At 68.4% G+C, this 42,230-nt stretch carries 35 protein-coding genes; 16 read left to right on the top strand and 19 right to left on the bottom strand.

The annotated features are described in order from the left end of the window. Positions 1-341 precede the first annotated feature (341 nt). Genes GKO32_RS31675 through GKO32_RS31665 form a run of 3 tightly spaced genes read left to right on the top strand, consistent with a single transcriptional unit; the run spans position 342 to position 5,937 of the window. Positions 342-1,310, top strand: a complete 969-nt coding sequence (locus GKO32_RS31675; RefSeq protein ID WP_154760585.1) for an ABC transporter ATP-binding protein — start codon at positions 342-344, stop codon at positions 1,308-1,310. Beyond that, the gene (locus GKO32_RS31670; protein ID WP_154760584.1) at positions 1,310-2,194 is read left to right on the top strand and encodes an ABC-2 transporter permease; all 885 of its coding nucleotides are present in this window, start codon (positions 1,310-1,312) and stop codon (positions 2,192-2,194) included. The genes GKO32_RS31675 and GKO32_RS31670 overlap by 1 nt, the downstream gene beginning before the upstream one ends. 47 nt (positions 2,195-2,241) lie before the next feature. After that, positions 2,242-5,937, top strand: coding sequence for an ABC transporter ATP-binding protein (locus tag GKO32_RS31665; protein WP_312868895.1), 3,696 nt, complete (start codon positions 2,242-2,244; stop codon positions 5,935-5,937). On the opposite strand, the gene GKO32_RS31660 is transcribed toward GKO32_RS31665, so the two are convergent. After that, positions 5,938-8,178: a hypothetical protein gene (locus GKO32_RS31660; protein ID WP_154760582.1), complete on the bottom strand. Its 2,241-nt coding sequence runs from the start codon at positions 8,176-8,178 to the stop codon at positions 5,938-5,940. It abuts the gene before it with no gap. A gap of 43 nt (positions 8,179-8,221) precedes the next feature. After that, the gene (locus GKO32_RS31655) at positions 8,222-9,583 is read right to left on the bottom strand and encodes an FAD-binding oxidoreductase (protein WP_154760581.1); all 1,362 of its coding nucleotides are present in this window, start codon (positions 9,581-9,583) and stop codon (positions 8,222-8,224) included. A gap of 223 nt (positions 9,584-9,806) precedes the next feature. On the opposite strand from GKO32_RS31655, the gene GKO32_RS31650 reads away from it, so the two are divergent. After that, positions 9,807-13,484, top strand: a complete 3,678-nt coding sequence (locus tag GKO32_RS31650) for a multifunctional oxoglutarate decarboxylase/oxoglutarate dehydrogenase thiamine pyrophosphate-binding subunit/dihydrolipoyllysine-residue succinyltransferase subunit (protein ID WP_312868894.1) — start codon at positions 9,807-9,809, stop codon at positions 13,482-13,484. A gap of 102 nt (positions 13,485-13,586) precedes the next feature. Here the strand turns inward: GKO32_RS31650 and GKO32_RS31645 are convergent, their stop codons facing one another. Then, positions 13,587-14,666 carry an ABC transporter ATP-binding protein gene (locus tag GKO32_RS31645; RefSeq protein WP_312868893.1) on the bottom strand — a complete coding sequence of 360 codons (1,080 nt, stop codon included), beginning with the start codon at positions 14,664-14,666 and terminating at the stop codon, positions 13,587-13,589. 72 nt (positions 14,667-14,738) lie between these two features. Further along, on the bottom strand, positions 14,739-15,938 hold the full coding sequence (locus GKO32_RS31640; RefSeq protein WP_154760579.1) for an NAD(P)-dependent malic enzyme: 1,200 nt from the start codon (positions 15,936-15,938) through the stop codon (positions 14,739-14,741). Between the two features lie 288 nt (positions 15,939-16,226). Between GKO32_RS31640 and GKO32_RS31635 the strand changes: the two genes are divergently transcribed. From GKO32_RS31635 to GKO32_RS31625, 3 genes are all read left to right on the top strand, one after another. Further along, entirely contained in the window at positions 16,227-16,823 is a 597-nt protein-coding gene (locus tag GKO32_RS31635; protein WP_154760578.1) for a dTDP-4-dehydrorhamnose 3,5-epimerase family protein, read from the top strand. Positions 16,824-16,914: 91 nt separating this feature from the next. Continuing rightward, complete coding sequence (locus GKO32_RS31630) at positions 16,915-17,496, top strand: acid phosphatase (protein WP_312868892.1); 582 nt, start codon at positions 16,915-16,917, stop codon at positions 17,494-17,496. Positions 17,497-17,508: 12 nt separating this feature from the next. Beyond that, on the top strand, positions 17,509-17,985 hold the full coding sequence (locus GKO32_RS31625; protein WP_154760577.1) for a GNAT family N-acetyltransferase: 477 nt from the start codon (positions 17,509-17,511) through the stop codon (positions 17,983-17,985). A 2-nt stretch (positions 17,986-17,987) separates the two neighbouring features. Here GKO32_RS31625 and GKO32_RS31620 read toward each other — a convergent pair whose 3' ends face one another. Then, positions 17,988-18,461, bottom strand: a complete 474-nt coding sequence (locus GKO32_RS31620; protein ID WP_312868891.1) for a hypothetical protein — start codon at positions 18,459-18,461, stop codon at positions 17,988-17,990. Positions 18,462-18,722: 261 nt separating this feature from the next. Between GKO32_RS31620 and GKO32_RS31615 the strand changes: the two genes are divergently transcribed. Further along, on the top strand, positions 18,723-19,637 hold the full coding sequence (locus tag GKO32_RS31615; RefSeq protein ID WP_312868890.1) for a diacylglycerol/lipid kinase family protein: 915 nt from the start codon (positions 18,723-18,725) through the stop codon (positions 19,635-19,637). A 273-nt stretch (positions 19,638-19,910) separates the two neighbouring features. After that, positions 19,911-20,165, top strand: coding sequence for a WhiB family transcriptional regulator (locus GKO32_RS31610; protein WP_154760576.1), 255 nt, complete (start codon positions 19,911-19,913; stop codon positions 20,163-20,165). Between the two features lie 219 nt (positions 20,166-20,384). Here GKO32_RS31610 and GKO32_RS31605 read toward each other — a convergent pair whose 3' ends face one another. Continuing rightward, positions 20,385-21,890, bottom strand: coding sequence for a sensor histidine kinase (locus GKO32_RS31605; protein ID WP_154760575.1), 1,506 nt, complete (start codon positions 21,888-21,890; stop codon positions 20,385-20,387). A gap of 115 nt (positions 21,891-22,005) precedes the next feature. Between GKO32_RS31605 and GKO32_RS40685 the strand changes: the two genes are divergently transcribed. After that, on the top strand, positions 22,006-22,080 hold the full coding sequence (locus GKO32_RS40685; protein WP_098515123.1) for a 50S ribosomal protein bL37: 75 nt from the start codon (positions 22,006-22,008) through the stop codon (positions 22,078-22,080). Between the two features lie 46 nt (positions 22,081-22,126). On the opposite strand, the gene rsrA is transcribed toward GKO32_RS40685, so the two are convergent. Further along, positions 22,127-22,435, bottom strand: coding sequence for a mycothiol system anti-sigma-R factor (gene rsrA / locus GKO32_RS31600; protein ID WP_312868888.1), 309 nt, complete (start codon positions 22,433-22,435; stop codon positions 22,127-22,129). Beyond that, a complete protein-coding gene (locus GKO32_RS31595) occupies positions 22,432-23,061 on the bottom strand; it encodes a sigma-70 family RNA polymerase sigma factor (RefSeq protein WP_154760574.1) in 630 nt (209 codons plus the stop codon). Before GKO32_RS31595 ends, rsrA begins: the two co-directional genes overlap by 4 nt. A 206-nt stretch (positions 23,062-23,267) precedes the next feature. Here GKO32_RS31595 and ybaK point away from each other — a divergent pair, with 206 nt between their 5' ends. Continuing rightward, positions 23,268-23,744 carry a Cys-tRNA(Pro) deacylase gene (gene ybaK, locus GKO32_RS31590; RefSeq protein ID WP_154760573.1) on the top strand — a complete coding sequence of 159 codons (477 nt, stop codon included), beginning with the start codon at positions 23,268-23,270 and terminating at the stop codon, positions 23,742-23,744. On the opposite strand, the gene GKO32_RS31585 is transcribed toward ybaK, so the two are convergent. Next, positions 23,741-24,349 (bottom strand): alpha/beta hydrolase family protein, encoded by a 609-nt coding sequence (locus tag GKO32_RS31585; protein ID WP_154760572.1) that lies wholly within the window; start codon positions 24,347-24,349, stop codon positions 23,741-23,743. The two genes, ybaK and GKO32_RS31585, sit on opposite strands and share 4 nt — an antisense overlap. After that, positions 24,346-25,098: an SOS response-associated peptidase gene (locus GKO32_RS31580; RefSeq protein ID WP_154760571.1), complete on the bottom strand. Its 753-nt coding sequence runs from the start codon at positions 25,096-25,098 to the stop codon at positions 24,346-24,348. The genes GKO32_RS31585 and GKO32_RS31580 overlap by 4 nt, the downstream gene beginning before the upstream one ends. A gap of 96 nt (positions 25,099-25,194) precedes the next feature. On the opposite strand from GKO32_RS31580, the gene rsgA reads away from it, so the two are divergent. After that, complete coding sequence (rsgA, locus tag GKO32_RS31575) at positions 25,195-26,184, top strand: ribosome small subunit-dependent GTPase A (RefSeq protein WP_154760570.1); 990 nt, start codon at positions 25,195-25,197, stop codon at positions 26,182-26,184. Between the two features lie 26 nt (positions 26,185-26,210). Further along, positions 26,211-27,044, top strand: a complete 834-nt coding sequence (locus GKO32_RS31570) for an SCO4651 family lipoprotein (RefSeq protein WP_208024606.1) — start codon at positions 26,211-26,213, stop codon at positions 27,042-27,044. Positions 27,045-27,056: 12 nt separating this feature from the next. Here the strand turns inward: GKO32_RS31570 and pruA are convergent, their stop codons facing one another. The 3 genes from pruA to GKO32_RS31555 all read right to left on the bottom strand — a co-directional run bounded on the left by pruA (position 27,057) and on the right by GKO32_RS31555 (position 30,713). Next, positions 27,057-28,685 (bottom strand): L-glutamate gamma-semialdehyde dehydrogenase, encoded by a 1,629-nt coding sequence (gene pruA, locus GKO32_RS31565; protein WP_154760568.1) that lies wholly within the window; start codon positions 28,683-28,685, stop codon positions 27,057-27,059. Between the two features lie 133 nt (positions 28,686-28,818). Beyond that, the gene (locus GKO32_RS31560) at positions 28,819-29,310 is read right to left on the bottom strand and encodes a DUF6912 family protein (RefSeq protein WP_312868887.1); all 492 of its coding nucleotides are present in this window, start codon (positions 29,308-29,310) and stop codon (positions 28,819-28,821) included. Further along, entirely contained in the window at positions 29,307-30,713 is a 1,407-nt protein-coding gene (locus GKO32_RS31555) for a WS/DGAT/MGAT family O-acyltransferase (protein ID WP_154760567.1), read from the bottom strand. Before GKO32_RS31555 ends, GKO32_RS31560 begins: the two co-directional genes overlap by 4 nt. Positions 30,714-30,746: 33 nt before the next feature. Here GKO32_RS31555 and GKO32_RS31550 point away from each other — a divergent pair, with 33 nt between their 5' ends. Together GKO32_RS31550 and GKO32_RS31545 are read left to right on the top strand one after the other, a co-directional pair. Beyond that, positions 30,747-31,496 carry a TrmH family RNA methyltransferase gene (locus tag GKO32_RS31550; RefSeq protein WP_312868886.1) on the top strand — a complete coding sequence of 250 codons (750 nt, stop codon included), beginning with the start codon at positions 30,747-30,749 and terminating at the stop codon, positions 31,494-31,496. Positions 31,497-31,589: 93 nt separating this feature from the next. After that, a complete protein-coding gene (locus tag GKO32_RS31545) occupies positions 31,590-32,030 on the top strand; it encodes an Rv3235 family protein (protein WP_154760565.1) in 441 nt (146 codons plus the stop codon). Between the two features lie 44 nt (positions 32,031-32,074). On the opposite strand, the gene secA is transcribed toward GKO32_RS31545, so the two are convergent. Further along, the gene (secA, locus tag GKO32_RS31540; RefSeq protein ID WP_154760564.1) at positions 32,075-34,900 is read right to left on the bottom strand and encodes a preprotein translocase subunit SecA; all 2,826 of its coding nucleotides are present in this window, start codon (positions 34,898-34,900) and stop codon (positions 32,075-32,077) included. Positions 34,901-35,083: 183 nt separating this feature from the next. Continuing rightward, on the bottom strand, positions 35,084-35,782 hold the full coding sequence (gene hpf / locus GKO32_RS31535) for a ribosome hibernation-promoting factor, HPF/YfiA family (protein WP_154760563.1): 699 nt from the start codon (positions 35,780-35,782) through the stop codon (positions 35,084-35,086). Positions 35,783-36,313: 531 nt separating this feature from the next. On the opposite strand from hpf, the gene GKO32_RS31530 reads away from it, so the two are divergent. Further along, complete coding sequence (locus GKO32_RS31530) at positions 36,314-37,183, top strand: ComF family protein (RefSeq protein WP_376766017.1); 870 nt, start codon at positions 36,314-36,316, stop codon at positions 37,181-37,183. 119 nt (positions 37,184-37,302) lie between these two features. Here GKO32_RS31530 and GKO32_RS31525 read toward each other — a convergent pair whose 3' ends face one another. The 4 genes from GKO32_RS31525 to GKO32_RS31510 all read right to left on the bottom strand — a co-directional run bounded on the left by GKO32_RS31525 (position 37,303) and on the right by GKO32_RS31510 (position 42,140). After that, on the bottom strand, positions 37,303-39,045 hold the full coding sequence (locus tag GKO32_RS31525) for an LpqB family beta-propeller domain-containing protein (protein WP_154760562.1): 1,743 nt from the start codon (positions 39,043-39,045) through the stop codon (positions 37,303-37,305). Then, positions 39,042-40,736, bottom strand: a complete 1,695-nt coding sequence (gene mtrB, locus GKO32_RS31520; RefSeq protein WP_154760561.1) for an MtrAB system histidine kinase MtrB — start codon at positions 40,734-40,736, stop codon at positions 39,042-39,044. Before mtrB ends, GKO32_RS31525 begins: the two co-directional genes overlap by 4 nt. A 7-nt stretch (positions 40,737-40,743) precedes the next feature. Then, positions 40,744-41,421 carry an MtrAB system response regulator MtrA gene (mtrA, locus tag GKO32_RS31515; protein WP_154760560.1) on the bottom strand — a complete coding sequence of 226 codons (678 nt, stop codon included), beginning with the start codon at positions 41,419-41,421 and terminating at the stop codon, positions 40,744-40,746. Between the two features lie 71 nt (positions 41,422-41,492). Next, positions 41,493-42,140, bottom strand: coding sequence for a dTMP kinase (locus tag GKO32_RS31510; protein ID WP_312868884.1), 648 nt, complete (start codon positions 42,138-42,140; stop codon positions 41,493-41,495). Positions 42,141-42,230: the final 90 nt, after the last annotated feature.

Here is a 42,230-nt window from a genome sequence, read left to right as displayed (position 1 = left end):
AAGCCCTCCCGGGCGGGGTTTGGGGGTTGCACCCCCAAAAAACACGCTGGTTGAGCAAAGGAGGGAAGGCGCGGCAAAGCCGCGACAAACAAGGGGCGGCCCGCTCAACCAGCCTGGGGGTCACTGGGAGCGGGCCGCCGACTACTAGCTTAGGTGGTCCGGCCCGACTTCGCTGCATGGGGTTGGGGTTTTATCAAAATACTTCTTCACGGCCCGCTCCTGAACGCCGTTATTCTTCGACTGACGCATGGTTTCCCCGGTTGTCGCCCGCGCCGATTGTCGATCAGGCAGTATGTCGGCTTGCGCCGGTTCACCCATTAGCTTGAAGTCAGGGGGAAGTGATGCGGAGCGACGGCAGCGGCCGGATTGTCGTGCAAGGTTTGAGCAAGGTGTTCGGACGAGTCGCGGCGGTGCAGGACCTGAGTTTTGTGGTTGAACCGGGTTCAGTGACGGGGTTTCTGGGTCCGAATGGGGCAGGCAAGACGACCACGTTGCGGATGATCCTCGGTCTGGTGACGCCGACGTCGGGGGTTTCGACGATCAGCGGCCTGCCGTATGACCGGCTGGGTTCGCCTGCCCGGGTGGTGGGCGCGGTGCTGGAGAACGAGGGCTTCCATCCGAAACGCACCGCGCGCAATCACTTGCGGGTGTATGCGGCGGCGATCGGGGTGCCGGATCAGCGGGCGGATCACGTGCTGGGATTGGTAGGCCTGAGCGAGGCGGCGAACCGCAAGCCGGGCGAGTTCTCGCTGGGAATGCGGCAGCGGCTGGCGCTGGCGACGGCATTGCTGGGTGATCCGCGGGTGCTGGTGCTGGACGAGCCGGCGAACGGGCTGGATCCCGAGGGAATCCTTTGGCTGCGCAACTTTTTGCGCGCCTACGCCCGTGAGGGCCGCACGGTGCTGGTGTCGAGTCACCTGCTGTCCGAAGTGGAGCAGACGATCGACCAGGTGGTGATCATCAGTCAGGGCGTGACGCGTTATTTCGGTGCGCTGGAGCAGTTGCGGGCGAACCAGCGCTCCCGCGTACTGGTCGAGGCGGGAGATCCACCGGCGGTGGTGAAAGCGTTGCAGGTAGCCGGTTTCGGGCCGCTGGAGATGATCCCGGACGGGCGGATCGCGGTGGCGGGCGCGACCCGCAGGCAGATCGGTGATGTGGTCGCGAAGGCGGGGCTCGCGGTGTACGGCATGGACGACGATCGCGCCGATCTGGAGGAACTGTTCTTCCAGCTGACCAACGGCCAGTTCGCGGCCGCGCCACCGGGTGGATTTCCGGTGGCGCAGGACCAGGCGTGGGGAGGGCAGCGTTGATGGGCGGCTTGCTGGTCGCGGAGTTCCGCAAGACACTGACCACGAAGCTGTGGTGGGCACTGATGATTCCGGCGGTGCTGCTGGCGTTCGCGTTCTCGCTTGGCTGGGGCGCGTTCGCCAACGGGCTCGACGAGGTGCTGGGCAGTTCCGAGATGCGGCTCATCGCGCAGGCGCTGGGCATCTCGACCGGCACACTGCCGACGGGCTTGCTCGCGATCGGGCACGGGATCAACGTGGGGCTGACGTTCGCCGTGATCTTCGGGGTGTTCGCGCTGGCGGGCGAGTACCGCGGCAGGACGATCACCACGACGTTCCTGACGGCACCGAACCGGGTGTCCGTGCTGGCCGCGAAAATGATCACCTACGTCGTCTGGGGCGCGGTGTACGGCCTTGCCGTCGCGGCCGTGTCGAGCCTGGGCATCGTGTTCAGCGTGAACAACTCGGGACTGCCGACGGCCGCCCAGTGGCTCTGGGTGTTCGCGGCGAGCATGCTGGCCGGGGTGCTGTCCACGCTGTTCGGCATCGGGGTGGGGGCGGTGTGGAACAGCGTGGTCGGCAGCGTCGTGACCCTCGTGATCTACCTGCTGCTCATCGAGAACACGCTGGTCCTGTTCGGTTACGGGCAGTGGGACATCGCCTGGCTGGGCGCGGTGCTGCCGAACGGCACGATGAACGGGATCGTCGGCGCGATCGGGGCGCAGGCCTTCGGTGCCGCGGGAGTCAAACTGCCCGGTCTGGAGGAGAAGACGCAGTGGTGGCTGCAGTACATCGCGGGCGCGCCGGGCGCGGTCTCGTGGTGGGCTTCGGCCCTGGTGTTCGCCCTGTGGACGGCGGTGTTCTTCGCCGGCGGGTGGCTCGTCAACCAGCGCCGCGACATCACCTGAGCGAACGCCGCGACATCACCTAAGCGAACGCGCATAACCTGAAGTGTGTGACCGCTGCTCCCACCACTGAACCGAAGACCGGCTGGATCCGCAGACTTGGCGCCGCCTGCTGGCGGCATCCCTGGCTTGTCGTGTTGTCGCTCGGCGCCGCCATCTTCAGCGTCGGGTTCCAGGCGGTCAGCCCGCTGCTGGTGAAGGTCGCGGTCGACGACGCCGTCGGCGGGCGCACCGCCGGGCTTGGCCTGCTCGCCGCCGGGCTGGTCGGGGTGCAGGTGCTGATGTTCGCGACCGCGTTCGTGCGCCGGTATGTCGGCGGGCGGCTCGCGCTGGACGTGCAACACGATCTGCGCCAGGCGGTGTTCGGCGCGGTGTCGCGTTTGGACGGTGGGAAGCAGGATTCGCTGCGCACCGGCCAGGTCGTGTCACGCGCGATCACCGACCTGCAACTGGTCGTGTCGTTGCTGATGATGACGCCCGTTTCGGCCGGTTCAATCGTCTTCGCCGTGTTTTCCCTCGGCGCGATGTTGTGGATGTCACCCGCCTTGACGTTGATCGCGCTCGTCGTAGTGCCCGCGGTCGCGATCGTCGCCGGTACCGCGCGCAAACGGTTGTTCCCGGCGACCTGGTCGGCGCAGCAGCGGGCCGCCGATCTGGCGCAGCACGTCGAGGAAACTGTGACCGGCGTCCGGGTGGTGAAGGGTTTCGGGCAGGAGGCGCGGGAGGTTTCCCGGCTGGAGAAGACGGCGCGGAAGCTGTTCGCCGAACGCCTGCGTGCCGCCCGGCTTTCGGCTGTGCCGGCGGCGACGACCTCCGCGCTGCCCGCGGCGGGACAGGTTGCCGTGCTGGCGTTCGGCGGGGTGCTCGCACTGCACGGTGACGTGAGCCTCGGCACGTTCCTGGCGTTCGCCAGCTACGTCTCGGGCCTGATCGGCCCGGCGCGAATGCTGTCCGGGATGGTGGTGCAGGCGCAGCTGACGCGCGCGGGCGCGGACCGGGTGTACGAGCTGATCGACGCGCAGCCCGAGGTCCGTGACAAGCCGGACGCGCGGCCGCTGCCGGACGGCCCGCTCGGGATCCGGCTCGACGACGTGAAATTCGGCTACACGAGGTCCGAGCCGGTGCTGAATGGCCTGTCGCTGGAGGCGAAACCGGGTGAGACGCTCGCGCTGGTCGGCACGGCAGGTTCGGGCAAGTCGACGATTTCCTTGCTGTTACCCCGGTTCTACGACACGCACTCCGGCTCAGTGCGCCTCGGCGGTTGCGACGTGCGGGATGTCCGCCTCGCCGAGCTGCGCAAGGCGATCGGCGTGGTGTTCGAAGAAGCGTTCCTGTTCTCCACGTCCGTCCGCGACAACATCGCTTACGGCAGACCGGATGCGAGCGACGAAGAGGTCTATGCCGCCGCAAAAGCGGCGGAGGCCCACGATTTCATCACGCAACTGCCCGAGGGCTACGACACGCTCGTCGGCGAACGCGGGCTGACCCTGTCCGGCGGCCAGCGGCAGCGGCTGGGCCTGGCCCGTGCGCTGCTGACCGATCCGCGCGTGCTGATTCTCGACGACGCGACCTCTGCCGTGGACACGGTGACCGAAGCCGCGATCCACGACACTTTGCGTGCGGTCACCGCGGCCCGCACGACGCTGCTCATCGCCCATCGCAAGTCGACGCTCGCGCTGGCCGACCGGATCGCGGTTCTCGACGCCGGCCGGGTCGTGGATGTCGGCACGGCGCAGGAGCTCGACGAGCGCTGTGAACTGTTCCGGGAGCTGGTGTCCGGGCCCGGCGAAGGTGTCGAGGAGAAGCACCGGGGCGAGTGCGACCGGCAGCCGGAAACCGGGATCACGCCGCAGCTGTGGCCCGAAGAGTCCACTGAGGACACTGACGTGGTGGCGGACCGCGCCACCGTGGGTGCGGGCGTGTTCAACGCGCCACCGACCGAGGAAATCATCGAGGGCGTGCGCAAACTGCCGCCCGCCACGGATGTCCCCGCGCTGACCGCCGACTCGGTGACCGCACCCGATCCGCGGTTCAGCCTCGGGCGGCTGCTGGGGCCGGTGCGGGCGTTGCTGACGACGGTGATCGTGCTCGTCGGACTGGACGCGGCGGCGTCGATCGCCTTGCCCGCGCTGTACCAGTACGGCGTCGATCACGGGGTGCGGCCGGGCGCCGAATCCGTCGTGTGGTTCACCGCCGCGGCCGGTTTGCTCATCGTCGGGGTGGACTGGCTGGTCATCCGCGCGCAAACCCGGCTCACCGCGCGAGCCGGTGAGACGGTGCTCTACTCGCTGCGGGTGCGTAGTTACGCGCATCTGCAACGACTCGGGCTCGACTACTACGAGCGCGAACTGTCCGGCAAGATCATGACGCGGATGACCACGGACGTCGACGCGCTTTCGACGTTCCTGCAGACCGGTGTCGCGCAGGCGGTGATCAGTGCGCTCACCCTGTTCGGGATCTCCGCCGCCTTGCTGATCACCGACGTCTCCCTTGCCCTGTATGCGCTTTCCGTGCTGCCGGTACTGATCGTCGCGACGGTGATCTTCCGCAGGCTCGCCACCGCGGCGTACAACGAAGCGCGGGAACGGGTGAGCGTGGTCAACGCCGACATGCAGGAGAACGTCAGCGGGTTGCGGGTCGCTCAGGCGTACAGCCGCGAGGAGCGTTCGGCGGAGATGTTCGCCTCCCGCAGTGACGCCTACCGCCGGTCGCGGCTGCGGGCACAACGCTACGTCGCGACGTACTTTCCTTTCGTCACCATGCTTTCCGGCGTCGCGGAGGCGATCGTGCTGGTGGCGGGCGCGAACCGGGTCGCGGCCGGCTCACTGGCGGTCGGTGTGCTGCTCGGTTTCCTGTTGTACCTCAACCTGTTCTTCTCCCCGATCCAGCAGCTGTCGTCGGTGTTCGACGGGTACCAGCAGGCGAAGGTGGGGCTGCGGCGGATCAGCGACCTGCTGCGCACGCCGACGTCCGTGCCGCCGGCCGAGCACCCGCTGCCGGTCGTGGGCCGGTTGTCCGGCGACGTCACGTTCGATGCGGTGGACTTCTCCTATCCCGGCACGGATTCCCTTGCGCTGGCGGATATCTCGCTCAAGGTGGTGCCGGGTGAGACGGTCGCGCTGGTGGGTGCGACCGGGGCAGGCAAGTCGACGGCGGTGAAGCTGGTCGCGCGGTTCTACGACGCGACCAGCGGGAAGGTCGGCATCGACGGGGTGGACGTGCGTGACTACGACCTGCCGGGGCTGCGGCACCGGATGGGTGTCGTGCCGCAGGAGGCGCACCTGTTCTCCGGTACGGTCGCGGACAATGTGCGCTACGGGCGCCCGGACGCGAGTGACGCCGAGGTGGAGTCGGCGGTGCGTGCGGTCGGCGCGCTGGACGGGGTGGCGGCGCTGCCGTCCGGATTCCGGCAGCAGGTGGGCGAGCGCGGCAAATCCCTGTCGGCAGGGCAGCGCCAGCTGATCGGGCTCGCCAGGGCCGAGCTGGTGGACCCGGATGTGCTGCTGCTCGACGAAGCGACGGCGGCACTCGACCCGTCCACGGAGGCGGCGGTACTGCGCGCGACCGAGCACCTTTCCCGCCGTCGCACGACTTTCGTGGTGGCACACCGCCTCGCGACGGCCGCGCGCGCGGACCGGATCGTGGTGCTCGACCACGGCCGCGTCGTCGAACAGGGCGCACATCAGGATCTCGTCGCCGCCGACGGGCATTACGCGAAGCTCTGGCGCAGCGGCAACCACGAGTGATTACCGCTTCACCACGGGCAGGTTCCATGCCGCGCGGAACTGGTCCACCAGCAGCCACGCCTGCATCATGTTGTCCCCGAACGCTTGCCGGGCGCGGCCGAGTGTCTGGAAGGAACCCGGCCAGGTTTCCGCGGACGCCCTGATGATCTGGTCCTTCGTCAAGCCGTCGTGGAAAACCTCACGCACCGTCAGCGCGAAGTACAGGAACGTCACCAGCTCCAGCCGGACGCCGGCGACCTCGTCGGGTTCGTCGGTCGCCGCGGCCAGTTTTTCCACCGTAGCCAGCAGTTCACCCGGCGACTGACGGGCGAGGGCCGGGCCGTCGGCAAGCCGGACCAGATCGACCACGGACCCGGCGTGCCCGGCCGGCCGCAGCTCCCGTTGGGCCAGCCGGGCCGCCTGCTGGATCGCGGTGCCGGTCAACGCCAGGCACACCGGGTTCAGGCTCGGCGCCGGGGTCGCGTGCGCGATGTCCATCATCGCCCTCGCCACCCGGATCAGGTCGCGCGGCAGCCCGCCGGAGAAGCAGTGCGCGAAGCAGACGAACGGCTCGGACAGCCCGATCAGCCTGCTGCTGAGCATTTTCCGGCTCTCCGGCAAGGTCAGCTGCTCGACCCGGATGATCTCGTCGAAAGCGCTGTCGAACGCGTCCCGCACCGCGAAACCCCTGCGCTCGAACGAAATCAGCGCGTCCTCGGACACCGACAGCACGAAATGGCACCAGGGCACCCCGAACAACGCTTTCAGTTCGTTGACGAACCGGTGCGCGTGCTCGGCCGTGGCGATCTTGTCCAGCTCGTCGACCGCGACCACCAGCGGGGTGGCCGCGGCACTCGGGTTCGTGGCGGCGAGCACGCGCGCGGTCTCCTCGAGGAACTCACGCAGTTCGGCGATGATCTCCGGATAGGTCAGCGGCTGGCGCGCCTTGGCCGTGGACCGGGTCGCCGTCACGTCCCCGGCCGACATCGTCAGCTTCCCCGACCAGCCCGTGGTCTTGGTCTGCAGGTAGCGGATCTTCTCCAGCTTGCGTACCGCCTCCTCGACGTGCGCCAGCCACTCCTTCTCCGCACGCGGTCGCCGGCGAAAAACCCGCTTCCGCAACGGGCGCCGGGTGTTCTTGTAGCCGATGACGGACTGACAGGCGACCGCGTAGACGTGCAGCGCGAAATCCCGGCCTTCGTAACCGATCGGCGCGTCCACCCGGACCAGCAGATGCTCACGTCCCGGCGGGAGCAGCCGCCCCTCACGGTGTGCCTCCAGCAACGTCGTCTTGCCGACTCCGCGCGGCCCGGCAATGCCGACGGCACCGGCCTGCATCCCCGCCAAAACCCGCTGAAAGTGTTGCGTGGCAACCGTTTCCACCGCCAAGTCGGTGCTGGCCATGACGCCGAGCCTGCTGGCGTCGCGCACCGTGAGCCGCACGTCGTAGGACGGCGCCGCGAGCGTACTGATCAACCGGCTCACCGCGGGCTCGACCGCCTGCCGCGCGGCCTCCCGCCAGTGATCGAGCGCCACCGTCGCCTTGGCCCGGACCTGAGCCCACTGCGCATGCTTGCCCGGGGTCCGATTGCCACTGATCGACAGCATCTGGAGACCGATCGCCAGCACGGCGATCACCACGGCCACGACCGCGCCTTGCGCCGTGACCAGGCGGACAAAGGACGACCAGAAAGCGAACGTGCCCACAGCGGTGATCGCCCAAGCGCCGACGCGCGCCGTCCGGCGGGCCGCGCGACTGTCCAGGGAGCTGGTCCGCCCGGATCGCGGGGAGTCCAGCACATTGAGCAGCGCACCGATACTGAGCCCGAAATACAACGGCACCGAACTGGCCGCCACGAGCACGGTGAGGCCGATCTTGCCCGCCAACGGCAGGCCACCGCCGTAGATCGCGCCGAGCAGCGCCGCGCCGCCGAGCACGATCGCCGGCGCGGTCAGCAGCAGAATGAACTCGTAGGGCGCCCGGCGGTCACCGACCGTCGCCTCGGCCGGCGTGATGGTGCCGAGCTCGCGCACCGCGTCCCGGTAGGCCGAGATCTCGGCGTTCGTCGGGCTGAGCAGCGCGTCGGACTCGGCGAGCAGGCGCGCCCGCAGCTCGGCGGGATCCAGCTGGAGTTCCGCGCAGGACTGCTGGATACGCGGTTGCGCCAGCACGTCGTCGACCACCCCGGGCAGTTCGACCGAGATCAGCCGCATGACCCCGTCGTCCGCGGGCGCGCGCTCATCCACCAGCTCGTCCGTCATGCCCTTTATGACGGCTTCACCGCGGGCCTGGTTGCTGGTCTGGTCAGGTGAAGATCTTGCCCGGATTGAGGATGTTCCACGGATCGAGCGCCGCCTTGACCGCCCGGTGCAGCTCCAGCACCGCCGGGCTCAGCTCACGCCGGAGACCGCCTCGTTTGAGCAGGCCGACGCCGTGCTCGCCGGTGACCGTGCCGCCGAGCTCGATCGCGTCCGCGATGATGTCCTCGAATGCCGCCTGTGCCCGGCGCTTCGCGTCCTCGTCACCGATCGGGGTGATCAGCAGCGGGTGCAGGTTACCGTCACCGGCGTGCGCGATGTTGGCGATCAGGGTGTCGTGCTCGGCCGCGGTCTTCTCGATGCGGGCCAGCATTTCCGGCACGAGCGCCTTGGGCACGCAGACGTCCTCGGTCAGCACCGGTCCGAGCCGCTCCAGCGCCGGGTACGCCAGGCGCCGCGCATCGAACAACGCCTCGGCCTCCTGCTCGTCCGAAGACACCGCGGCCCAGGTGGCGCCTGCGTTTTCGAAGCACGCCAGTACGGTCCGGGCTTCGTCCTCGCCCGGGGTGTCGACCCGGCCGAGCAGCACGACGTTCGCCTCGGTGGACAAGCCCATGTTCTTCCACGCGTCCACCGCTTCGAGGCAGTGCCGGTCCACGAGTTCGAGCGCGGAGGGCACCACACCCGATGCCGAAACCGCTCTCACCGCCTCACCCGCGGCGACCACGGAATCGAAGTACCCGGCGATCGTGCGCTCGGCCGGCCGCCCCGGCAGCAGGCGCACGGTGATCTCGGTGATGACCCCGAGGGTGCCCTCCGAGCCGACCATCAGTCCACAAAGGTCATAACCGGCGACGCCCTTCGCGGTGCGATGCCCCAGCCTGACCACGTCTGCGCGACCGGTGACGACCTCCAGCGCCAGCACGTAGTCCCGCGTGACGCCGTATTTGACGCAGCACAGCCCGCCCGCGTTGGTCGCGACGTTTCCGCCGATGGTCGACCACGGCGCGCTCGCCGGATCCGGCGGATACCACAGACCCAGTGCGGCACAAGCGGTTCGCAGATCGTCGTTGACCACGCCGGGTTGCACGACCGCGAGCCGCTCGACGGGATCGATCTCCAGCACCCGGTTCATCGCCTCGAACGAGATGACGACGCACCCCTCGATGGCGTTCGCGCCGCCGGACAGTCCGGTGCCGGCGCCGCGGGGCACGACCGGCACACGCAGCTGCGCGGCCAGTTCGACGACCGCCCGCACCTGCGCGGTGTCACGGGGCCGGACCACTACGGCAGCGCGCGAAAACTCGGCCCACTCCGCGTGATCCTGCAGGTACGACTCGACGACGGCCGGGTCGTCCAGCACCTGCTCAGCGGGTATCGCCGCCCGCAACCGGGCCGCCAGATCCATTGCCACCTCCGCCGGTTCAGATTACGCGGGAACACCTGTCACCAGAGCTGGTTCCCCATCAGCTGGGACCCCGCCACGCCTGCATCGATCCAGTGAGGAATCCCAAAGCCAGGAGTACCCGAGATGCACCACTTCGATCACAACCGTGATGGGCGGGGGGTTAGCCTGGTAGGCGCACTAACCGGACAACCAAGAACGAGATGGATAGAGGCGAGTCCCTGCCGTGTCCAGCAGCAGCCCTGCGTCACAGTTCGGCCCCAACGAGTGGCTCGTCGAGGAAATGTACGACCAGTTCCTCGCCGACCCTTCCTCAGTAGATGCCGCCTGGCATGACTTCTTCTCCGACTTCAAGCCGACGCAGACGGCGGAGACCAAGCCGGACACCGCGGACGCCGCCCCTGCCAAGCCCGCGCCGAAGCCCGAAAGCAACGGCCAGGCTCCGGCCCCGAAGCCGGCCGCCAAGCCCGCGCCCGCGCCTGCCGCCGCGAAGCCCGCCGCGCCGCAGCCCGCCGCCGCGAAGCCGCAGGCGGTCGCCGCCAAGCCGGCCGCGCAGGAGGAGAGCAAGCAACTGCGTGGCGCCGCCGCCGCGATCGCGAAGAACATGGACGCGTCGCTGACCGTCCCGACCGCGACCAGCGTGCGCGCCGTGCCCGCGAAACTGATGGCGGACAACCGCATCGTCATCAACAACCACCTCAAGCGCACCCGCGGCGGCAAGATCTCGTTCACGCACCTCATCGGGTACGCGATGGTCCGGGCGCTGCACGACTACCCGAACATGAACCGGCATTACAAGATGGTGGACGGCAAGCCGTTCGCGATCACGCCGGAGCATGTCAACCTCGGCCTCGCCATCGACATGAAGGGCAAGGACGGCAGCCGCACGCTTGTCGTCGCCTCCATCAAGAACACGGAGAACATGTCGTTCCTCCAGTTCTGGCAGGCCTACGAGGACATCGTCAAGAAGGCGCGCAACAACAAGCTGACCGCCGACGACTTCGCGGGCACCACGATCTCGCTGACCAACCCGGGCGGCATAGGTACGAACCACTCGGTGCCGCGGCTGCAGTCGGGTCAGGGCACGATCATCGGTGTCGGCGCCATGCAGTACCCCGCGCATTTCGAGGGCACCAGCGAGAAGACGCTCGTCGAGCTGGGCATCAGCAAGATCCTGACCCTGACCTCGACCTACGACCACCGCATCATCCAGGGCGCGGAGTCTGGCGAGTACCTCAAGCGCATCCACGAGCTGCTGCTCGGTGAGGACGGGTTCTACGACGACATCTTCACCTCGCTGCGGCTGCCGTACGAGCCGGTGCGCTGGGTCGAGGACATCCCGGAAGGCGCGGTGGACAAGACCGCGCGGATCATCGAGCTGATCGACGCCTACCGGATGCGCGGGCATCTGATGGCCGACACCGACCCGCTGAACTACCGCCAGCGGCGCCACGATGATCTCGACGTCCTCTCGCACGGCCTCACGCTGTGGGACCTCGACCGCGAGTTCGCCGTCGGCGGGTTCGCCGGTCAGGAGCGGATGAAGCTGCGCGACATCCTCGGCGTGCTGCGGGATTCCTACTGCCGCACGGTGGGTATCGAGTACACGCACATCCTCGACCCGGAGGAACGCCGCTGGATCCAGCAGCGGGTCGAGGTGCCGCACGCGAAGCCGGACCCGGCCGTGCAGAAGTACGTGCTGTCGAAGCTGAACGCGGCGGAGGCCTTCGAGACCTTCCTGCAGACCAAGTACGTCGGCCAGAAGCGGTTCTCGCTCGAAGGCGGCGAGACGGTGATCCCGTTGCTGGACACCGTGCTGGACAAGGCCGCCGAGCACGAGCTCGACGAGGTCGTCATCGGGATGCCGCACCGTGGCCGGCTCAACGTGCTGGCGAACATCGTGGGCAAGCCGATCTCGCAGATCTTCCGTGAGTTCGAGGGCAACCTCGACCCGGGCCAGGCGCACGGTTCCGGTGACGTGAAGTACCACCTGGGCGCGGAAGGCAAGTACTTCCGCATGTTCGGTGACGGTGAAACGAAGGTTTCACTGGCCTCGAACCCGTCGCACCTGGAGACGGTCGACCCGATCCTCGAAGGCATCGTCCGCGCCAAGCAGGACATCCTCGACAAGGGTGACCGGGACGGCACGGGTTTCACCGTGTTGCCCGTGCTGCTGCACGGTGACGCGGCGTTCGCCGGCCAGGGTGTGGTGGCGGAGACACTGAACTTGGCGCTGCTGCGCGGATATCGCACCGGCGGCACCGTGCACATCATCATCAACAACCAGGTCGGTTTCACGACGGCGCCGGAGCACTCGCGTTCCTCGCAGTACGCCACGGACGTCGCGAAGATGATCGGCGCGCCGATCTTCCACGTGAACGGGGATGACCCGGAAGCCGCGCACTGGGTGGCTAAGCTCGCGGTGGAGTACCGGCAGGCGTTCAACAAGGACGTCGTGATCGACATGATCTGCTACCGCCGCCGCGGCCACAACGAGGGCGACGACCCGTCGATGACGCAGCCGGCGATGTACGACATCATCGACACCAAGCGTTCGGTGCGTAAGACCTACACCGAGGCGCTGATCGGGCGCGGCGACATCTCCGTGGAAGAGGCCGAGGCCGCGCTGCGTGACTTCTCGAGCCAGCTGGAACATGTGTTCAACGAGGTGCGGGAGCTGGAGAAGCACCCGGCCACGGCGAGTCCTTCGGTGGAGGGCGAGCAGCAGGTGCCGGCGAAGGTCCCGACAGCGGTTTCGCGCGAGGTCATCGAGCGCATCGGTGATGCTTTCCTGAATGTGCCTGAGGGTTTCAGCCCGCACCCGCGGGTCAAGCCGGTGCTGGAACGCCGCGCGAAGATGGCGCGCGAGGGCGGGATCGACTGGGCGTTCGGTGAGCTGCTCGCGTTCGGTTCGCTCGCGCTCGAAGGCCGGCTGGTGCGCCTGTCCGGTCAGGACTCGCGGCGCGGTACCTTCACGCAGCGGCACTCGGTGCTGATCGACCGCAAGAGCGGCACGGAATACGCGCCGCTGCAGAACCTTGGTGAGAACCAGGGTCGCGTGATGATCTACGACTCGGCGCTGTCCGAGTACGCCGCGGTCGGCTTCGAGTACGGCTACTCGGTGGCCAACTCGGATGCGCTGGTGATGTGGGAAGCGCAGTTCGGTGACTTCGTCAACGGCGCGCAGACCGTGATCGACGAGTACATTTCGTCCGGTGAGGCCAAGTGGGGCCAGCTCTCGGATGTGGTGCTGCTGCTGCCGCACGGACACGAGGGCCAGGGTCCGGACCACACGTCGGGCCGCATCGAGCGGTTCCTGCAACTGTGTGCCGAGGGTTCGATGACCGTCGCGGTGCCCTCCACCCCGGCGAACTACTTCCACCTACTGCGCCGCCACGCACTCGACGGCATCCGCCGGCCGATGATCGTGTTCACCCCGAAGTCCATGCTGCGCAACAAGGCCGCGACTTCACGGGTCGAGGACTTCACCGATTCCACCAAGTTCATGTCGGTGATCGACGATGTCGAGGTGGAAGCGCCCCAGGTGCGGAAGGTGCTGCTGACTTCAGGGAAGCTGTACTGGGAACTGGTCGCCGAACGAGCCAAGCGCGAGGCGAACGACGTTGCCATCGTGCGGATCGAGCAGTACTACCCGCTGCCGATCAAGAAGCTGGGCGCCGCACTCGAGCGCTACACGGGCTCGCCGCAGGTAACCTGGGTTCAGGAGGAGCCGGAAAACCAGGGCGCCTGGCCGTTCTTCGGCCTGCACCTGCCGAGGAAACTGCCGAACCTCCTGTCCAACCTGGACGTCGTGTCCCGCCGCCCGATGGCCGCCCCCAGCGCCGGCTCGTCCAAGGTGCACGATGTTGAGCAGAAGGCGTTGATCGCCAAGGCTTTCGAGTAAGCCGAACCCGCGCGAGTTGAGCATTCTACGCGCGCGAGTTGTGCGTTCCGTGCGCACGGAACGCACAACTCGCGCGACTGGAACGCACAACTCGCGCCTCGGTCACTCCCGGTTTTCCAGTACGTCCAGGATTTGGCGTGCTGTTACTACGCCGGTTACCTGTCCTTTTTCGTCCACGACAACACCCAGGCCGGCTGGGGAGGACAGGGCCGCGTCCAGCGCTCCTCGGACTGCTGTTCCTTGTTGGTAAAGCGAGCCGCCCGCGATGAGGTCTGTCTCCGCCAATTCTCCGTCCACAGTGGACCCTGGGGCGAGCCAGCCGCGCGGGTGCCCGTCCGCGTTCACGGCCAGCAGCCAGTCTTCGACCGGGCCGGACAGTGACTCGCCTATTTCTATCGTGGCCACGTCTTTTACCTCTACCCCAACAGAGTCTACAAAGGATAGTCCACGGTAACCACGGTCCCGGCCGACGAAGGAGGCCACGAAATCGTCCACCGGCTGGCGTAGGACCTCCGCCGGGGTGCCGTACTGTGCGAGCTTCCCGCCCACCCGCATGACGGCGACCTTGTCCCCGAGCCGGACGGCTTCATCGATATCGTGCGTCACGAACACGATCGTCTTACCCAGCCGCGACTGCAACCGCAACAGCTCGTCCTGTAGGCCTTCCCGGACGATCGGGTCGACAGCCGAGAACGGCTCGTCCAACAGCAGCACCGGGGAATCCCCCGCGAGCGCGCGGGCCACACCGACCCTCTGCTGCTGGCCACCGGAAAGCTGGGCGGGATACCGCTTGCCGAGCTCGGCGGGCAGGCCCACCGTGTCCAGCAGCTCGGCCGCGCGCTCGCGGGATTTTCGCTTACCCCAGCCGGAAAGCATCGGTACGGTCGCCACATTGTCCAGCACCGTGCGGTGCGGGAACAGGCCGGCATGCTGGATGACGTAGCCGATCCCGCGCCGCAGCACCGGCGGGTCCGACTCGCGTACGTCCTTGCCGTCCAACAGCACCTGGCCCGACGTCGGCTCGACCATTCGGTTGATCATGCGCAGGGACGTGGTTTTGCCGCAGCCGGACGGGCCGACGAACACGGTGATCGTGCCGTCCTCAATGGTCAGGTTGAGCTCGTCGACCGCCACCGTGCCACCCGGGTACCGCTTGGTGACATCCCGGAACTCGATCCCCACGTCCGCCTCCTCCACGAACGGCCGGCCTCCCACCAGGGAGACCGGCCGCTACGCGACAGCCTTACGGCAACCCTAGCCGGTGACGCCGTCCGCCACCGCCGCCTTCGCGACCGCGGCGGCCACTTCCGGGGCCACCCGCGGGTCCAGCGGGCTCGGCACGATCCGGTCAGGGCCGAGATCGTCCTGTGCCACCGCGACGATCGCATCCGCCGCGGCGAGCTTCATGTTCTCGGTGATCGCCCGCGCGCCGGCGTCCAGCGCACCGCGGAACACGCCGGGGAAAGCCAGCACGTTGTTGATCTGGTTCGGGAAGTCACTGCGCCCAGTGGCCACGATCGCCGCGTGCTCGGCCGCCGCCTCCGGGTGCACCTCGGGGTCCGGATTGGACAGTGCGAACACGATCGGGTCGTCGGCCATCGTGCCGAGCAGCGACTCGTCGATCGTCGCGCCGGACAGGCCGAGGAACACGTCGGCACCACGCAGCGCGTCGGCGAGCCCGCCGGTCAGGCCCGCCGAGTTCGTCGTCGCGGCGAGCTGCTCCTTGATCGGGTTCAGGCCGGCGCGGCCCCGCGAGATGATGCCCTTCGAGTCCAGCAGCGTGACGTCACCGATACCGGCCTCCTGCAGGATCTTCGCGCAGGCCACCCCGGCCGCGCCCGCACCGGAGACCACCACCCGCTGATTGCCAATTTCCTTACCCAGCACCAGATTCGCCCCGCGCAGCGCCGCGAGCGTCACGATCGCCGTGCCGTGCTGGTCGTCGTGCATGACCGGGCAGTCCAGCGCCGCCTTGAGTTTGTCCTCCAGCTCGAAGCAGCGCGGCGCGGCGACGTCCTCGAGGTTCACCGCACCGTACGACGGGCGCAGCCGCACCAGCGTCTCGACGATCTCGTCCACGTCGGTCGTGTCCAGCACCAGCGGGATCGAGTCGAGCCCGCCGAATGTCTTGAACAGCACCGACTTGCCTTCCATCACCGGCAGCGACGCGCTCGGGCCGATGTCACCGAGGCCCAGCACGGCGGTGCCGTCGCTGACCACGACGACGAGCCGGTCTGCCCAGGTGTATCGCTTCGCGAGCGACTTCTCCTCCGCGATCGCGCGGCTCACCTTCGCCACGCCAGGGGTGTAAGCGATCGAAAGGTCCCGCGGCCGCGAGATCGGCCGGGTCGCGGCGACGGACAGCTTGCCGCCCTCGTGCCCGGCGAAGATCTCGGCGTCGGTGACCGGCGACGAATGATCTTCGTCCAGCGCGTTCGTCTCAACTTGAGTCATGGTCGAATCCCTCCCGGGACTGCGAGCGGGGACATCCCCGAATTCCCCAGTACGAACTGGCTTTTGCTGCTCGGCAGCCCGGCGCGGTGGCGCCGCCTACCGGCCAGGCGTCCCGTCCGGCAGCCCTTGGTGAGGCGGCGGCCGCGGACGCGGCGGTCACCCCAGTTTGACAGCACCAGTACGGGCAGTCGCGACCAGGTGCGGTCGACATCACAAAAAATGCTGGTCAACCAGCGGAAAGCAAGACGTCCGTCCGGCTTGGGAAGGGTCTGGCGCTACCTTTTCCTCATGAAAATCCGCGAGCTGGCCGTCCGGGACGCCTTCGAGTTCACGCCGCAGCAGTTCCCCGACCACCGCGGCCTGTTCGTCGCACTGTTCCAGGAACCGGCGCTCGTCGAGGCCATCGGGCATCCGCTGCGACTGGCCCAGACCAACCACAGCGTCTCCAAGCGCGGCACCATCCGCGGCGTGCACTTCGCGGACACCCCGCCGGGGCAGGCGAAGTACGTGTACTGCACGAGCGGTGCGCTGCTCGACGTGATCGTCGACCTGCGCGTCGGCTCGCCGACCTTCGGCCGGTGGGACGCCACCCGCCTCGACTCGGTCGAGTTCCGCGCGGTGTATATCGCCGAAGGTCTCGGCCACGCGTTCGTCGCGCTCGAGGACAACACCGCCATGTCGTACCTGTGCTCCACGGCCTACAACCCGGCCGGCGAGCACGGCATCACCCCGTTGGACCCAGAACTGGACCTGCCATGGCCGGCCGGCATCCCGCCGATTCTGTCCGAAAAGGACACTCAAGCGCCGACGTTCGCCGAGGCACGGGCTGCCGGCCTGCTGCCGGACTACGAGACATGCCGGGCCTACTACGCGACGCTGCGCTGACGATCGTGACGGGTAGCGGTAGGTCGAAGCCCTCGTCGCCAAACTCGGTTACTAGCCGGTAGCAAGGCAGAAGTGCTCTATCTTCGCAACCGTGGACCATGAGCTTTTCTTGCTGAGGCACGGCCAGACAGAGTGGTCGGTGAACGGCCGTCACACCGGCCGCACGGACATCCCCTTGACCCCCGCCGGGGAAAGCCAGGCGAGGTCGGCCGGGCTGACCCTGTCGACCCTGCGCAAAGGCCCGGCGCTGGTACTGACCAGCCCGCGCCGGCGCGCGGTGCGCACCGCGGAACTGGCCGGGCTGATGGTCGGCGAGATCACCGATGACCTGGCCGAATGGGACTACGGCGACTATGAGGGCCTCACCACTCCCCAGATCCGGGAGACGGTGCCGGGCTGGACGGTGTGGACAGGGCCCCTGCCCGGCGGCGAAGGCGCCGCGGACGTGACGGCACGTGCCGATAAGGTCCTCGACCGGGTGCGCGCCGCACTCGCCGACACCGAGGTGATCCTGGTCGGACACGGACATTTCAGCCGGGTGCTGGTGGCCCGCTGGCTGGGCCTGCCGGCCACCGCCGGTGTCCACTTCGGACTCGACCCGGCCGGGGTCTCGGTGCTGGGCAACGAGCGGGGCGAACCCAAGATCGAGCACCTCAACATCCCGCCGTCGTAGAGAAGGTCCGCCATGGCCGAGATCCGTCGCGTTCAAGAGTCCGATGTAGACAGTCTCGTGCAGCTGGTGCACGATCTCGCCGCGTATGAGAAGGCGCCGGCGGAGTGCCGGCTCAACGCCGAGAAGCTGCACGCGGCACTGTTCGGCAAGTCACCGGCGGTGTTCGCGCACGTCGCCGAGCAGGACGAGCAGATCGTCGGATTCGCCTTGTGGTTCCTGAACTTCTCGACCTGGCGCGGCGTACACGGGATCTACCTTGAGGATCTTTACGTCCGGCCGGAGCTGCGTGGCTCCGGCCTCGGCAAGGCGCTGCTGGCGACCCTCGCGCGCGAATGCGTCGAGCACGGTTACCAGCGGCTGGAATGGTCGGTGCTCGACTGGAACCCGGCGACCGGCTTCTACAAGTCGCTCGGTGCCATCGCGATGGACGAGTGGACGGTCTACCGCCTCACCGACACGGCGCTGGACAAGCTCGCCCGCGCCGCCTGAGGTCAGTCGTTCTTGTCGCGCTCGGTGTGGCGGCCTTCGAGACCGCCGCGCTCGGCGGCTTCCTCTTCGCTCTCGCCCGGCCGCTGGCCGAGCGCCCACGCCCGCGACGGCTGCCGGAACAGCAGCACGATGACCAGCAGCCCGAGCAGGATGACCGGCACTCCCGGTCCCGGCTGCCCGGACGGCCCGGTGAGATACCAGCCGGCGCCCACGGTGAGCAACGCCGTCACCACGCCCGGCGAGCGTGCCCAGGTGTGCCCCGTCGCCAGCCCGGCGGCGCAGCCGAGGATGGCGAGCCCGAACACGACGTAGAAGCCCGCCTCAGCGAGGAGGTTGTTGCGCGGCGCGTCGGAGCTGCCGTGGGCGGCCAGCAGCACGATGGCGAGCGCGAGCAGGCCGAGACCGGGCAACGCGGTGACCAGCCCGGCGAGCCGGACCTCGCGGGGCGCGGGAGCGATCTTGTCTGCGATCGGCACGGGAAAAACGCCTTCCACCTGCGGCGGTGACCTTGTGTGAGCACTTTCGATGGTATGCCACCCGGTCGGCCGTTTTCGAATGGCGGCTGCCAGGGTGAAGATCTGAGTGTCGTCGGCGAGCGGGCGGTCGGCCCGGGTGCACTTGTCACGACGAGCGGCGCTGGACGAATGATGGGAGGTCCACCGGCACTCGGATCGGTTCGGAGTGACTTCGCACTCCGCTCCCCGCCGTGGCGGCAGTGGTTGACCTACGCTGCGGTTGTGCGTGCGATTCTCGTCGTCAACCCTCAGGCCACGTCGACCACGGCCGGTGGTCGCGATGTGCTGGCCCATGCGCTGGCGAGCCAGGCGAAACTCGAGGTGGTCGAAACCGACTACCGTGGGCACGCCCTCGCCGTGGCGCGTGATGCCGTACGGGAAGGTATCGACGTGGTCGTCGCGCACGGCGGCGATGGAACGGTGAACGAGGTCGTCAACGGACTGCTCGCGGACGGCCCGACCGACCGCACCGCGCTCGGCGTCGTCCCCGGCGGTTCGGCGAACGTTTTCGCCCGTGCGCTGGGCATCTCGCGGGATCCGGTGGAGGCCACACACCAGCTACTGCAAGCTGTCGAGGACGGGCAGAGCCGTTCGGTGGGGCTGGGCAAGGCCGACGAGCGATGGTTCACTTTCAACGCGGGTCTCGGCTGGGACGCCGATGTCGTCGCGGAAGTCGCGGACCGGCGCGGGAAGCAGACCAATGCGTTGCTGTACATCCGCTCGGCCGTCGCCTGCTACTTCAACCCGCCGCGCGGCAAAGATCCGCTGACCGTGCATATCCCGGGCGAAGAGCCGGTCGAGGTGCGGACCGCGTTCGTGTCGAACACGGACCCGTGGAGCTATCTCGGCTCACGTCCGGTGCGCTTCAACACCGGCACGTCGTTTGAAACGGGGCTCGGCCTGTTCGCGCTGCGGGCCCTCGGCTTGCCGACCGTCTACCGGCACGCACGGCAGTCCTTGCGGGAGGACGCGAAGCACCGTGGCCGGAATCTGGTGCGCCACGACGATCTTCCGAAGCTGCGGATCGAGGCGCGGCATTCGGTAAACTTCCAGGTAGACGGCGATCCGGTGGGCCGGCGGAACCAGGTCGAGTTCGTCAGCGTCCCACACGCGTTGACCGTTCTGGTCGGCGGCTGAGACGCTCGCGCAGTGATCGTACGAGGCAAAGTGCATGTTGCCGTTCGTCGACGCGAAGCACCCGCTTAGCGCACCGTAGTTCTTCTGCGAAGGTCGTTTCGACGAGAAACCGCAGGTCAGAGCTTCGCTCAACCAGGTGAGCTGACTCACCGATCCCAAGAAAACCCTTGTCGAACGCGATGCTTCGTGAAAGCATTCACAAGCACCCAAAAACACGACCGCCATGACGACTGTGGCGCATAGTACTGCGCCCATTAGAAGGAGCTCACAGAGATGGACTGGCGCCACGACGCGGCCTGCCGAGACGAGGACCCGGAGCTGTTCTTCCCGGTAGGGAACAGTGGTCCCGCTCTGCTTCAGGTCGCCGAGGCGAAGGCCGTTTGCCACCGTTGCACCGTTGCTTCCGACTGTCTCGCCTGGGCTCTGGCCAGCGGGCAGGATGCCGGTGTCTGGGGCGGTATGAGCGAAGACGAGCGGCGCGCGCTCAAGCGCCGCCGTGCTCACACCGGCACCCACAGCAACGCCTGAGCCACACCCCCGCAACACACACACTTAAAGGGCCGATACCACAACCGTGGTATCGGCCCTTTAAACGCGCGTTATCCCGGAGCCAGCCCGCAGGCGAGGCAATCTTTTTAAGTCGCGCTCCGCGCGATGCCCTGTGGTCCCTTTTCGCAGGAAGGTGACCGGACGGTGGGTCCCTGCGCCCGCTTTTTGTTGCACGGCGCCGGTTTTGTGGGTGGTCGTTTACAACCGGCGGCTCAGGGGGATTCGCAGTGCGGCTTCGGTTCCCTTTGTTTCCGCGTCCTTCACCCGACGTAAAGAAAGCGAACCGCGCAATTCCGATTCGATCAGGGTCCGGACGATTTGCAAACCGAGTCCGTCGGCGCGTTCCAGGGAGAAACCCGAAGGCAGGCCACGACCATTGTCTCGAATCAAAACGTCCAGCCAGCGTGCCGAGCGGGAGACCGAGATTTCCACCTTGCCCGGCCGCCCGCCCGGGAAAGCGTGTTCGACCGCGTTTTGTACCAGCTCTGCCAGCACCATCACCAGCGGCGTGGCGATCTCGGCCACGACCACACCGAACGAGCCTGTGCGCTGGATGCCCACGCGCGACTCGGCCGTGGCGACCTCCCCGACCATGGGTAGCACCTTGTCCAATAGCTGATCCAGGTCTACCCGCTCATCAACCGACACCGACAGCGCTTCGTGCACCATCGCGATCGAGGCCACGCGCCGCACCGACTCCGTCAGCGCAAGTCGTGCCTCGTCGCTGGCTGTGCGCCGGGACTGCAGGCGCAGCAACGCGGCCACGGTCTGCAGGTTGTTCTTCACCCGGTGATGGATCTCGCGGATCGTCGCGTCCTTCGACAGCAACGCCCGGTCCCGCCGTTTTACCTCGGTCACGTCGCGGACCAGCACGAGCGCGCCCGCCGGCTGGCCATGCGGCCGTAGCGGCAACGCCCGGAACAACACCGCAGCACCCCGCCTCGACTCGGCCTCCGTGCGGCTGCCCGGTTTGCCGTCCAGCGCGTCCAGGATCCGGTGCGCGACCTCCGTCGCATCGAATGGGTCCCGGATCAGCGTGCGGGTCAGCGGGGCCAGCCTGGTGCCCACCAAGTCTGCCTCGTGCCCCATCCGGTGGTAGGCCGACAACCCGTTCGGGCTGGCGTACACGACGTTGCCCGTGGCATCCAGCCTGATCAGGCCGTCCCCGACGCGTGGGCTCGTGTGCACGTCGCTGTGCGAATCGGGGCTCGGGAACGTGCCGTCCGCGACCATCTGGCACAGATCGCCTGCGCTGCCCAGGTACGCGACCTCCAGTGGGCTCGGCACCCGCGGCGCGGCCAGGTTCGTCTCGCGGCTCAGCACCGCGATCACCTGCCCACCAAAAGTCACCGGCACCGCCTCGCGCCGCATCGGCAGGTCCCGGTACCAGTGCGGCTCTTCCTCGCGGCAAATCCGCAGCTCACGCAGCGCCTTCGGCAACTGCGGATGTTCCTCGGCGGTGACCCGGACCCCGACGACATCCTCCGGATGCGCCGTCAGCCCCGTGGTCGGCCGGGCCTGCGCGACACACACGAAGTCGCCGCCCTCGGCGGTCAACTCCGGCGAGACGGGGACCCACAGCAGGAAGTCCGCGAACGACAGGTCGGCCAGCAGCTGCCACTCGGCCACCACGGCCTGCAGGTGGTCGGCTGCCTCACCGGACAGGCCGGTGTTCTCGGCGAGCAGGTCGGAAAGTGTGGACAAGGCTCACTCCGGCGAAGACGGATATCGATTCCATACAACCAGAGTGGACCTTCTCGGCACAGGCCGGGCGCCGCCTGCGACACTGGAATCGGTAAGCAACACCTGAGGAGCAGATATGTCGAAGCGCGCGCGTAAGCGTCGGGACCGTAAGAAGAACGGCGCCAACCACGGCAAGAAGCCCAACGCCTGAGCGTGAAAACCACGAAAGGCCCCGGTCCGCCGGGGCCTTTCGGATGTCAGTCGCGGTTTTCCGCCCGGACTTCGGTGTGCTCGATACTGACGTTCACCCGCTGATGGATCGACGCACGCAGCTTCTGTTTCAACTGCGCCGGCGCCAGGTCACCGCCGCATTTGCGCGCGATCAGCTCTTTGAGCACGACGTCGATGCCGTACGCCTCGAGGCACGGCGGGCAGTCCTCGATATGCCGCCGCAGCTCCGCGTCCCGCTCCGGGCTGCACTCGCGGTCGAGCAGAAGGTAGATCTCCGCGAGCGCCTCCTTGCAGTGGACCGTGTCCTTGCCGGACTCTGGATCTTGCGGGTTCACTGCGCCACCTCCTGCTCAGCGCGCCGGACGAAACCGCGGTCACGCGCGACGTCGGCGAGCAGGTTCCGCAGCTGCGCGCGGCCGCGATGCAGCCGGGACATCACGGTGCCGATCGGAGTGTCCATGATCTCGGCGATTTCCTTGTAGGCGAATCCCTCGACATCCGCAAGGTACACCGCCAGCCGGAACTCCTCGGGCAGCTGCTGCAACGCCTGCTTGACATCGCTGTCCGGCAGCCGGTCCAGCGCTTCGACCTCGGCGGATCGCAGGCCGCTGGAGGTGTGGCTCTCCGCCTGGGCGATCTGCCAGTCGGTGATCTCCTCGGTCGGCTGCTGCACCGGCTGACGCTGGCGCTTGCGGTAACCGTTGATGTAGGTGTTGGTCAGGATGCGATACATCCAGGCCTTCAGGTTCGTCCCCTCCTTGAAGGAGTTGAACGCGCCGTACGCCTTGAGGTACGTCTCCTGGACCAGGTCCTCCGCGTCCGCGGGGTTACGCGTCATCCGCATCGCGGCGGAGTACAGCTGGTCCAGCAACGGCATCGCGTCCCGTTCGAAGCGTGCCGCGCGTTCGTCCGCCTGCTCCTGGTCGACGGCGGAGGTCGCGTCGTTCGGTGTGCTCGGCAAACCTTTCCCTTCCCCGTGCGCATAAGACAACGATGAGGATACGCGGGGGCTCTTGGGCTGGCCGGGTACGGCGGGCTGACCAGGGTCGGGGCGGTGGCCCCTCGCCCGGCCCTTGGTGTCGGCAACCATCATCACAACAACAGTCAACGACCATCAGCCGGGCGTCATTCCCGGTAGCCGTGGCGACCACATAGGCTACGGAAACCATGGCAGGCAAAGGAACTCCGGCGACAGCGGTGCTGACGAAACAGAAGATCGCGCACTCGCTGCACACCTACGAACACGATCCGAAGCACGATTCGTACGGGCTGGAGGCCGCCGAAGCACTCGGGGTCACACCGTCGCAGGTGTTCAAAACCCTGGTCGCGGACGTGGACGGGAAGCTCACGGTCGGCGTCGTGCCGGTCACCGGTCAGCTCGACCTGAAAGCGCTGGCCGCGGCGGCGGGCGGCAAGCGCGCGAAGATGGCCGAGGCCGCGGCCGCACAGCGCGCCACCGGATACGTCCTCGGCGGGATTTCGCCGTTGGGCCAGCGCAGCCGCCTGCCGGTGGTGATCGATTCCTCAGCGGAGACGTTCGACACGGTCTTCTGCTCGGGCGGCCGGCGAGGGCTCGAAATCGAGCTGGCACCGGCTGACCTGATCCGCCTCACGAGCGCCACCGTCGCCGCGATCGGCGGTTAGAGCAGGGGCCGCAGGACCCGGGTCAGCCATTCCGAAGTGGCGCGGAAAAGCGCGTCGAGATCCTTGTCGAGCGCATGTGTCCCCGGGATGACGACGACCTCGTGATGCGCCGACGGTTTCGGGCGGCCGAACGGGTCACGCTCGCCCTGCACCACGAGCGCCGGTACCTCGACGGCGTCCAGTTCGGCCTGGCGCGATTTCTCCGGCTTGCCCGGCGGGTGCTCGGGAAAAGCCAGGCACAGCACGGCAGCCGCCTGGCCGGCTGCCGCGGTCCGGCAGGCGACCCGAGCCCCCGAGGAGCGCCCCCCGAACACCTGAGGCAGCCCGTCGAACCGTTCGCCGAGCTCGTCCGCCACCGCGAGCCACGCCGCGTCGAGCTGCTTCGCCGGCGCCGGGGCGCGACGACCCGCGACCCGGTACGGCTGCTCGACCAGCGCGACGTCCACGCCGGCGGCCTGCGCCGCCCGCGTCACCGCGACCAGGTCCTTCGCCGCGATCCCACCGCCGGCGCCGTGCCCGAGCAGAAGCACCGCCTGCCCTTCTTCGGCACAGTGCAGCTCGGCCCGTGCGGGGCCATGCGGCGTGGGGATCTCGATCGTGGTCATTTCGGCAAATCGAACAGCGCGTTGTCGAGGTCCTGCTCGACTTCGACACGCTCCACCAGCTCGGGGCCGTTGTTGCGGACGTTGTTGACGCGGTCGGAGATCGGCCGCAGCTCGAGGGTGTCGACGAGCCCTGACGGCGGCGTGAGCAGCTCGCCGACCTCGGCCCGGTCGGGGTCGAGCCAGTTGCCCCACTTTTCCTTCGGTACCAGCAACGGCATCCGGTCATGGATATCGGTGAGCCGGCCGACCGCGTCGGTGGTGATGATCGAGAAGGTGATCAGGGGGTCCGCGTCGTCCTTCTTCGGGTCCCGCCAGCTTTCCCAGATCCCGGCGAACGCCAGCTCATCGCCGGTCATGAAGAACGGTTCCTTCTTGCCGTCGGCCTTGCGCCACTCGTACCAGCCGTCGGCCGGCACGAGGCAGCGCCGCTTGGCGAGTGCCCTCTTGAACGCCGGCTTCTCCGTCGCGGTCTCGGCCCGCGTATTGATCATGCGGTTGCCGACCGACGGGTCCTTCGCCCAGAACGGCACCAGCCCCCAGCGCATCACGCGCAGACTCCGCACGGCGGGCTCTTCCTCGAGCACCTCGCCCTCGTCGTCACGCGGATGCCGTTGCACGACGGTCACCACGTTCTTCGTGGGCGCGATGTTGTAGTCGGCGTCGCGCGCCTTCCCGTCCGTCTCGTCCAGCGCGTCGAACTCCTTGACCAGATCCGCGGGATTCTTGGTCGAGGAATAGCGGCCGCACATGTCGCCAGCTCCTTCGTGGAGATACTCGGACAACCATCGTGGCACACATCGGGGATCATCGTGTGCGGACATGTCCAGGGAAAAAGGGAGACCGGCTTGGCTGGCAGGGACTGGCACAGGCTCGACGAGAGCGACGTCAGGGTGCGCCCCGGCCGCGGTTCACGCCCCCGCAGCAAACGCCGTCCCGAGCACGCCGACGCCGTCGAGGCGATGGTCATCGCCGTCGACCGGGGTCGCTGGACCTGCGCGGTCGGCGGTGACCCGGCACAGGTGGTGACCGCGATGCGGGCCCGCGAACTGGGCCGCACGCCGGTCGTCGTCGGAGACCGGGTGGGGCTCGTCGGCGACGTCAGCGGCAAGCCCGACACGCTGGCCCGAATCGTCCGGGTCGAGGAGCGCGCCAGCGTCCTGCGCCGCACGGCGGACGACACCGATCCGTACGAGCGGGTCGTCGTGGCGAACGCCGAGCAGCTCCTGATCGTCAGTGCGCTCGCGGATCCGCCGCCCCGCACCGGGTTCATCGACCGGTGCCTCGTCGCGTGCTTCGCGGGCGGGCTGCAACCGGTGCTGTGCTTGACGAAGTCCGACCTTGCAAGCCCGGACGAACTCCTCGACCGCTACGCCGACCTTGACGTGCCCGCGATCGTGACGAGGCACGACGAGGATTCACTGCCGCTGGCCGACACCCTGCGCGGCCGGCTTTCCGCGCTCGTCGGCCACTCCGGCGTCGGCAAGTCCACACTCGTGAACCGGCTGGTACCCGACGCGTCGCTGGCCACGGGCGAGGTCAGTGCGGTCGGCAAGGGACGGCACACGTCGGTCGCCGCGGTCGCGCTGCCGCTGCCCGACGGCGGCTGGGTGATCGACACCCCCGGCGTGCGATCGTTCGGACTGGCCCATATCACCGCGGACGACATCGTCTCCGCGTTCCCCGAATTCGCCGAAGCCGCCGAGGAATGCCCGCCGGGCTGCGGTCACCTCGGGCCGCCCGAAGATCCGGACTGCATGCTCGACGAGGTGCAGGAAACACGCCGATTGCGATCTTTACGGCGGTTACTTACGTCACGTGCGGGTTTGGAAACATGAGAGCCCCTTCACACGATTGGGGCAACATGAGAAAAAGACAGGTGTTCGCCGCGGTCGCGGTGGCACTCACGCTCGCCGGTTGCGGAGCCCGCCCGGAATCCAGCTCGACCACGAACGACCCGACCACCAACGACTCGAACGTCTTCGGCAACGCGCAGGAGCTCGTCCGCGCGGCGACGGACCAGACCGCGAAGGCCAAGTCCGCGAAGTTCACGGCCGAATCATCGCTCGCCGGCCAGGCCGTCACGGCCCAGGGCCAGGCCAGGTTCGACGGCGCCGACACCGTGATGGACATGACCATGACGGTCGGTCCGGTGCGCGAAGAGATGCGATACGTGGACCGTGCACTGTACGTGCAGCTGCCCGAGCAGTACCGGGCGCGGATGACCTCCGGCAAGCCATGGGGGAAGGTGCCCGCCGACAGCGCCGTCGCCAAACAGATCGGTGCCCAGCAGGCTCAGCAGAACGACCCCAGCCAGGCTCTCCAGCAGATCCAGCAAGCCGGAACGATCACCCGCAGCGCCCACGAGACACTCGATGGCCAGCCGGTGACCCACTACTGGATCGACGTCGACTTCGCCAAGGGCTTCGACAAGTTCAAGAACACGGGCCTGCCCGAGGCCCAGCTGAACGAGATCGCCGCGAAGGTGAAGACCATCCCGGTCGAACTGTGGCTGGGTAGCGACAAGCTACCGGTACAGATCACCGAGGACATGAGCGCGCTGATGAAGGCCGCGGGCGCACCCGCCACCGCGCAGGACATGAAGATCACCATGAAGTACAGCGACTGGGGTACACCTGTCGATGTGCAGGCGCCGCCCGCCAACCAGGTTGGCGAACTGAAGCTGCCCAGCAACTGACGCCCGCGTCGGCTACCCCATATGCGGGTAGCCGACGTCGGTTGGCGCGTCGAAGGTCTCCTTGATCGACCGTGGGCTGGTCCAGCGCTGCAGGTTGAACATCGAGCCCGCCTTGTCGTTGGTGCCCGAGGCCCGCGAACCACCGAACGGTTGCTGGCCCACGACCGAGCCGGTCGGCTTGTCGTTGATGTAGAAGTTGCCCGCGGTGAACCGCAATGCCTTGTGCGCCTGGGTGATCGCGGCCCGGTCGTCGGCGAAGATCGCACCGGTCAGCGCGTAGGGCGCGATGCCGTCGGCCTGCTCCAGGATCCGCTCGTACTCGGCGTCCTGGTAGACGTGCACGGCGAGGACCGGTCCGAAGTACTCGGTCGAGAACAGCTCGTGGCCGGGGTCCTGCGAGACCAGCACGGTGGGTTCGACGAAATAACCGACCGAGTCGTCACAATGCCCGCCGACGAGGGTCTCCAACGCCGGATCACTGTCCACACTGGACAGTAGCTTCCGGTGCTTGGCGAAGGCGCGCGCGTCGATGACCGCACCGCCGAAGAGCGAGAAGTCCTTGACGTCACCGTATTTCACGGTGCGCGTCAGATCGGCCAGCTCGTCGCGCAGGCCACCGTCCCAGATGGACCGTGGCACGTACGCGCGGGATGCCGCCGAGCATTTCTGTCCCTGGTATTCGAAAGCACCACGCACGAGCGCGGCGAGCAGCTTTTCCTTGCGTGCCGAGGAATGCGCGACGACGAAGTCCTTGCCGCCGGTCTCGCCGACGATCCGCGGGTAACTCCGGTACACGTCGAGGTTTTCCGCGATCCGCCGCCACAGCAGCTTGAACGTCGCGGTGGAACCGGTGAAGTGCAACCCCGCGAATCCCGGATCGGCCAGCGCGACCTCGCTCACCGCACGCCCGTCGCCGGTCACCAGGTTGAGCACGCCCGGCGGCAAGCCGGCCTCCTCCAACGCCAGCATCGTGAAATGCGCGGCCAACTGCTGGGTCGGGGTCGGCTTCCACACCACGGTGTTGCCCATGATCGCGGGGGCGGTCGGCAAATTGCCCGCGATCGCGGTGAAGTTGAACGGGGTGATCGCGACGACGAACCCGTCCAGCGGCCGGTAGTCCATCCGGTTCCACGCGCCCGGCACCGAGTTCGGCTGCTCCGCCAGGATCCGGCGGGCGTAGTGCACGTTGAACCGGAGGAAGTCGATCAGCTCACAAGCGGCGTCGATTTCGGCCTGCTGCACCGATTTCGACTGCCCGAGCATGGTCGCGGCGTTGAGCGTGTCCCGGTACTTCCCGGCGATCAGGTCCGCGGCACGCAGGAAGACCGCGGCCCGCTCGTCGAACGGCAGGTCCCGCCACACCGGCGCCGCGGCCTTCGCGGCCTCGACCGCGTCGGCCACATCCTCCGGCGTCGCCTGTGCGGCGACCCCGAGCACATGCCCGTGGTCATGTGGCTCGACGACGTCGAACGCGTCTCCCCCGCCGAGCCTGCGCCGCCCACCGATCGTCTGCGGCAACTCCTGCTTCTCGGCCGCCAGCTCAGCCAGCCGCCGTTGCAGCGACTGACGTTCGGCGGTTCCGGGGGCATACGTCAGGACCGGCTCGTTGCGCGGAGCAGGCACCTTCGTGACGGCGTCCATGGTTTTCCTCCTTGTCTGACAGCCTGCTCCGACGCCAGGTGACCCAGAGGACAGCACATGGGGAGGCGATCCCGGAGCCAGGGGCCGCGTCAGGTTTCCGCAACCTGCACCGGTTCGCAGGCCCTACAGCTCCTCATAACAGCTCCAAGAGGAACGGCAACTCCTGCGGCGCGTACCAGGCGAGTTCGTGGTCTTCGGCTTCGCCCAGGGTGAATTCGGCGTCCAGGTCGCCGAGGTCCGCGGCGTCGATGATGGCGGCCGCCGCGCGGACGGCCTCCTCCGCCTCACCCGTGTCCACGTGCACCGCCGCGACCTCGTCGAGCACGATCGGCCCCGGCAGCTTCACGACCGCAGCGTCCAGATCGGACCGGACGGTCACGTTGTCGACATCCACCGAGAGCACCACACGGCGCGGCGGCTCCCCTTCGTCGTCCCCGATCAGCCGCAGCGAAGCGCGCGCCGCGTCGAGCAGTGCGGCGTACTCGAGCTCCTCGGTGTCACCGCTGACGTAGGACTCGCGCAACGCCGGGGTGAGCGCGAACCCGGTGCCGCCCAGCGGCTGCAGCTTGCCCTCGGACACGAGCTTGCGCAGCATCCCGATCGTTGCGGGCAGATAGACCCTCACCAGTGCGTCCCCTTCAGTTCGTCCAGCGCATCCTCGACCATCGCGGCCAGGTTCCCCACATCGGAAACGGCTTTGCGGTCTCCGTTCAGTCCGAAGTAGACATTCCCGTGGTAGGACGTGACCCCGATGGCCAGCGCCTGGTTGCGCGCCAGCGGGATCACCGGGTACATCTCGGTCAGCCTCGCCATCCCCGCGAACAGCGGCTGCTGCGGGCCCGGTGAGTTGGTGATCACCAGGTTGAAGATCCGGCCGGAGAAGGACCCGGCGGCCCGCGCCGCCAGCGAATGCATCGTCGCCGGCGCGAACCCGCCCACTCTCAGCATGGCACGCGCCGCGACCGAACGGCTGGAGTCGGTGTAGACGCGCATGGCATGGCTGACGTGGCGCAGCCGCAGCACCGCGTTCGGCTCCCCGACCGGCAGGTCCACCAGATGCGCCTCGACCCGGTTGTTGACGAGGCCGGCGGTGGAGAACTCGACGGCGTCCGGCTCGAGCACCGCCATCGGCACCAGCGCCCGCAACGTCGAGCCCGCATCGAGGCTTTCCCCGCGCGAGAGGAGCCACTCCCGCAACGCGCCGGTGAGCACGGTGAGGACGAGGTCGTTGACCGTACCGCCGAACTCGGCCCGGATCTTGCGGAAATCGTCCAGCCGGGTCCGCACGACGGCGAACACGCGACCACCGCTGACATGCCGGTTCAGCGGTCCGGCCGGGGCAGGCCGGATCAGTGTGCGCAGGGCCGACGCGACCCCGCCGACGGCGTCGGCAAGCTTGTCCGCGGTGGCGGCGGCGTCCCCGGCCAGCACACGGATATTCTCCACCAGCTCGCCCGGCCGCCGCACCGTCTCACTCACCGCGTCGAGCACCAGGCGCGGGGTTGACGGCAAGCGGCGGGGTACCCAAGTGTCCTCGTACGGCTCACACGGCCTCGGTGTGGTGTCCAGAATCAGCTGGCCCAGCTCGACGGTGCCGATCCCGTCGACGACGGCCTGATGCGTCTTGGTGATCAACGCGACGCGGTTACCGGCGAGGGCTTCGACGAAGTACGCCTCCCACAGCGGACGCTCGTGATCCATCGGCCGTGCCATCAGCTGCGCGACGAGGTCGAACAGCTGCTCGTCGCTACCGGGCGAGGGCAGGGCCGCGCGGCGCACGTGATAGTTCAGGTCGAAATCGGGATCGTCCACCCACACCGGGCGGGCGAGATGCCCTGGCACGGGCAGCACCCGCTGACGGTAGCGAGGCAGGTAGCCCAGCCGCTGGCTGATCAGGCACAGGAGCTGCTCGTAGGCGAACCCGTCACGGGGCCGCTCAAACACCGCGACTCCGCCCACATGCATCGGGGTCGCCGAGTCCTCCAGGTAGAGAAACGACGCGTCGAGCGCGGACAGCCGATCGGGCATGGCCCGATCTTGACATACTGGTGTACTGGTCCAGTGCAGGAAACCCAGGTATCCCCGAAGGACCGCTTTCTCACCGTCTACGGGCGCAAGCCGGTACTCGAAGCGCTCGGCGATCCGGCGCTGCGAGTCGACAAGGTGATCCTGGCCGACACCGCGCGGGCCCCGGAGATCGAGCAGGCGGCACGCAAGGCAGGCGTGCAGGTGCGTCGAGCGAGCGCGCACCGGGTGAAAGTGTTGGCGGGTAACGGAAAACAGGAACAAGGTGTACTCGCCGATGTCGTCGCGCCGCGGATGCGCCCGCTGTCGGCCGCGCTGTCGAAGGCACCGCTGCCCACCCGCGTGCTTCTGCTCGACGGGATCACCACGCCCGCGAACGTCGGCATGATCCTGCGCACCGCGACGGCGGCCGGGATCGGCGGCGTCGTCGTGCCGCGACGAGGGGTCGCGGCGCTGGATCCGTTGGTGGTCAAGGCTTCCGCCGGGGTCGCGTTTCGCGCGCCGGTGCTGCGATGCGCGACGGCGGCGGAGGCCGCGGGGATGCTGTCCGACGCGGGGTACCGGCTCTACGGGCTGAGTGCGTCGGGTGGTGAGGCCCTGTTCGAGGCGGAACTTCCGGAGCGCGCGGCTTTCGTGTTCGGCGGCGAGACGGCGGGGGTCTCCGAGGAGGTCGCGGAGCTGCTGACCGGGTGGTTGTCGATTCCGATGCCCGGGGATGTCGAGTCGCTGAACGTGTCGGCCGCCGCCGCGGTGCTGTGCTTCGACCTGGTCAGGCGGGGCAGCTGACCATAGTCGTCACCGGTTCGGGGGCAGTTTGACCGAATCACCCAGGTATCGCCCTCTTATAGGGCGCACGATCCATACATCCTGGGGGAAGCATTGCGGCTACTGAAACCGCTGTACGACTACGAGCCTTTGCACGACCTGCACGATTTCCTGCCCGGGTCACTCGACCTGGTGCCGACGCGCCTGCCGCACCCGCGGCTGAGCCCGTCCGGCCGCCCTCCGCTGCCGCTGGCGCATGTCAGATCGGTGCTGAAAGCGCTGCTGGAGGTCCGGACCGGGCAGCAGCCGGCGAGCGCGGTGCGCGGCTGGGCCGGTGCGCAACTAGTCACGCAGCTGGGCATGCAGGCGCCGCTCGATGCGCGGTTGACGCTGAAAAGCCTGCGAGGGTGCGTTGTCCCGCCTTCGTCGTACGAAGTTTCGGCCACCGCCTCGACTCCGGCACGCGCCTACGCCGTGACTGCCCGCTTCGACCTGACCGACGGCACCTGGCGATGCACGGTGTTCGACGTGATCATCCCGCCCGGCCGGCGCTGACGAAAAGGGCCCGCCGCACCGCGGCGGGCCCCGTCACCAACGGCTCAGTTGCCGCCCTTCTTGCCACGCTTCGCGTCCGCACGCGCGGCGGCCCGGCGCTCACGACGAGTACCGCCTTGAGCCGCACCACGGGCTTGCTTCGCGGCCGTGCCACTGCGCTGCACACCGCCCTGCTCGCCCGGGCCCGAGTAGGTCAGCCCGCCCTGACCGTCACCCTGGCCGAGACCCTTGCCGCGCAAAGCGGCCGGCACCGGCTCAGGGGCCGGCTCCACGGGCGGCTGCGGCGGGGTCGGCTGCGCGTGCCTGCCCGCCACCGGGGCCCGCCCGGCCGCCGGCACGGCCGCGGCCGCCGCGGGCTGCACCGTGTCCTGCTGCTCGGCCTGCTCGACCTGCAGGTTGAACAGGAAGCCGACCGCTTCCTCCTTCAACGAGTCGAGCATCGCGCCGAACATGTCGAAGCCTTCGCGCTGGTACTCGATCAGCGGATCACGCTGCGCCATCGCACGCAGCCCGATGCCCTCCTTGAGGTAGTCCATCTCGTAGAGGTGCTCACGCCACTTGCGGTCCAGCACCGACAGCAGCACCTGCCGCTCCAGTTGCCGCATCGCGCCTTCGCCGATTCGCGCGTCGATGTCGGCCTCACGCCTGTCGTAAGCGTCGTGCGCGTCCTGGAGCAGCCGCTCGAGCAGGTACTCGGCGCTGAGGTCCTCATCCTCGTCGGCCAGCTCGTCCCAGGTCACCGACACCGGGTACAGCTGCTTCAACGCGGTCCACAGCTTCTCGTGGTCCCAGTCCTCGGCGTAGCCGTCTGCGGTCGCGCCCTCGACGTAGGCGGTCACCACGTCACTGAGCATGTGCCGCATCTGCTCGGAGAGGTCCTCGCCCTCCAGCACCCGGCGGCGCTCGGCGTAGATCACCTTGCGCTGCTCGTTCATGACCTCGTCGTACTTGAGGACGTTCTTGCGGATCTCCATGTTCTGCTGCTCGACCTGCGTCTGCGCGCTCTTGATCGCGCGCGAGACCATCTTGTGGTCGATCGGCTGGTCGTCCGGCAGGCGCATGGTGGTCATGACGCGCTCCACCATCGTCGCGTTGAACCGGCGCATCAGCTCGTCACCCAGCGACAGGTAGAACCGCGACTCGCCAGGGTCGCCCTGGCGGCCGGAACGACCACGCAGCTGGTTGTCGATCCGGCGCGACTCGTGGCGTTCGGTGCCCAGGACGTAGAGACCGCCGGCCCCACGGACCTCCTCGGCCTCGGCCTTGACCTCGGCCTTGACCTCTTCCAGCACCTTCGGCCACGCCGTCTCGTACGCCTCGGAGTGCTCCACCGGGTCCAGACCGCGTTCACGCAGCCGCTCGTCCGCGATGATGTCCGGGTTGCCGCCGAGCACGACGTCGGTACCACGGCCCGCCATGTTGGTGGCCACCGTGACCTGCCCCTTGCGCCCGGCACGCGCGACGATCAGCGCTTCCCGGTCGTGGTATTTCGCGTTCAGCACCTCATGCGGTACCCCGCGCTTGAGCAGCAGCTTCGACAGGTACTCGGACTTCTCCACGCTCGTCGTGCCGACCAGCACCGGCTGACCGGCCTCGTGCCGCTCGGAGATGTCGTCGGCGAGTGCCTCGTACTTCGCGGGCTCGGTCTTGTAGATCAGGTCCGTCTCGTCCTTGCGGACCATCGGCCGGTTCGTCGGGATCGGCACCACACCCAGCTTGTAGGTCTGGTGGAACTCGGCCGCCTCGGTCTCGGCGGTACCGGTCATACCGGCGAGCTTGTCGTAGAGCCGGAAGTAGTTCTGCAGCGTGATCGTGGCGAGCGTCTGGTTCTCGGCCTTGATCTCGACGCCTTCCTTGGCCTCGATCGCCTGGTGCATGCCCTCGTTGTAGCGGCGGCCGTGCAGGATGCGCCCGGTGAACTCGTCGACGATGACCACTTCGCCGTCGCGGACGATGTAGTCCTTGTCGCGCTTGTAGAGCTCCTTCGCCTTGAGCGCGTTGTTCAGGTAGCCCACCAGCGGCGTGTTCGCGGCCTCGTACAGGTTGTCGATGCCCAGCTGGTCCTCGACCAACGCGACACCCTTCTCGGAGACACCGACGGTGCGCTTGCGCTCGTCGACCTCGTAGTGCACGTCCTTCTTCATCAGCGGCGACATGCGCGCGAACTCGACATACCAGCGGGCCGACTGTTCGGCGGGACCGGAGATGATCAGCGGCGTCCGCGCCTCGTCGATGAGGATCGAGTCGACCTCGTCCACGATCGCGAAGTTGTGCCCGCGCTGCACGCAGTCGTCGAGCGTCCACGCCATGTTGTCACGCAGGTAGTCGAAGCCGAACTCGTTGTTCGTGCCGTAGGTGATGTCGGCTTGGTAGGCCTCGCGGCGCTGGTTCGGCTGGAGTTCGGAGAGGATCGCGCCCACGCTCAGGCCGAGGAAGCGGTGCACACGGCCCATCCACTCGGCGTCACGTTTCGCGAGGTAATCGTTCGTCGTGACGAGGTGCACGCCCTTGCCGGAGATGGCGTTGAGATACGCCGGCAGCACGGAGGTCAGCGTCTTGCCTTCACCGGTCTTCATCTCGGCGACCTGCCCGAGGTGCAGCGCGGCGCCGCCCATCAGCTGGACGTCGAAGTGCCGCTGCCCCAGCACGCGCCAGGCGGCCTCGCGCGCGACGGCGAACGCCTCCGGGAGCAGCTCGTCGAGCGACTCGCCGTCCTCGTGACGTTTGCGGAACTCATCGGTCTTCGCACGCAGCTCGGCGTCGGTGAGGTCCTTCACGTCGTCTTCGAGGGTGTTGATGTGGTCGGCGATGTTGCGCAGCCGCTTGAGCATCTTGCCCTCGCCCGCGCGCAGCAGGCGGTTGAGAACCATCCGGTCGACCTCACTAGCTGTCTTGGAAATGCGCCCAGGCGTGTTCCGGGGCGGAGGGGTACGCCGCCTCCATCGTAGGGAAGGTCTGCCCCGACGTGCACACATGCCGCTACTTAGGTAGCGGGGGGCAGCAGAACGGCCCGCACGCGGCGTCACGTGCGGGCCGTTGCGAAGGCGTGTGGGTCAGCCGCCGAGGCGGATCACGCCGTAATCGAAGCCCTTCCTCCGGTACACGACGCTCGGGGTGCCGGCGTCCGCGTCATTGAAGAGGTAGAAGTCGTGGCCGACGAGCTCCATCTGGTAGAGGGCCTGGTCGACGGTCATGGGTTCGGCGGAATGGTGCTTCTCGCGTACGACGCGGCCGGGTTGGTGTTCGGTCGCTTCTTCCCAGCGCTGCATGGGCAGGTCGAGCGCCGTGTCATTGAGCGCAGCGTCGAGCCCAGTACCGTCAACACGGGCTTCGACGGGCGCGGGCGCTTCGAGTACGGCTGTGCTCGCGGGCCTGCGGCTGTTAACAGCCGCGGCGGCGGGCATGGCGGAAGTCGCTTCCGCGACCGATTCCGGGCAACGGCGCCCGTAGTGGACTCGACGACGGTCGGCCATCCGGCGCAACCGGTTCTCGAGCTTGCTCACCGCGGCGTCGAGCGCGGCGTAGAAGTCGCCGGCACAGGCTTCGGCGCGGACCGCCGGACCTTTGCCCTTGCCAGTGATCTCCACGCGCTGGCAGTTCTTCGACTGCCTGCGGTTGGGCTCGTGGAAGAGCTCCACGTCGTAACGGAAGACCTTCTTGTCGTAGCGCTCCAGACGCGCAAGCTTGCTGCTCACATGCGCCCGGTAGTGCTCGGGCACCTCCACGTTGCGACCTTTAACCACGATGTCCATACACGACCTCCCTGGCTCCTAGTGGATGACGAGCTCTTCGGACTTCGATCAGGGCACCGACGCCGGACGCCTCCCTCGGAGGGGATTCTTAGCTTCCCGTCGGTACCAGGGTCACCGGCTGTTCACCTCCCTGCCGCGGAATCGCTATAGCGGTGCACGTTAGCGGGGTAACGCGCATCACAAAACCCCCCGAGCCGGGGTATGCCAGCAAGTGGGAAAAAATCACGGTGTGCGTCCGCGAGCAGGCGCCCGGTACGGGATTCAACCCCCGAACGGAGCAGCGCAAGGATGCGCTTTTCACCTTGACACGCAACGGGTTCCAGGCGTTCGAGGCGCATGGTGACGGCGTGCTGGGCGCTGCGCCCCACGCGGGTGGAGGCTTGCGCCGGAGGCGGCTCTTCGCTGGACGGCCTCATAGCTGGACAACGGACAGGGCCGGACGGACGTTCCCGCCCATCGCACCCATGTGAGTGAATCACAAAGTCTCACCGCAGCCGGAAAATGTCAGTGGGTTCGGGCAGGCTGCGGCGCATGGGAATCCTCGACCTGTTGTTGCCGGCGACGTGCGCGGGATGCGGAACGCTCGGCGCCGCATGCTGCCCCGACTGCGTCGCGCTGTTCGCGAAGCCGGAACGCGTGGCACGTGCTCTGATCAGCGGCGCGGCGCGCGGCCCGACTGGCGCGGTGACGCGCGGCCCGACTGGCTGGGTGGCGCGCGGGCCGACTAGCGACGTGGCGCGCGGCCCGACAAGCGGTGTGGCCCGCGGTCCGACGGGCGGTGCGGCGGGCGGCCCAACCGGCGGTGACGCACACGGCCCAACCGGCGACGCGGCGCGCAGCCCCAACGGCGAGGTGGCGAGCGGCGCGGCGAGAGGCGCCGCGGCGGTCTACGCGCTCGCCCGGTACGAGGACACGGCGCGGCGCCTGGTGCTGCACTACAAGGAACGCGGCAGGCGGGATCTCGCCGGGCCGCTGGGCGGTGCGCTCGCGGCGGCCCTGCCACACCTGCCGGAAGCACGTCCGGCTACCGACGGCGTGTGGTGGCTCGTGCCGGCCCCGTCGCGGCGGGTGGCATCACGGGTACGCGGCGGCCCGCACCTGCGACGGCTGGCTCGCGCGTGCGCGGCAACCCTGGCCGACGCCGGTCAAGCCGCCGCGGTCGCCCCCGCACTGCGACTCACCGCGGGCGCCCGCGACGCGGTGGGCCTCAGCCGAGACCAGCGCGCGGCGAACCTCGCCGAGCACCTGCGCCTGGACCCGCGCGGCCTGCCACCGCCAGGCACCCCGGTGATCCTGCTCGACGACGTGATCACCACCGGTGCGACCGCCGCCGCCTGCACCCGCGTCCTCACCACCGCCGGTTTCCCGGTCGCCGTCGTCCTGGCGCTGACCGCGGCTTGAGGAACGGGGGCGCGCAGCAGCCACCTGGAGCCGAGGCCGGCCGGCAACGTCAGCAACCCAGACAGAAGGGAGCTACCCGAGAATCACCGGTACCTCACGCCGCGCCCGCGACAGCGGGATCAGCCCGGATAGAAGGGAGACACTCGCGAGCCCAGCGAATGCGGGTGCGGGCGCCACACCTCACCGACGTCCGACGCCGTCCAGAGGCCGCCGGCGTCGGCGACGACGATGGGGCGGCCCGGGGCGGCGGTGATGGCGTACACCGGGGGTGTCAGGTTCGAGCTGTTGAAAGTGTCCATCCGCAGGCCGTCGATCGGCACCTTCACCACCGGCTGCGACGGCATCGTCGTGGCCGCGACCAGGCTGTCCTGACTCAGCCAGTCCACGTCGACGACTCCGGTCAGCGTGCCTGTCTGCAGGATCCTCGGGCTCCGCAACGTGACCGAATCCTGCGTGCGCACCACGGACGCCACCAGCAACTGCCCGTTGACCACCATCGCGGCCCTGGCCCCGTCCCGCGACAGGCGCAGCACGCTGATCTGCCCGACAGTCAGCACTTCCTCAGCGTTCACCGCCTGCCCGGTCCACCCGCCGTCGGACGTCCGCAGCACCCGCACCACCGACGAACCGTCCACGACGGTCCACACCTCACCGGCTGTCCCGTCGGCCGTCGCGGTCGGGCGCCACGTCGGCCTCGTCAGCGTGCCCCCGAACAGGTTCACCGGCTGCGCCGCCGCCCCGAACGCACCGATCCGCAGCTGCTGCCGCCCCTCCGCGAGCTCCACGATCGCCAGCTGCCTGCCGTCGATCGACTGCGCGGCGCTCACCACCTGATAGGCGCCCTGCCCTGCCGGCCCCTGGACCGCGGACGCGTCGGCGAGCGAGCGGACCCGGCCGTTCACCACCATCAGCCCCGGCTGGTCCGCGCCCGGTGAGGCCAGCGCCGTGTAGGACGGAACATCGCTCGGCAACCAATCCTCATGCCCGTCGACCAGCGCGTTCCCGTCCGACAACAGCCGCACCCGGTTGGTCGTCACGGCCTGCAATGACAACACGATCTGCGCCGCGATGAGCTTCTTGACCTCCGGCGTCTGATCCGCGACTCCGGTCAGCGGCACCATCAGCGCCCCGTCCGGCGTGGGGGTCACGTTGCCCTCGATACCGGCGTCCTCCGGCAACGGGCTGCGGACCGCGCCGACCAGCTGATCCGACGGTCCCGACAGCAGCAGCGACACCACGCGGCCGGCCAGCCCCAGCTGCGGTTTCCCTGCCACATAACGGAGATCGGGCACGATCGTGTTCGAGTCCTGCGCGAAGAAATACACCGGCACCCGCACGTAGTTCGCCGTGAACGCGCTGTAGGGCATCACGATGTTCGCCGGCGGGTTCGTCACCCGCCACTGCCCGTCGGGCTGCTTGCGCACCAGCAGCCGCAGCTCGTACGGGGTCCGCGACGGGATGAACGAACTGTCCGCCCCGAGCGTGCCGATCGTGGTGGCCCGAACGAGGACGACCACTTCCATCGGGTTCACCGGCAGCGCAGTGCCCGCCGCGTACACGGTGTTGAACTGGTCGTCGATGACGTTCATGACCTTGCCGGGCTGCCACGCCTTGGCCGCGCCGTCGTCGAGGTACGTCCGCGCGGCGGCGTTGTTGCTCACCGGCTGCGCGCTCGCCTCGACGAAATCGCGCGCCACCGTCAGCGGGTCGATGTCCCGCGGCGGCTGCTGCACGTCAGGGTTGGCGATCTGGCCCAGCTCCTGCTGCTGCACCGCCACCGGCTGCGAATCCTCGGGCACGGTCGCACAACCGCCCAGCAGCACCGCACCCGCCAGCACGGCGAGGAGCCTGGCCCGCCTCATCGAACGTCCTCCTTGGGCAGGTCGGCCACGACGATGCTGTAGTCGGCGCCCGAACCGACGCTCGCTTGGCCGTTGACCGCCGCGCCGTCCGGTGGCATCAGCGGCAACGGGTACTCCTCGAACGGCTCACCCTGCCGTCGCGGCAGCGTCAGCCGGAAACAGGCACCCGCCCCGGGCGCCCCCCATGCTTCGAGCTGACCGCCGTGCAACCGGGCGTCCTCATGACTGATCGCGAGCCCCAGCCCGGTGCCGCCGGTGCGGCGGTTGCGGGACGGGTCGGCGCGCCAGAACCGGTTGAACACCAGGTCGGCCTCGCCGGGCCGGAGCCCCACCCCGTAGTCGCGCACCGTGATCGCCACCGCGTGCTCGTTCGCGCCCACAGTCAGCCGCACCGGCCGGCCCTCGCTGTGGTCGACCGCGTTGGCCAGCAGGTTACGCAGGATCCGCTCGACACGGCGAGCGTCGATTTCGGCGGCGACCTCCTCCTCCGGCAGCTCCAGCTCCACGGGACTGCCCGCGTTGCCGGCGATCACCCGCACCTGCTCGACGGCACGCTGCGCGATGGGCCGGATGTCGATCAGCTCGGCCGCCAGCTCCTCGACCCCCGCGTCCAGCCTGCTGATCTCCAGCAGGTCACCGAGCAGCGCCTCGAACCGGTCGAGCTCGTCCACCAGCAGCTCGGTGGAGCGCGCGAGCCCAGCGGGGAACTGCTCGCGGGACGCGTGCAGCACGTCGGCCGCCATCCGGACCGTGGTCAGCGGGGTGCGCAGCTCGTGCGAGACGTCGGAGGTGAACCGGCGTTGCAGGGTGCCGAACTCCTCCAGCTGGCGGATCTGGCGCTGGATACTGGCCGCCATTTCGTTGTACGACACCGCGAGCCGCGACAGGTCGTCTTCGCCGGCCACCGGTAGCCGCTCGTCGAGTTCGCCACCGGCGAACCGCGCCGCCGCCGCCGCGGCCGAGCGGACCGGCCGCACCACCTGCCGGGTCACGATGTTGCTGATGCCCGCGAGCAGCATCAGCAGGACAAGACCGCCCACGAGCAGCGTGTTCTGCACGGTCGAGACCGTGTTCTGCTCGGCCGTCATCGGGAACAACAGGTACAGCTGGATGGGACGCCCCGTGCTGGCCACCGGGGCGCCGACGACCAGGTACGTGGTGCGGGTGCCGGCGTCCTCCACGGTGTGCGTCTGGTAGGCGACCTGGTTGGCCTCGGCGAAGCGCTCCAGCCCTTCCGGAACCTTCCAGATCGGTCCCGCCGAGTCGGGCGAACCGGTGCCACCGGCGGTGAGCACAGGCTCGAACGCGCCCGCCGCGGACGTGCCGGAGCCCTGGTCGTCCGAGGACGCGCTGGTGATCTTCTTCAGCACGTTCTGCAGCCGGTCCGGCAGCGCGTCCTGATCGCTCAACCCCACCAGCTCGCCCTCCGCGGTGGCGACGACCTGCAGCGTCTGCGCGACCGCGGCCTGGCGCTTGGTGTCCATGAGCCGCGTGATGATCTGGTTCTGCAGGACCATGCCCAGCACGAAGACCACCGCCGAGGACAGCGCCAGTGTCGAGACGGTGACCCGGAACTGCACGGACCGCCGCCACAGCGCGGCGAACACCATGAGATGTCCGCGGCCGTAAGCGCCGACGCGGCGGACGAGCCGCAGCACCCGGAAGACGAAGGCGAGGAGCTTCTGCTTCATTTTCGGTCTACGGGGGGCCCGCCTTGTAGCCGACGCCGCGGACTGTCAGCACCACCTCGGGATGCTCGGGGTCCTTCTCGACCTTCGACCGCAGGCGCTGGACGTGCACGTTGACCAGCCTGGTGTCGGCGGCATGCCGGTAGCCCCAGACCTGTTCGAGCAGCACTTCGCGGGTGAACACCTGGCGTGGTTTGCGGGCCAGCGCCACCAGCAGGTCGAACTCGAGCGGGGTCAGCGGGATGGCCTTGCCCTCGCGGGTGACCTCGTGGCCGGGGACGTCGATAGCCAGGTCGCCGATGGTCAGCGACTCGGCGGGCTCGCCCTCGATCCGGCGCAGGCGCGCACGGACACGGGCGACGAGCTCCTTCGGTTTGAACGGTTTCACCACATAGTCGTCCGCACCCGACTCGAGCCCGAGCACGATGTCGACCGTGTCGCTCTTGGCGGTGAGCATCACGATGGGCACCCCGGACTCCGCGCGGATCGCCTTGCACACGTCGATACCGTTCATCCCGGGCAGCATCAGGTCCAGCAGGACCAGATCCGGTTTGAGTTCTCTGAGCGCGGGCAACGCACGGGAGCCGTCGGCAACGACGGCGGTGTCGAAGCCCTCGCCTCGGAGCACGATGGTGAGCATCTCTGCGAGTGCAGGGTCATCGTCGACCACCAGGACACGTGCCTTCATGACCACATATTCGCACTACGGACACCGTTCGTGACCCCCGACCCGGTATCCGACGAGAAGATCTTGCCAGCTTAGCCCGGATGGACGAGTCCGGCGGCCAGCTCGGCGGCGTCGAAACCGGCTGTCCCGTCGACCACCTGCCATGGCGACAGCCAGCCATCCGCGGCCAGCTGGTCGTAGACCCGGGCGCACCGGATCTGCAGGTCGTCGTCGGATTCGAAGGCGTCCTTGGCACGGTCCACTTCGGACTGTGCCCGCCGGGCGGCCCGTTCCGCGGCCACCTCGGGGCGCACCCGGAGCAAGATCTGGGTGTCCGGTAGGGGGAGGCCGAATCGGGTGACCTCCAGTTCGCGCACCCATTCGACGAACTCGCCACGCGCGTCCTGATGGAGCCGGGCCGCGCCGTACGCGGCGTTGGAAGCGACATACCGGTCGAGCAGGACGATGTCGTGGAGTTTCAGGTCGTCGACGATGGCGTCGGCCGCGCCGCGGCGGTCGAGCGCGTACAGCACGGCCATGCCGTGGACGGAGGCGGCGAGGTCACCGTGACCGCCGTGGAGTGCTTCGCGGACCAGGTCGGCGTGCACGCTCTCGCCGTAACGCGGGAACGCGCGGGTGGCGACGCTCTTGCCCAGGTTGTGCAGGGCCTTCGTGAGGGCCTCGGTGAGTGTGCGCTTGCCCGAGCCGTCCAGACCTTCGATGACTACCAATCGTCCCACGCGGGACAATCTAGTGGCGCGAAGCGCCTCGATCGGAACCGCACTGCGGCGCGAAGCGCCTCCATCAGGGGCGGTGGTCGGGCGAGGGGC

Origin of the sequence: Amycolatopsis pithecellobii (genome assembly GCF_009707865.1) — a bacterium.
Lineage (GTDB): Bacteria > Actinomycetota > Actinomycetes > Mycobacteriales > Pseudonocardiaceae > Amycolatopsis_E > Amycolatopsis_E pithecellobii.
This window is presented reverse-complemented; position numbering and strand designations above follow the sequence as displayed.

Bases quoted from the DNA above. Each gene is read 5' to 3' on its own strand.
- GKO32_RS31585 (WP_154760572.1), bottom strand. From the start codon at position 24,349: ATGACCACGATCGAGATCCCCACGCCGCATGGCCCCGCACGGGCCGAG.
- secA (WP_154760564.1), bottom strand. From the start codon at position 34,900: ATGGTTCTCAACCGCCTGCTGCGCGCGGGCGAGGGCAAGATGCTCAAG.
- mtrB (WP_154760561.1), bottom strand. From the start codon at position 40,736: ATGAAGCAGAAGCTCCTCGCCTTCGTCTTCCGGGTGCTGCGGCTCGTC.
- GKO32_RS31570 (WP_208024606.1), top strand. From the start codon at position 26,211: ATGAGAAAAAGACAGGTGTTCGCCGCGGTCGCGGTGGCACTCACGCTC.
- GKO32_RS31640 (WP_154760579.1), bottom strand. From the start codon at position 15,938: ATGACTCAAGTTGAGACGAACGCGCTGGACGAAGATCATTCGTCGCCG.
- GKO32_RS31670 (WP_154760584.1), top strand. From the start codon at position 1,310: ATGGGCGGCTTGCTGGTCGCGGAGTTCCGCAAGACACTGACCACGAAG.
- mtrA (WP_154760560.1), bottom strand. From the start codon at position 41,421: ATGAAGGCACGTGTCCTGGTGGTCGACGATGACCCTGCACTCGCAGAG.
- GKO32_RS31580 (WP_154760571.1), bottom strand. From the start codon at position 25,098: ATGTGCGGCCGCTATTCCTCGACCAAGAATCCCGCGGATCTGGTCAAG.
- GKO32_RS31525 (WP_154760562.1), bottom strand. From the start codon at position 39,045: ATGAGGCGGGCCAGGCTCCTCGCCGTGCTGGCGGGTGCGGTGCTGCTG.
- pruA (WP_154760568.1), bottom strand. From the start codon at position 28,685: ATGGACGCCGTCACGAAGGTGCCTGCTCCGCGCAACGAGCCGGTCCTG.
- GKO32_RS31655 (WP_154760581.1), bottom strand. From the start codon at position 9,583: ATGGATCTGGCGGCCCGGTTGCGGGCGGCGATACCCGCTGAGCAGGTG.
- GKO32_RS31625 (WP_154760577.1), top strand. From the start codon at position 17,509: ATGGCCGAGATCCGTCGCGTTCAAGAGTCCGATGTAGACAGTCTCGTG.
- GKO32_RS31660 (WP_154760582.1), bottom strand. From the start codon at position 8,178: ATGACGGACGAGCTGGTGGATGAGCGCGCGCCCGCGGACGACGGGGTC.
- hpf (WP_154760563.1), bottom strand. From the start codon at position 35,782: ATGGACATCGTGGTTAAAGGTCGCAACGTGGAGGTGCCCGAGCACTAC.
- GKO32_RS31555 (WP_154760567.1), bottom strand. From the start codon at position 30,713: ATGCCCGATCGGCTGTCCGCGCTCGACGCGTCGTTTCTCTACCTGGAG.
- ybaK (WP_154760573.1), top strand. From the start codon at position 23,268: ATGGCAGGCAAAGGAACTCCGGCGACAGCGGTGCTGACGAAACAGAAG.
- GKO32_RS31675 (WP_154760585.1), top strand. From the start codon at position 342: ATGCGGAGCGACGGCAGCGGCCGGATTGTCGTGCAAGGTTTGAGCAAG.
- GKO32_RS31610 (WP_154760576.1), top strand. From the start codon at position 19,911: ATGGACTGGCGCCACGACGCGGCCTGCCGAGACGAGGACCCGGAGCTG.
- GKO32_RS31530 (WP_376766017.1), top strand. From the start codon at position 36,314: ATGGGAATCCTCGACCTGTTGTTGCCGGCGACGTGCGCGGGATGCGGA.
- GKO32_RS31635 (WP_154760578.1), top strand. From the start codon at position 16,227: ATGAAAATCCGCGAGCTGGCCGTCCGGGACGCCTTCGAGTTCACGCCG.